At 66.0% G+C, this 56680-nt stretch carries 50 protein-coding genes and 1 pseudogene (1 of these 51 cut by a window edge); 18 read left to right on the forward strand and 33 right to left on the reverse strand.

The features are described from left to right. The 4 genes from IP89_RS01830 to glgA all read right to left on the reverse strand — a co-directional run. On the reverse strand, positions 1-2466 hold a 2466-nt coding region (locus IP89_RS01830), incomplete at its 3' end, for a malto-oligosyltrehalose synthase (protein ID WP_043307233.1). Continuing rightward, positions 2459-4516 (reverse strand): 4-alpha-glucanotransferase, encoded by a 2058-nt coding sequence (gene malQ / locus IP89_RS01835; protein WP_043307234.1) that lies wholly within the window; start codon positions 4514-4516, stop codon positions 2459-2461. The genes malQ and IP89_RS01830, both read right to left, overlap by 8 nt. Next, on the reverse strand, positions 4513-6264 hold the full coding sequence (treZ, locus tag IP89_RS01840) for a malto-oligosyltrehalose trehalohydrolase (RefSeq protein ID WP_043307235.1): 1752 nt from the start codon (positions 6262-6264) through the stop codon (positions 4513-4515). The genes malQ and treZ overlap by 4 nt, the downstream gene beginning before the upstream one ends. Continuing rightward, entirely contained in the window at positions 6264-7763 is a 1500-nt protein-coding gene (glgA, locus tag IP89_RS01845; protein WP_256203093.1) for a glycogen synthase GlgA, read from the reverse strand. Before glgA ends, treZ begins: the two co-directional genes overlap by 1 nt. A gap of 316 nt (positions 7764-8079) precedes the next feature. Here glgA and IP89_RS01850 point away from each other — a divergent pair, with 316 nt between their 5' ends. Further along, the gene (locus tag IP89_RS01850) at positions 8080-8562 is read left to right on the forward strand and encodes a CinA family protein (protein WP_043307237.1); all 483 of its coding nucleotides are present in this window, start codon (positions 8080-8082) and stop codon (positions 8560-8562) included. Here IP89_RS01850 and IP89_RS01855 read toward each other — a convergent pair. Together IP89_RS01855 and IP89_RS01860 are read right to left on the reverse strand one after the other, a co-directional pair. Then, a complete protein-coding gene (locus IP89_RS01855) occupies positions 8559-9683 on the reverse strand; it encodes a mechanosensitive ion channel family protein (RefSeq protein ID WP_052080916.1) in 1125 nt (374 codons plus the stop codon). The two genes, IP89_RS01850 and IP89_RS01855, sit on opposite strands and share 4 nt — an antisense overlap. Then, the gene (locus IP89_RS01860) at positions 9680-10027 is read right to left on the reverse strand and encodes a hypothetical protein (protein WP_043307238.1); all 348 of its coding nucleotides are present in this window, start codon (positions 10025-10027) and stop codon (positions 9680-9682) included. Before IP89_RS01860 ends, IP89_RS01855 begins: the two co-directional genes overlap by 4 nt. Before the next feature lie 234 nt (positions 10028-10261). Here IP89_RS01860 and IP89_RS01865 point away from each other — a divergent pair, with 234 nt between their 5' ends. Next, the gene (locus tag IP89_RS01865) at positions 10262-10732 is read left to right on the forward strand and encodes a hemerythrin domain-containing protein (protein WP_043307239.1); all 471 of its coding nucleotides are present in this window, start codon (positions 10262-10264) and stop codon (positions 10730-10732) included. Here IP89_RS01865 and IP89_RS01870 read toward each other — a convergent pair. After that, the gene (locus IP89_RS01870) at positions 10713-11882 is read right to left on the reverse strand and encodes a carboxylate-amine ligase (RefSeq protein WP_081963137.1); all 1170 of its coding nucleotides are present in this window, start codon (positions 11880-11882) and stop codon (positions 10713-10715) included. The genes IP89_RS01865 and IP89_RS01870 overlap by 20 nt on opposite strands. Positions 11883-11995: 113 nt before the next feature. On the opposite strand from IP89_RS01870, the gene IP89_RS01875 reads away from it, so the two are divergent. The 3 genes from IP89_RS01875 (at position 11996) to galU (ending at position 15273) form a co-directional block, all read left to right on the forward strand. Next, positions 11996-13348 carry an iron-containing redox enzyme family protein gene (locus IP89_RS01875; RefSeq protein ID WP_043307570.1) on the forward strand — a complete coding sequence of 451 codons (1353 nt, stop codon included), beginning with the start codon at positions 11996-11998 and terminating at the stop codon, positions 13346-13348. A 2-nt stretch (positions 13349-13350) separates the two neighbouring features. After that, complete coding sequence (locus tag IP89_RS01880; RefSeq protein ID WP_371261928.1) at positions 13351-14295, forward strand: class I SAM-dependent methyltransferase; 945 nt, start codon at positions 13351-13353, stop codon at positions 14293-14295. A 90-nt stretch (positions 14296-14385) separates the two neighbouring features. Continuing rightward, the gene (gene galU, locus IP89_RS01885) at positions 14386-15273 is read left to right on the forward strand and encodes a UTP--glucose-1-phosphate uridylyltransferase GalU (RefSeq protein WP_052080929.1); all 888 of its coding nucleotides are present in this window, start codon (positions 14386-14388) and stop codon (positions 15271-15273) included. 54 nt (positions 15274-15327) lie between these two features. Here galU and IP89_RS01890 read toward each other — a convergent pair whose 3' ends face one another. After that, positions 15328-15696 carry a Rho termination factor N-terminal domain-containing protein gene (locus tag IP89_RS01890; protein WP_043307240.1) on the reverse strand — a complete coding sequence of 123 codons (369 nt, stop codon included), beginning with the start codon at positions 15694-15696 and terminating at the stop codon, positions 15328-15330. A 135-nt stretch (positions 15697-15831) separates the two neighbouring features. On the opposite strand from IP89_RS01890, the gene IP89_RS23235 reads away from it, so the two are divergent. The 6 genes from IP89_RS23235 to glgB all read left to right on the forward strand — a co-directional run bounded on the left by IP89_RS23235 (position 15832) and on the right by glgB (position 24301). Beyond that, complete coding sequence (locus IP89_RS23235) at positions 15832-16017, forward strand: PSPA7_2676 family Cys-rich small protein (protein WP_156114964.1); 186 nt, start codon at positions 15832-15834, stop codon at positions 16015-16017. Then, on the forward strand, positions 16008-16499 hold the full coding sequence (locus tag IP89_RS01895) for an MgtC/SapB family protein (protein WP_043307241.1): 492 nt from the start codon (positions 16008-16010) through the stop codon (positions 16497-16499). Before IP89_RS23235 ends, IP89_RS01895 begins: the two co-directional genes overlap by 10 nt. A 9-nt stretch (positions 16500-16508) precedes the next feature. Then, the gene (locus tag IP89_RS01900) at positions 16509-16751 is read left to right on the forward strand and encodes a hypothetical protein (protein WP_043307242.1); all 243 of its coding nucleotides are present in this window, start codon (positions 16509-16511) and stop codon (positions 16749-16751) included. A 93-nt stretch (positions 16752-16844) separates the two neighbouring features. Beyond that, a complete protein-coding gene (locus IP89_RS01905) occupies positions 16845-18836 on the forward strand; it encodes an alpha-1,4-glucan--maltose-1-phosphate maltosyltransferase (protein WP_043307243.1) in 1992 nt (663 codons plus the stop codon). Positions 18837-18848: 12 nt separating this feature from the next. After that, positions 18849-22148, forward strand: a complete 3300-nt coding sequence (gene treS, locus IP89_RS01910; protein ID WP_043307244.1) for a maltose alpha-D-glucosyltransferase — start codon at positions 18849-18851, stop codon at positions 22146-22148. Then, a complete protein-coding gene (gene glgB, locus IP89_RS01915; protein WP_043307245.1) occupies positions 22145-24301 on the forward strand; it encodes a 1,4-alpha-glucan branching protein GlgB in 2157 nt (718 codons plus the stop codon). The genes treS and glgB overlap by 4 nt, the downstream gene beginning before the upstream one ends. Positions 24302-24322: 21 nt before the next feature. On the opposite strand, the gene IP89_RS01920 is transcribed toward glgB, so the two are convergent. Further along, entirely contained in the window at positions 24323-24751 is a 429-nt protein-coding gene (locus IP89_RS01920; protein WP_043307247.1) for a hypothetical protein, read from the reverse strand. 143 nt (positions 24752-24894) lie between these two features. Here IP89_RS01920 and IP89_RS01925 point away from each other — a divergent pair, with 143 nt between their 5' ends. Both IP89_RS01925 and IP89_RS01930 read left to right on the forward strand, forming a co-directional pair. After that, on the forward strand, positions 24895-25224 hold the full coding sequence (locus IP89_RS01925) for a DUF2513 domain-containing protein (RefSeq protein ID WP_052080917.1): 330 nt from the start codon (positions 24895-24897) through the stop codon (positions 25222-25224). A gap of 11 nt (positions 25225-25235) precedes the next feature. After that, complete coding sequence (locus tag IP89_RS01930) at positions 25236-27674, forward strand: glycogen/starch/alpha-glucan phosphorylase (protein ID WP_043307248.1); 2439 nt, start codon at positions 25236-25238, stop codon at positions 27672-27674. Positions 27675-27680: 6 nt separating this feature from the next. Here the strand turns inward: IP89_RS01930 and IP89_RS01935 are convergent, their stop codons facing one another. The 10 genes from IP89_RS01935 to IP89_RS01980 form a co-directional block, all read right to left on the reverse strand. Continuing rightward, the gene (locus tag IP89_RS01935) at positions 27681-28790 is read right to left on the reverse strand and encodes a response regulator (protein ID WP_043307249.1); all 1110 of its coding nucleotides are present in this window, start codon (positions 28788-28790) and stop codon (positions 27681-27683) included. Further along, positions 28780-30543, reverse strand: a complete 1764-nt coding sequence (locus tag IP89_RS01940; RefSeq protein WP_043307250.1) for an ATP-binding protein — start codon at positions 30541-30543, stop codon at positions 28780-28782. The genes IP89_RS01935 and IP89_RS01940 overlap by 11 nt, the downstream gene beginning before the upstream one ends. Beyond that, the gene (locus IP89_RS01945; protein ID WP_043307251.1) at positions 30536-31513 is read right to left on the reverse strand and encodes a SpoIIE family protein phosphatase; all 978 of its coding nucleotides are present in this window, start codon (positions 31511-31513) and stop codon (positions 30536-30538) included. The genes IP89_RS01940 and IP89_RS01945 overlap by 8 nt, the downstream gene beginning before the upstream one ends. Further along, positions 31510-31908, reverse strand: coding sequence for an ATP-binding protein (locus tag IP89_RS01950; RefSeq protein ID WP_052080918.1), 399 nt, complete (start codon positions 31906-31908; stop codon positions 31510-31512). Before IP89_RS01950 ends, IP89_RS01945 begins: the two co-directional genes overlap by 4 nt. Next, a complete protein-coding gene (locus tag IP89_RS01955; RefSeq protein WP_043307252.1) occupies positions 31868-32293 on the reverse strand; it encodes an STAS domain-containing protein in 426 nt (141 codons plus the stop codon). The genes IP89_RS01950 and IP89_RS01955 overlap by 41 nt, the downstream gene beginning before the upstream one ends. Positions 32294-32303: 10 nt before the next feature. After that, positions 32304-33149, reverse strand: coding sequence for an STAS domain-containing protein (locus IP89_RS01960; protein WP_043307253.1), 846 nt, complete (start codon positions 33147-33149; stop codon positions 32304-32306). A gap of 202 nt (positions 33150-33351) precedes the next feature. Then, positions 33352-33750: a hypothetical protein gene (locus IP89_RS01965; protein ID WP_043307254.1), complete on the reverse strand. Its 399-nt coding sequence runs from the start codon at positions 33748-33750 to the stop codon at positions 33352-33354. A gap of 69 nt (positions 33751-33819) precedes the next feature. Next, positions 33820-34059 (reverse strand): hypothetical protein, encoded by a 240-nt coding sequence (locus IP89_RS01970; protein ID WP_043307256.1) that lies wholly within the window; start codon positions 34057-34059, stop codon positions 33820-33822. Further along, complete coding sequence (locus IP89_RS01975) at positions 34059-34661, reverse strand: NAD(P)H-binding protein (RefSeq protein ID WP_043307257.1); 603 nt, start codon at positions 34659-34661, stop codon at positions 34059-34061. The genes IP89_RS01970 and IP89_RS01975 overlap by 1 nt, the downstream gene beginning before the upstream one ends. A 3-nt stretch (positions 34662-34664) precedes the next feature. Next, positions 34665-34886, reverse strand: a complete 222-nt coding sequence (locus IP89_RS01980) for a hypothetical protein (RefSeq protein WP_043307258.1) — start codon at positions 34884-34886, stop codon at positions 34665-34667. A 154-nt stretch (positions 34887-35040) separates the two neighbouring features. Between IP89_RS01980 and IP89_RS23805 the strand changes: the two genes are divergently transcribed. Then, positions 35041-35175: a PSPA7_2676 family Cys-rich small protein gene (locus IP89_RS23805; RefSeq protein ID WP_371261929.1), complete on the forward strand. Its 135-nt coding sequence runs from the start codon at positions 35041-35043 to the stop codon at positions 35173-35175. Between the two features lie 25 nt (positions 35176-35200). On the opposite strand, the gene IP89_RS23240 is transcribed toward IP89_RS23805, so the two are convergent. Then, positions 35201-35377: a hypothetical protein gene (locus IP89_RS23240; RefSeq protein WP_156114966.1), complete on the reverse strand. Its 177-nt coding sequence runs from the start codon at positions 35375-35377 to the stop codon at positions 35201-35203. Positions 35378-35903: 526 nt separating this feature from the next. On the opposite strand from IP89_RS23240, the gene IP89_RS01990 reads away from it, so the two are divergent. Further along, positions 35904-38024, forward strand: a complete 2121-nt coding sequence (locus IP89_RS01990) for a response regulator (RefSeq protein ID WP_156114967.1) — start codon at positions 35904-35906, stop codon at positions 38022-38024. 215 nt (positions 38025-38239) lie between these two features. Here IP89_RS01990 and IP89_RS01995 read toward each other — a convergent pair whose 3' ends face one another. Then, complete coding sequence (locus IP89_RS01995) at positions 38240-39187, reverse strand: triacylglycerol lipase (protein ID WP_043307261.1); 948 nt, start codon at positions 39185-39187, stop codon at positions 38240-38242. Between the two features lie 286 nt (positions 39188-39473). On the opposite strand from IP89_RS01995, the gene IP89_RS02000 reads away from it, so the two are divergent. Beyond that, complete coding sequence (locus IP89_RS02000; protein ID WP_043307262.1) at positions 39474-39908, forward strand: YqaA family protein; 435 nt, start codon at positions 39474-39476, stop codon at positions 39906-39908. A 2-nt stretch (positions 39909-39910) separates the two neighbouring features. Here the strand turns inward: IP89_RS02000 and IP89_RS02005 are convergent, their stop codons facing one another. Further along, a complete protein-coding gene (locus IP89_RS02005) occupies positions 39911-40189 on the reverse strand; it encodes a peptidylprolyl isomerase (RefSeq protein ID WP_043307263.1) in 279 nt (92 codons plus the stop codon). 135 nt (positions 40190-40324) lie between these two features. Here IP89_RS02005 and IP89_RS02010 point away from each other — a divergent pair, with 135 nt between their 5' ends. Beyond that, positions 40325-41533 carry a PilT/PilU family type 4a pilus ATPase gene (locus IP89_RS02010; protein ID WP_177326832.1) on the forward strand — a complete coding sequence of 403 codons (1209 nt, stop codon included), beginning with the start codon at positions 40325-40327 and terminating at the stop codon, positions 41531-41533. Between the two features lie 51 nt (positions 41534-41584). On the opposite strand, the gene IP89_RS02015 is transcribed toward IP89_RS02010, so the two are convergent. Next, positions 41585-42481, reverse strand: a complete 897-nt coding sequence (locus IP89_RS02015; protein WP_156114969.1) for an alpha/beta hydrolase — start codon at positions 42479-42481, stop codon at positions 41585-41587. Positions 42482-42956: 475 nt separating this feature from the next. On the opposite strand from IP89_RS02015, the gene IP89_RS22670 reads away from it, so the two are divergent. Next, positions 42957-43715 carry an AraC family transcriptional regulator gene (locus tag IP89_RS22670; RefSeq protein WP_156114970.1) on the forward strand — a complete coding sequence of 253 codons (759 nt, stop codon included), beginning with the start codon at positions 42957-42959 and terminating at the stop codon, positions 43713-43715. Here the strand turns inward: IP89_RS22670 and IP89_RS02025 are convergent. The 10 genes and pseudogenes from IP89_RS02025 to IP89_RS02070 all read right to left on the reverse strand — a co-directional run. Further along, a complete protein-coding gene (locus IP89_RS02025) occupies positions 43688-44410 on the reverse strand; it encodes an ABC transporter substrate-binding protein (protein WP_043307264.1) in 723 nt (240 codons plus the stop codon). The genes IP89_RS22670 and IP89_RS02025 overlap by 28 nt on opposite strands. 93 nt (positions 44411-44503) lie before the next feature. Continuing rightward, complete coding sequence (locus IP89_RS02030) at positions 44504-46459, reverse strand: acetoacetate--CoA ligase (RefSeq protein WP_043307265.1); 1956 nt, start codon at positions 46457-46459, stop codon at positions 44504-44506. 47 nt (positions 46460-46506) lie between these two features. Next, complete coding sequence (locus IP89_RS02035) at positions 46507-47274, reverse strand: 3-hydroxybutyrate dehydrogenase (RefSeq protein WP_043307267.1); 768 nt, start codon at positions 47272-47274, stop codon at positions 46507-46509. Positions 47275-47336: 62 nt separating this feature from the next. Then, entirely contained in the window at positions 47337-48728 is a 1392-nt protein-coding gene (locus tag IP89_RS02040) for a GntP family permease (RefSeq protein WP_043307269.1), read from the reverse strand. Positions 48729-48810: 82 nt separating this feature from the next. After that, a complete protein-coding gene (locus IP89_RS02045; protein ID WP_043307271.1) occupies positions 48811-50067 on the reverse strand; it encodes an OprD family porin in 1257 nt (418 codons plus the stop codon). Positions 50068-50305: 238 nt separating this feature from the next. Further along, a pseudogene (locus IP89_RS02050) lies at positions 50306-51785 on the reverse strand (sigma-54 interaction domain-containing protein). An 82-nt stretch (positions 51786-51867) separates the two neighbouring features. After that, positions 51868-52770, reverse strand: a complete 903-nt coding sequence (locus IP89_RS02055) for a hydroxymethylglutaryl-CoA lyase (RefSeq protein WP_043307274.1) — start codon at positions 52768-52770, stop codon at positions 51868-51870. Between the two features lie 28 nt (positions 52771-52798). Continuing rightward, entirely contained in the window at positions 52799-54748 is a 1950-nt protein-coding gene (locus tag IP89_RS02060; RefSeq protein ID WP_043307275.1) for an acetyl/propionyl/methylcrotonyl-CoA carboxylase subunit alpha, read from the reverse strand. Then, positions 54745-55545, reverse strand: coding sequence for a gamma-carboxygeranoyl-CoA hydratase (locus tag IP89_RS02065; RefSeq protein WP_043307276.1), 801 nt, complete (start codon positions 55543-55545; stop codon positions 54745-54747). The genes IP89_RS02060 and IP89_RS02065 overlap by 4 nt, the downstream gene beginning before the upstream one ends. Positions 55546-55548: 3 nt before the next feature. Then, positions 55549-56680, reverse strand: partial view of a carboxyl transferase domain-containing protein gene (locus IP89_RS02070; protein ID WP_043307277.1) — the 3' portion only. It continues 476 nt past the right edge of the window; only the last 1132 of its 1608 coding nucleotides appear in the window; its start codon lies beyond the right edge, outside the window; the stop codon is at positions 55549-55551.

The following is a 56680-nucleotide window of genomic DNA, read 5'->3' on the forward strand; positions in this document are numbered from 1 at the left end:
ACGGGCGAACAGCTGCGGGCGGCCGTGGCGGATGGCCAGCACGCTGGCCAGCAGCCACTGTTTGATGCGCCCATCGCGCCAGTGGCGCAGCAGCTCGGCGGGCTCTTCCAGGCCGCTGAGCGAGTGCATGCGCGCGGCGAAGTCCGGCGGCCGGCGGTTGTCGGGGTCGACCAGGCTGAAGTCCCAGTACTCGGCGCCCTGATACAGGTCCGGAACACCGGGGGCGGTCAGGCGCAGCAGGCACTGGGCAAGGGCGTTGAGCGCGCCGGCCGGGGCGATGGCGTTGGCTTCCAAGGCCAGCTCCTGGCGCAGCTCGTGCCCTTCGGGAGCGGTCAGCAGGCGTTCGAGGAACTGCGCGCAGGCCGCTTCGTGGGCGTCGTTCGGCGCGCTCCAGCTGCTATTCAGTTTGGCCTCGCGCAGCGCCTTGCGCTGCCACTCGAGCAGGCGTTGCAGGTAGCTCTGCAGGCCGGGGTGGTCGTCCGCTGCCAGCTCCAGCGGCCAGCTGCCGAGCAGGGTCTGGTACAGCACCAGCGCTTCGCCGGCGCTGGGCGCGTCATCGCGGCGCAAGGGCTCTGCCAGTTGCTGCCAGTGGCGCACACGCTCGGTGTACCAGGCGGCGTGTTCGCTGAGCACGGCCAGGCGTGCGCGGCTGTCTTCGCCACGTTTGTGGTCGTGAGTGGCGCTGGCCAGCAGGGCGTCGGGAAACTGCTGCGCGCGCTCCTGGCAGAGCTGGTGGAAGTGTTCGACCGGGCGGCTGAAGTTCTCGGCATCGAAGCCCACGTCGTAGCGCGACAGCAGCAGGCCGCTGCGGTAGAAGGCGGTGTCTTCCACGGCCTTGGCCGCCACCGGCGAGGTCAGTTGCTGAAAACGCGCCAGTACTCGGGCACGCAGTCGTCGTGGGCGCCCCGGTGGCAACTCGTGCAGCGGCTGGCCACCGAGCCAGCGGTCGAGGTGCTCCAGCAGCGGCCAGTCGGCCTCGGCCAGGGTCTGGCGCGCGCCCTCCAGGGCCTGCTCGAAGACCCGCTGGTCCTGCGCGGAGCGGCCGGCGCCACCGACATAGGTGCGATAGACCGGGAAGTGCACGATCAGCTCCAGCAGCGCACGGCGGATCGAGCCCAGGGTCAGATCGCGGGTGGCGATATCGTTGCGCGCCACCTGCAGCAGGCCCTGGGTAACTTCCTCCAGATCGCCGGCCAGCGAGCCGGTCAGCACCAGGCGGCGGGCCTCCAGCACTTCCTCGGCGAAGTCCGCCGGGCGTCCGCTCAGCTGCGCCCACAGCTCGCGCAGCGGCTGCTCGCCACGCGGATCATGCTGCAGCAGCGACAGCTGGTTCATGAAGTCGTAGCCGGTGCTGCCGTCCACGCCCCAGGTGCGCGGCAGCTGCTCGTTGCTACCGAGGATCTTTTCCACGTAGATCGGAAATTGCCCGCCGTTCATGGGTTGCGGACGCTTCTGCAGCAGGTGCTCGACGCGCCGGCGCAGGGCCCGGCAGTAGGCGTGTGGATTGGCCAGGCCGTCGACATGGTCGATGCGCAGGCCGTCGACCAGGCCCTGTTCGATCAGCTGGAAGATCTTGCCGTGGGTCAGCTCGAACACCTCCGGGCGTTCGACGCGCAGACCGCCCAGCTCGTTGATGTCGAAGAAGCGCCGCCAGTTGATGTCGTCGGCCGCGGTGCGCCAGCTGGCGACCCGGTAATGCTGGCGTTCGAGCAGCAGGTGCAGGCGCTGCAGGTCCGCGTCGTCATCGCCGCTGTAGCGCTCCAGCGCGCGGGGAATCGCCGCGCCGCCGACTTCCGGGCGGCCCAGCTCGGCCAGTTCCGCGCACAGCTGCGGGGCCTTGCGCCAGGCCTGGGCATCGCCCTGCAGGGCATCGAAGCGCTTGGCCAGGGCGCTCAGCGTCGGGTCATCGGCGCCGCGCAGGATTTCACCATAACTGGGCGGGGTGATCGGCAGGCGGTGCTCGAAGTGCTGGGCGTAGAAGCTGCCGCGCTCGCGGTCGAAATGCAGGGCGATGTCGCCGTTACTCAATGCCTCGCCGTAGTCGCAGCGCAGGAAGGGCACCAGCAGCTGACCGGTCAGCAGCGGGTCGGGCGAATTCCACTGGATATCGAAGAACTTGGCGAAGGGGCTGTTCTGCCCCCATTCCAGCAGGTCCAGCCACCAGGGATTGGCGTCGCCGCCGACGGCCATGTGGTTGGGCACGATGTCGAGGATCAGGCCCATGTCGCGGCTATGCAGGGCCTCGGCCAGGCGGATCAGCCCCGGTTCGCCACCCAGGTCGGGGTTGATCCGGGTCGGGTCGACCACGTCGTAGCCGTGCATCGAGCCCGGCCGCGCGGTGAGCAGCGGCGAGGCGTAGATATGGCTGATGCCCAGGCGCGAGAAATAGGGCACCAGCGGCACCGCGTCGTGCAGGGTGAAACCCTGGTGAAATTGCAAGCGCAGGGTGGCGCGCAGATCAGCCATTGCCGGTCTCCCGACGCGCCGCATCGAGGCGGCTCAGGCGCTGATGGGTATCCGGCTGCTCCAGCAGTTCACGGGCGGGCAGGGCATAGCGCCGGCGCCAGTTGGGGTGGATGTCGCCGGGGCCAGGCAAGTTGGGCTGCTCGTCCTGGGCGGTGGCATCCTCCAGCGGCAGCAATACCAACGGCGCCGGGGTGCTGGCCAGGTAGTCGATGCAGGCGTTCAGGCGCTCTTGCGGGTTATCGGCGGCGTGCTGCCCGCCGCGTTCGCTCAGGGCCTGCTGCAGGGCTGCGGTTTCGCGCTGGCGCTCGGCGCGGTCGTCGGCCTCGCGCTCCGGCTGGCTATGGCCGGCGCGCAGGCGCCAGTCGATATCGCGCCCGACGAACCAGCCGCCCAGGCTCGGCAGGTCGTGGGTGGTGCTGGTGGCCAGGGCATCGCGTGGCCAGTGCTGCGGCGCGATGAAACGGCCGTCGTGCTGTTCGAACAGCAGCACGCGCATGCCGAGGATGTTGCGCCGCGCCAGCTCTTCGCGCAGGCCGGCGGGCACCGTGCCGAGGTCTTCGCCGATGACCAGCGCGCGGTGGCGATGCGACTCCAGGGCCAGCAGGCGCAGCAGGTCCTGCAGCGGGTAACGCAGGTAGGCGCCGTCCTGCGGCTGCCCGCCCCGTGGAATCACCCACAGGCGCTGCAGGCCCATCACATGGTCGATGCGGATGCCGCCGGCATGCGCCAGGTTGGCCTGCAGCATCTCGATGAAGGCGCGGAAGCCATGGCGGCGCAGGCCCTCGGGGGAGAATGCGGCGACGCCCCAGTTCTGCCCGTTGCGGTTGAGGATGTCCGGCGGCGCGCCCACGGTGACGTCGCTGAGCAACTCGGTCTGGCGCGTCCAGGCCTGGCTGCCGGCCGCGTCGGCGCCCACCGCCAGGTCGGCGATCAGGCCGATGCCCATGCCGGCGCCGCCGGCCACGGTCTGCGCGCTTTCCAGACCGTGGGCGATCAGCCATTGGCCGAAGGCGTGCAGGCCGACTTCGTCGGCATAGTCGACGGCAAAGGAGCGCACCGCCGAACCATGCGGATCGCGCAGCGCCTGGGGCCACTGGCGCCAGTCACCGGATTCGCCACAGCGCAGCATGTGCCCGTGCAGGGCCTCGAAGCGGCAGTGTTGCAGCAGGGCGTCGCCGCCGGCGTCGCAGAAGGCGACGAAGTCACCGAGCAGGGCGCCGTCGAGAATGCGGAAGTCGCGGTAGAGCTGACTGAGCAGGCGGTGCCGCGCTTCGCTCACTGCCGGCCAGTCGATCAGTTCGAGGCGTTCCAGGCGCGTCATTTCATCCTGCAGGCCGCAGCTGGCGATGGCGCGGCTCACCGCCTCGCTCCCCAGCAACTGGGCGGGCGCTGCGTGCAGCACGTTGAAGAACAGCCGGCTGGATGGTGAATAGGGGCTGTAGTGGTCGTGCGCCGCGGCGAACATCGCGTGCACCGGGCTGATCGCCAGTGCATCGGCGCCGAGATTGGCGGCGTGGCGTGCCAGATTCTCCAGGGCGCGGGTGTCGCCCAGGCCGCCGTCGCCATGCCGGCGCAGGCCGTACAGCTGCGCGCTCAGTCCCCAGGCCCGTGGCTTGCCGCACAGTTCCTGCACGCTGCGGCAGGCCGTGGGGGCCACCGCCAGGGTCAGTTGCGCGGCGCCGATCTCCAGCCGGTAGTAGCCAGGGTGTTCGGGCGAGGGCAGGTCGGCCTGGCCGTCGAGGTGGCCGCTGAATACCTGACCGTCCTCGCGCGTCAGGCTGTAGGCGGTATTCGCCCCGTGCCCTGGCAAGCGCAGCTGGCCGCCCAGTTCCATGGTCAGCAGCGTTGGCATCAGGGCGGCGTGCTCGCGCTGCTGCAGGGCTTCCAGGCTGTCGCGGATCTGCTGCTCGCTCTGCGCCGGATGGCCGAGTGACTCCAGCAGACGTCGCTGCGCCTCCGGGCTGACCCGTTGCGCTCGGCCGTTGGCATCCACCCAGTCGATGTCGATGCCCGCGGCGTTGGCCAGTTCGGCCAGCAGAGCATCGCTCATGGCGTCACCTCCAGGGTGACCAGCGCGCTGCGCGCGGGCAGCAGGCCGCGGCGGTATTCCTCGTCATTGATGCGGTAGGCGCACAGCGGCTCGGCGGCCTGGGAGCGGGCGCCGGTCTCTATTGCGCTGTCGCCCAGGTTGAGGTCGATGCGCAGCACCTGGCCATTGCCCAGGCGCCAGCTGGCGATCAGCGCGCCAGGGGCCAGTACCTCCACGCCGATCGAACGAGCGCCGGGTAGCCCTGGAGCCACGTGAATCTGGCGCAGGCGCAGCAGGCGTCGGTGGAAGCTCAGCCATTCGCGCTGGCGGGGCTGGGCCACAGGATCGAGGTCGGGGCGCGAGCGCTCGAAGCTGGCGACGGCGTTGGGGTCGGGAATGCGCTGCAGCTGGGCGGGATCGGCGAAGCGCGAGAACTCGGCGAACTCGCTGCGGCGGCCGTCGCGCACGGCTTCGGCCAACTGATCGTGGTAGTCGGTGAAGAACAGGAAGGGCTGGATCGAGCCCCATTCCTGGCCGATGAACAGCAGCGGCACCATCGGCGCGAGCAGCTGCAGCACGGTGGCCGCCTTGAGCGCGTCCTCATCGGCCATGGCCGCCAGGCGCTCGCCGAAGGCGCGGTTGCCGACCTGGTCATGGTTCTGCAGGAACAGCACGAAGGCGCTCGGCGGCAGGTCACCGCTGGGCTCGCCACGCGGCGTGCCGTGGCGGTTGGCCTGGCCCTGGTAGACGAAGCCCTGGCTCAGGCAGGTGGCGAGCTGGGCGGTTGGGTCGCTGGCGAAATCGGCGTAGTAGCCCTCACGCTCGCCGGTCAGCAGCACGTGCAGGGCGTTGTGGCCGTCGTCGTTCCATTGCGCATCGAAGCCGCGGCGCAGCAACTCGGCGCGGTTGTGCTCGTTCTCCAGCACCAGGTGCACGTGGCGGCCCGGTGCCACGGCACCGCGCACGCGCTCGGCCAACTCGATCAGGAAACCGTCGTCATCGATGGCGTGCACCGCGTCCAGGCGCAGGCCGTCGGCGCGGTAGTCGAGCAGCCACATCAACGCGTTCTCGATGAAGAAGTCGCGCACTTCGCGGCGGCGGAAGTCGATGGCCGCGCCCCAGGGCGTCTGCCGATCTTCGCGGAAGAAGCTGCTGGCGTAATGGCCGAGGTAGTTACCCTCGGGACCGAAGTGGTTGTAGACCACGTCGATGAAAACCATCAGGCCCTGGCCGTGGGCGCTGTCGATCAGGTGTTTGAGGTCCTCGGGGCTGCCGTAGCTGCCGTCCGGGGCGAAGGGCAGTGCGCCGTCGTAGCCCCAGTTGCGCCGGCCGGGAAACTCACCCAGCGGCATCAGCTCGATGGCGGTGACGCCCAGTTGCGTCAGGTGCGGCAGCAGCGTCTCGATGCCCTGGAAGCCGCCGCACAGACCTGCGTGCAGTTCATAGAGCACGGTTTCGTGCCAGGGCCGGCCCTGCCAGCTCGGGTAGCGCCACTCATAGGCCTGGTGCTCGACCACGCGGCTGAAGCCATGTACATCGCCGAACTGACGGCGCGACGCCGGGTCCGGCACGCGCTGCTCGCCATCAATGACGAAGCGGTAGGTGCTATCCGCCGGGCAGGCCAGCTCCAACTCGAACCAGCCATCGGCCTGTGCCTGCAGCGGGTACAGCGAGCCGTCCTGGGCCTCCAGCTGCACCTCGCGGCAGTCGGGTGCCCACAGGCGGAACAGCGTGCGCTCCTGCAGGCGCTGGGCGCCGTGGCGATACATCACAGCGGGTCCGCCGCCATCGCCTGGGTGGCGCCCAGCAGTTGCTGGTAGAGGCGATCGTAGGGCTCCACCGAATCCTGCCAGCACAGCGGCGCCGCCATGGCCCGGCAGCGCATGGCATCGAGCAGTTCGGGGTGGCGATAGACGTTGAGCGCGCGCTGCACGGCCTCCAGATAGCTCTCCTCGGTCGGCTCGCGGAACAGGAAGCCGGTGACGCCATCCTCGATGGTGTCGGCTAGGCCGCCGGTGCGGCGCGCGATGGGTAGCGAACCGAAGCGCTGGGCGTACATCTGGCTGAGGCCGCAGGGTTCGAAGCGCGAGGGCATGAGCAGGAAGTCGCTGGCGGCGAAGATGCGTCGTGCGTCCGTCTCGTTGAAGCCGATATGCACGCCGATGCGCCCCGGATGGTGACGGCCCAGCTCGGCCATGGCGGCTTCCAGTTCCGGCTCGCCGCGCCCGATCACCGCCAGACGGCCACCCTGGGCAACGATTTCCTCGGCAACGCTGCGGGTCAGGTCGATGCCTTTCTGCTGGACCAGGCGCGAAACCACGGCGAACAGCGGGCCGTCGTCGGCATCCAGGCCGAACATGCGCTCGACGTACTCGGCATTGGCGCGCTTGCCCTGCCACTGGCGCATGCCGAAGCCCTGCACCAGATGCGAGTCGCTGCGCGGCTCCCAGCTCTCGTCGATGCCGTTGATGATGCCGCTGAGCTGGCCGGCATCGACCTTGGCGCGCAGCATGCCGTCCAGGCCGCAGCCGAAGTCGGGGGTGGTGATCTCCTCGGCGTAGGTGTGGCTCACCGTGGTCACGTGGTTGGCGTAGACGATGCCGGCCTTGAGGAACGACAGCTTGCCGTAGAACTCCATGCCGTCGCTGCCGCAGGCGTCGGCGGGAATGCCCAGCTCGGCATTGCTGGTGATCTCGCACAGGCCTTGATAGGCCAGGTTGTGGATGGTCAGCACGGTCGGGCTGTTGACCTGGCGCCAGGCCATGTAGGCCGGCGCCAGGGCGGCTGGCCAGTCGTTAGCGTGGACCAGCTCCGGGCACCAGCGGATGCAGGCGGTACCGCTGGCGATCTCGGCGGCGGCCAGGCCCAGGCTGGCGAAACGGATGTGGTTGTCCGGCCAGTCGCGGCCCTGGGTGTCGCCGTAGGGAGTGCCGTCGCGCTCGTACAGCTCGGGATTGATCAGCACGTAGACGATCAGGCCGTCGGCCAGGTCCATGCGCCCGATCTTGCACGGCGGCAGGGCAGCCATGCCGCTCACTTCGCCGACGATGCGAATCTGCTGGCCGCTCTCGAGTACCTGGCGGTAGCCGGGGATCAGCACACGCACGTCGTGGTAGGCCTGCAGGGCCCGGGGCAGTGCCGCGGATACGTCACCCAGGCCGCCGACCTTGATCAGGTCGGCGAACTCGGAGCTGACGAAGAGGATGCGCTTCTTCTGTTCACGCAGGCTCTCGACGTGCAGTTGGGGATGTCGCGGAGCTTGATTCATGGCGTGTGAGTCGATGCGGGCGGTCACTGCAGCGTTTCCCATGGCGTTCTCCCTGTGAGATGAGGCGGCAGTCGCCGCAGCGCATGGGGTTGTGAGCAAGGCAAGCTGGCCACGCCGGCGAGATGGCCGACTGGCGTCGCCTGCTGGTGAACCGACAACCCCATACTCTTTCCCTGAGTGGCGGGCTTGGCCGAAAGTTTCGACTTTTTTTGTGCTGGGAGCCGTCTGGCCCGCGGGGCGGGAAACTTGAACTTTGCGCGCGCGGGAGCCTCCCCCTTAGGGCAAGAACAGAGCCCGTCGCAGAGAGGTCGAGCAGATGCAAAGCGTCGTACAGGTCGTGAGTTTTCTGGAGAAATACCACCTGACCCTGAGCACCGCCGAGTCCTGCACCGGCGGTCTGATGGCTTCGCTGATGGCGGAGATTCCCGGCAGCGGCGGGGTGCTCGACAGCGGTTTCGTGGTCTATTCGCCGGAGGCCAAGCAGATATGCCTGGGCGTCAACCAGATGACCATCGAGCGCTTCGGCCTGACCAGCGAGGAAGTGGCGCGCGAGATGGCCCTCGGCGCCTTGAAGATGGGTCATGCCGATATCGCCCTGGCCAACACCGGACTGGCGGAGGCCGATGGGTCCATGGATGGCGTGCAGTGTTTCGCCTGCGCCATGCGCGTCAACGATCACGAGGGCGTGATCAGCGAGACGTTGAAGTTCGAGGGCGAACGCAACGAGGTGCGTTATGCCGCCGCGCGCTATGCGCTGTTGCAGCTGCCGTATTACTACGAGCGGCTGCGCATTCTCTAGACGGGCGGCTGGCGCTCGGCCTCCACCACATTGCCCTCCGGCTGCTGCTCCACCAGGTCGATGCCCGAGGCGCTGCCCACCGAGGCGCGCAACTGCGGCAGGCAGCCGGGGTACTGGGCGCAGATGAAATTGACCAGGTTCTCGCGCAGGTAGCAGCGCAGGTCCCAGTTGCGCGACGAGTCCAGCGAGCTGACCAGTACGCGCAACTGGATGGCGCGCTCGCCGGCGTCCACCACCTGCAGCACGCTGACCCTTCCATCCCACAGATGCCGGGCCTCGCCGCACAGGCGCTCGAGCTCCTTGCGCAGCGGCTCCAGCGGCGTCGAATAGTCGACCCAGAACACCACCGCGCCGGTCAGCGATGAGGTGCGCCGCGTCCAGTTCTGGAACGGGTGCTCGATGAACCACTGCAAGGGCACCACCAGGCGGCGGTCGTCCCAGACGCGCACCACCACGTAGGTGCCGGTGATCTCTTCGATGCGCCCCCATTCGTTCTCGACTATGACCACGTCGTCCAGGCGGATCGGCTGGGTCAGGGCGATCTGCAAGCCGGCTATCAGGTTGCCCAGCACCGGCTTGGCGGCAAAACCCACCGCCAGTCCGGCCAGGCCGGCGGAGGCGAGCAGGCTGGTGCCGAACTGGCGTGCGGCGGGGAAGGTCATGAGCATGCAGGCGGCGCCGAAGATCACCACGAACACGCTGAGGGTGCGCACCAGCACGCGGGTCTGGGTGTGGATGCGCCGTGCCTGCAGGTTGTCGATCACGTCTACCGGATGGCGCGCGACTATCACCCGCTGGATGGCATCGGCGGCGCGCAGCCCCAGCCAGGTGAAGGCGGCGATCATCGCCAGCGATACCAGGCGCCTGGCACCGTCGATCAGCAGCAGGTCATCCGGCGCGCTGCTCACCACCATCTGCACGCCGAACAGGGGGATCAGCAGGCGCAGCGGGTCACGTGCGCGTTGCAGCATTTCGGCGGCGAACGGCAATGACTGGGCCAGTCGCACCAGCAGGCGTAGCGCCCAGTGCATCACCAGGCTGGCGATGAGCGCGACCAGCAGCGCCACCAGCAGGGTGCGGGCCTCCGGCCAGGGCAGCAGGTCCAGCCAGGCGTCGATCATGGTTTGTCCTCCGCTAGCCGGGCGAGCAGTTGGTTGATCGGCAGCAGGAGCAGCCCGAGGGCGAACCAGAGCACCAGCCCCGGCAACAGCTGCCACCCATTGATGCCCGGCTCGATCAGCGCCCACAGCCCGGCCAGCACGATCAGCAGGGCGTAGAACAGCAGGGCTTCACTGCGGCGCAGCAACAGTGGAACTCCGCCGAGTAGCAGGGCCAGGCCGCAGTAGAGCGGCAGCAGTGCCGGCTGCATCTCGGCATGGCGCAGGGCCGCAGCGATCAGGGCGATACCGCTGAGGGTCAGCAGCAGGCCGAGAGCACGAGCCAGCAGCAGTAGACCACCTGCCACGCCTAGTGCCTCAGGCCGTTGCTGCGCTTGGCTGTTGGGGGTGAGGCGTGGCTGAACATGGGCGGCTCCTTCTGTCCGTGTCCCTCCCATAGAAGGCCGCTGGCGCGGCATAGTTCAGGGAAATGGGTTCAGAAAAATGGCCCGAGCGCATGCGAGGCGAACTCGATCGCGGCCCTTGCAGTCACTGCTTATGTCCGCCTGCGGACCCCATGACCGTATAGCCTGGAGAACACCATGAATGCCGTAGAGCTACTCAAGCAGGATCACCAACTGTTCCGCCAACTGCTGGAAAAACTCACCGCCACCACCGAGCGCGCGGTGAAGACGCGCCGCGACCTGATCGCCCGCCTGCAACTCGAACTGAGCGTGCATACCGACATCGAGGAGACCATCTTCTACCCGGCCATCCAGAAGGCCGGGGGCAAGGAAGAGGCGGTGATGTTCGCCGAGGCCAAGGAAGAGCACCGCACCGTCGATGCGCTGGTATTGCCGGACCTGTTCAAGACCGCGCCGTCGTCGGTGTCCTTCTCCGGCCGCGCCAAGGTGCTCAAGGAACTGCTCGATCACCACCTGGAAGAGGAGGAGAGCGACATGTTCCCCAGGGCCGCCGAACTGCTGGGCAAGCAGAAGCTGGAAGAGCTCGGCGCGCAGATGGAAGAGCGTCGGCGCAGCTTGAAGCAGACCCTCAGCCGCCAAGCGGCGTAGCGGAGGCGAGAACCTCCTGGGGCGAGCGGGGCGCGGCGGTCTGCACACGAGCCGTTTCCTCGAGCAGGCTGTCGACCACTGCCTGCTGAGCCTGCCGCTCGCCCAGCCCGGCTGCCTGCGCCGTTCGTAGCACCTGGCGTTGGCGTTGGGCGCTGCCGCCCTCACGCAGTATTCGTTCAGCCTGGCGGAAGCTTTCGGGCGCTGCTTGCGTGCCGACCAGGCGTTCGAGCTGTGCCAGCCACTCGCTGGCGCTCACCTCGCCGTGGCCTTGCGCATCGAGAAAGCGGGCGCTGCAGCCCAGGCGCCTGGCCCGCCAGTAGTTTTCCTCCAACAGCAAGCGCTGCAGGCCGCCCAGCGCGTCATCCTCGGCATCCAGCGCCCAGGCCACCAGGGCGCGGAACAGGCCAGCGATGCACAGCGCGTCTTCCACCAGCGGGCAGGCGTCGGCGATGCGCAGCTCCAGGGTGGCGAAGCGTGCCGAGGGGCGGATGAACCACCAGATATCACCGCGCCTCTGCAGCGCGCCGGCGGCCAACAGCAGGCCGACGTAGGCATCGAAGGATTGCTGATCGGGCAGCGGTTCAGGCAGGCACATGCGCGGCCACTCGCCGCAGAGGCAGCGACGATAGCTGGCCATAGCGGTGTCGCGGCCACCCCAGAACGGCGACGAGCAACTCAGCGCCAGCAGCAGCGGCAGCCAGCCGAGCAGGCGATTCATCACCCGCAGCCGGTCGTACTCGTTGGGCACCCCGACATGCACATGTAGGCCGGACACCAGGCTGCGTTGGGCGATATCACCATGGTCGGCGAACAGCTTGCGGTAGTGCGGCGAATCACTGGGCAACTGTTCGCGCCAGTCGGCGAAGGGGTGGCTGGCGGCGCCCAGCAGGCCGATGCCGTGGCGGCGGGTCAGCGAGTTCAGGCGTTGCCGCGAGTTCTGCAGCCAGGCCCGCCCTTCATCCAGGCTCTCCAGGATGGGGCTGACCAGCTCGAACTGGCTCTGGAACATTTCCTCGGCCAGGCACAGGCCGAATTCCTCGCGGCAGGCTGGCAGCAGGGCGGCGGGTGGCTGGCGGACGACGTCGCGGCTGGCCAGGTCGACCAGCAGGAACTCTTCCTCGATACCGAAGCTCAGGGCGTGTTGTGGCATGGCGTCCTCCTGTTCAAGGGACGGACGGCGCCAGCCTGGAGTTCATCTCGCAGGCGGAATCTTTGTGCGGCCAGGGCACTCCCAGTGATAACAGCCAGGAAGCCAGGAGCATGATGAGCCCGACCAGCACACTGGCCGCGGTGGCTTGCCGCCCGGTACGCGATACCTATGAGGCGCTGTTGCAGGCGCAGCCCGACACGGCCGCCTTGGCGCGCGCTGCAGACTTTCTCGACACCCAGCTAGCGCTGGCCGAGATGTTGCCCTGCGACCTGCCGGCGGAGCCCTGGCAAATGCTCAGCTGGGTACGCGTGGAGGCGCGGCGCACTACCGAGGCGTACGCGAGTTACCTGGAGGAACGCAAGCAGGGTGCGCCGCGCCGCTACTTCGGCAATCTGTCCCATGCCCTGTATTTTCTGCGCGCCGTGGCGCCGACCAAACTGGTGGACGGCGCCTGGCTGCACGGGCTGTTGCCGCACTGGCAGGAGACGCGCCTGCAGCCGCTGATCCAGACCTATCTGGAGGAGCTGGGTAACGGCGTGCCGGCGCAAAACCATGTGCTGCTGTATCGCCAGCTGCTGGCCGAGAACGGTTGCGAGGAACTCGGCGGGCTGAGCGATGCGCACTATATCCAGGGCGCCCAACAGCTGGCCCTGGGGCAGCTGGCCGAGCGCTACCTGCCCGAGCTGATCGGCTACAACCTGGGCTACGAACAGCTGCCGCTGCACCTGCTGATCTGCACCTACGAGCTGCGCGAGCTGGGCATCGATCCCTATTACTTCCAGTTGCACGTGACCATCGACAATGCCAGCTGCGGCCATGCCCAGCGCGCGGTGCAGGCGCTGCAGGACAACCTGCCGGTGGTGGGGGATCGCCAGGCCTTCCTGCAGCGTGTCAGCCAAGGCTACCGGCTCAATCAGCTGGGCCTGGGCAGCACGCGGGTGATCGCGGATTTCGACCTGCAGCGCGAGCTAGTGGCGATGCTCGAACGCAAACGGCAGATCGCCGGCATGGTGCATTCCGACCATTGCCGGCTCGAAGGCCGCACGATCAACCAGTGGCTGGCTGTGCCGGGGAACATGCCCGGCTTTCTTGCGGCGCTGCAGGCGCGCGGCTGGGTACGCCGCCACCAGGACCCGGGCGACAGCCACTTCTGGCGCCTGGTCGACGGCTCTCGCGCGGCCATGTTCGGCGTGTTCAGCGCCTATGAGCGGCAACTGCTGCACGACTGGATTGCCGGGGATTGGCGGCCCGCCGAAGCGGCGATGTCGTTACGCCGGCAGCGCTCCAGCGAACCGGCCGAAGCGTTGGGCGACCTGGCCAGCGAGGCGCGTGCGCTGCTGGCGCAGCTGGAAGGGCTGGCGCCAGCACAGCGCGCCCAGCAACTGATCCAGCTGATGACCCCGGCGTTGCACCACAGCCCGGCCGGGCTACTGGCCACCCGTCTTTTCTCTGCGAGCTACTGCTGACCATGACCCGCCTCAATCGCCCGTTGCTCCACCTCGGCCAGGCGCTGCACGCCCGGGCCTACCGCTTCACCAGCGTCACGCCACTCACCCAGCAACGCGTCAACGCGCGGCCGCAGAGCGCCTGGGCAACCGATCTGGCTGGGGTATTCGGCTGGAGCCGGCCGTTCCAGCGCGACACGGTGGGCGAGGAGCTGTTCGGCCTGATGGAAGGCGCCGGGGTGCTGCGTGAGCTGGAAGGCGGTTGGCTCAGCACGGTGCGCTGGTCCAGCCTGGATGACGAGCTCTACGTGCACTCGTGCTATCCCACGCTGCAGGCCGATGCGGTGTTCTTCGGTCCCGACAGCTACCGTTTCGCCCAGGCCATCGGGCAGCACCTGCGTCAGCATCAGCCCGAGCGGTTGCATCGGGTGCTGGATATCGGCTGCGGCGCCGGGCCGGGGGCGCTGGTGGTGGCGCGGGCGTGCCCGGCAGCGGAGGTGCTGGCCGTGGATATCAACCCGCTGGCCCTCGAATACACCGAGGTCAACGCGCGGCTGGCCGGCATCGGCAATCTGCGTACCCTGCGCAGTGATCTGCTGGCCTCCATCGGCGGTCAGTTCGACCTGATCCTCAGCAATCCGCCCTACATGCTCGACCCGCAAGGGAGGGTGTACCGCGACGGTGGCGGGGAGCTGGGTACGGGGCTGGCGCTGGCGATCATCGACGAGGCACTGGCGCAGCTGGCCCCCGGCGGCTGCCTACTGCTGTACACCGGCGTGGCGATGGTCGCCGGGCGCGATCCGCTGCTGGAGTACTGCAAGAACACCCTGGCCGAAGGCGACTTCCTGTGGAGCTATCGCGAGATGGACCCGGACGTGTTCGGCGAGCAGTTGCTCGAGCCTGGATACGAGGCGGTGGAGCGCATCGCCGCTGTGGTGCTCACCGTCACTCGTAGCTGGCGCGAGTAGGGCGACGGGGCTTGCGGAAAAATCACTTGAACCGCCGAGCAACGCAGCGAGTCAGCAATGTGTAATTGACTCGACTCGGTGATGACCAAGATGATCAAGAAATGCCTGTTTCCCGCAGCTGGCTACGGTACCCGTTTTCTGCCCGCCACCAAGTCGATGCCCAAGGAGATGCTGCCAGTGGTCGACACGCCACTGATCCAGTATGGGGTGGAGGAGGCGTTCGACGCCGGGCTCGACCAGATCGCCATGGTCACCGGGCGCGGCAAGCGCTCGCTGGAGGACCACTTCGACATCAGCTACGAGCTGGAGCACGAGATCAGCAACACCGACAAGGAGCACGCGCTGCGTGGCATCCGTCGGCTGATCGACAACTGCACCTTCTCCTATACCCGGCAGATCGCCATGAAGGGCCTCGGCCACGCCATCCTCACCGGCCGCCCGTTGATCGGTGACGAGGCCTTCGCCGTGGTGCTGGCCGACGATCTCTGCCTCAATCCGGGCGGTGACGGCGTGCTGATGCAGATGGTCAAGCTGTACAACCAGTTCCGCTGCTCGATTGTCGCCATCGAAGAAGTGCCGGCGGAAGAAACCGGCAAGTACGGCATCATTTCCGGCGAGGCGATCCGCCATGACATCTTCCGTGTCGACAAGATGGTGGAGAAGCCCAAGCCCGAGGACGCGCCGTCCAACCTGGCGATCATCGGCCGCTACATCCTGACCCCGGACATCTTCGACCTGCTGGAGAAAACGCCACCGGGCAAGGGCGGCGAGATCCAGATCACCGATGCGCTGATGAAGCAGGCACAGCAGGGCTGCGTGCTGGCCTACAAGTTCCAGGGGCAGCGCTTCGACTGTGGCTCAGCGGAGGGCTACCTGGCGGCCAGCAATTTCTGCTTCGAGCACTTCTACAAGACCCGCAAGGAGCGCCAGCTAGCTCTGGTGAGCAAGGAGCTGGAGCAGGAAGCTACTCCGGCCTGAGGTCAGCAGCCCCATCGTCTGGTAGTCGATGGGGCATGCCTGCTGGCGAGACCATCAGCGCAGCGCGGCGAGCAGTTCATCCTTGCGCATGCTCGAACGGCCACGAATCTCGCGCTTGCGGGCGAGCTCAAGCAACTCCTGCTTGCTCATTAGTTCCAGGCGGTGACCTGGACGCGGGGTACCCTTGCGCGTGGCCACGGCGCGGCGCGCCGAGGATTTGCGCGCCGCCTGCTTGGCTGGCTCGCTGGTGGTTTGCCCCGAGCCGCCTTTGCGTTCACCGCCGCCCGATTGCTTGTTCACCGTGGCCCAGGCCCGGGCTTCCGCCTCTGCCTCGGGCACGCCCTTGGCTTCGTAGCTCTCTTCGATGTGTTGCGCCTTGCGCTTCTGTTTCTCGGTGTACTTGGCTTTGCTTCCGCGTGGCATGGCTGTTCTCCACTGGCGCCGCGACATGCGGCCTGTTCTGTAGAGAAGCGCCGCCCTGGCGTTAGTTCGAATTTTTCCCAAACCTTAGGCCGAGCGCCGCAGTCACTCTCTAGAGAGTCTAGAGAGTGAGCTGCCATGACCCTGTTATGTCTGATCTCCGGTTGCCAATGGCTGCGGGCCAGCGCCAAGGGCCGGCGTTTGGGTGGGCGCACCTTGCTGCACGAATGCTGCAGCCGCTGCGGCACTCGACGCTTTCGTCACCCAGTCGATGAGTCCGTGCTGTTCAGCCTGCGTCCGCAGCCGGGGCGCCAATGGAGCTGAGTGATTACCTGGCTGCCGCGCTGCGCGAGGAGTTCGCCGATTTCGGCCAGACCCAGCAGATGCTCAGCGCCGCCCTGCGTCTGATGATGGCCGCGTTGCTCGGCGGCCTGCTTGGCTTCGAGCGTGAGGCCAAGGGCAAGGCCGCCGGCCTGCGCACGCACATGCTGGTCACCCTGGGCGCGACGCTGTTCGTCATGCCCCTGCAGCTAGATGGTGCGGAACACGACGCGCTGAGTCGCGTCGTACAAGGTATCGCGGCCGGAATCGGCTTTCTCTGCGCCGGCACCATCCTCAAGGGTGATCGCAGCAGCCAGATCAAGGGCCTCACCACCTCGGCGTCGCTGTGGTTCAGCACCGCAGTCGGCATCACCGTTGGCCTGGGTTACGAGGGCACGGCGCTGCTGGGGGTGCTGTTCGCGCTGATCGTGTTGCACACCCTGCCGCTGATCGAACCCTCCGACAAGAAAACGCCTCCGCACTGAGGACCCCCCATGTTTCGCGAGTTCGAACACTGCACGGCCTGGACCGACTCCATGTACAGCGGCGCCGGTTTCGTCGGCCTGATCGAGTACCAGGCCAAGCGCTATGACGGCCAGGTCATGGTGCTCTGGGTCTTCGATCCCAACTGCGTCTGCGAGCGCGAGGCCGAAAGCGCCGCCGAGCGCATGCTGCAGGCCATTCTCGACATCCACCCGGAGCGCGGCGTGCTCTACGCCGATGGAGTCCCGCTGTAACGCAGCCTGAACTTTTGCCGGCGCGCCGGGCTCGGAAACTCCAGGGCATTCGCCCCAGTCATCTTCCTTCCAGACTCGAGGAGCCTCGTTGCGATGCAATCGATTCGCCACGCAGAAGCCCTTGGCAGTGCCAGCCGCGCCGCCGCCTCCGCGCGTATCGCCATCGAGGCGGTGCAGCCGCAGATAGAGAACGGGCGCTTCGCCGCCAAGTGCCTGGAGCATGCAGCGCAGGCAGTGAAGGCGGTGATCTTCACCGACGGCCATGACCAGCTCGCAGCGTCCCTGCTCTGGCGTGCCCAGGGTGAGCAGCAGTGGCATCGCGAACCGATGCGCGCACTGGGCAACGACCAGTGGCAAGGCTGGCTGGTGCCGCAGCGTTGCGGGCTGATCGAGTTCATCATCGAGTCCTGGCAGGACATCTATGCCAGCTACCAGTACGAGCTGAAGAAGAAGTACGCGGCAGGCGTGTCGGTGGTGCTGGAGCTGCAGGAAGGCGAGCAGCTGGTCCGCAGCATCGGCGCGGAAGCGCCGGCGGTGCTGGCCGAACGCTTCGTCGAATTGCTGGCACGCCTGGCCGACTGCCAGAGCGCTGACCAGCGAGTAGCATTATTGCTCGATCCGACCACCGGCGATCTGCTGCGGCGCGCCGAGCATCGCCCGCATCTGGTGCGCAGCGCGGTCTACCGCCTGGATGTGGACCGCCAGTTGGCCCAGTTCGCCAGTTGGTACGAGCTGTTTCCGCGCTCGGAGAGTGGCGATGAGCAGCGTCACGGCACCTTCCGCGACGTGCAGCGGCGCCTGCCAGACATCGCGGCGATGGGCTTCGACGTGCTGTATTTTCCGCCCATCCATCCCATCGGCCGTACCCATCGCAAGGGGCCGAACAACAGCCTCAAGGCCGCTGAGGGAGATCCCGGCAGCCCCTACGCGATTGGCGCCGAAGACGGCGGGCATGATGCGGTACATCCTGAGCTGGGCAGCATGGAAGATTTCCGCGAGCTGGTTGCCGCCGCCCGGCAACATGGCCTGGAGGTGGCGCTGGACTTCGCCATCCAGTGCTCGCCCGACCATCCCTGGCTGAAGGCGCATCCGGGCTGGTTCAGCTGGCGTCCGGACGGCAGTATCCGCCACGCCGAGAACCCGCCGAAGAAGTACGAGGACATCGTCAACGTCGACTTCTATGCCGAGGCTGCGGTGCCCGACCTGTGGATGGCGCTGCTGGAGGTGGTGCTGGGCTGGGTGGAGCAGGGCGTCACCCTGTTTCGCGTGGACAATCCGCACACCAAGCCGCTGCCGTTCTGGGAGTGGCTGATCGCCGAGACCCGGCACCTGCATCCGCAGGTGATCTTCCTCGCCGAGGCCTTCACCCGCCCGGCGATGATGGCGCGCCTGGGCAAGCTCGGCTTCGCCCAGAGCTACACCTACTTCACCTGGCGCAACAACAAGCAGGAACTGGCCGAGTACTTCACCGAACTCAACCAGTCGCCCTGGCGCGAGTGCTATCGGCCGAACTTCTTCGTCAACACGCCGGACATCAATCCGTATTTCCTGCAGCGCTCCGGGCGCCCCGGTTTCCTCATCCGCGCCGCGCTGGCCACCATGGGTTCGGGACTGTGGGGCATGTACTCCGGCTTCGAGCTGTGCGAGGCGGCGCCGGTGCCGGGCAAGGAGGAATACCTGGACTCGGAGAAGTACCAGCTGCGTGTGCGCGACTACCACGCGCCGGGCAACATCGTCGGCGAGATCAGCCGGCTCAACCAGATCCGCCGCGACAACCCCGCGCTGCACAGCCATCTCGGTTTCCAGGCCTACAGCGCCTGGAACGACAACATCCTGTACTTCGGCAAGCGTACTGCTGAACGCGACAACTTCATCCTGGTCGCCATCAATCTCGACCCGCACAACGCCCACGAGGCCAGCTTCGAACTGCCGCTATGGGAGTTCGGCCTGCCCGATGACGCGGCGCTGGAGGGCGAAGACCTGATGAACGGCCATCGCTGGACCTGGCACGGTAAGGTGCAGTGGATGCGCATAGAACCCTGGCACCTGCCATTCGGCATCTGGCGCGTACGCCCGGTGCGCTGAGAGGAGTTACGCATGGCCCGAGCCAAAGCATTTCTCGACGATCCGCAGTGGTACAAGGATGCGGTGATCTACCAGCTGCACGTGAAGTCGTTCTTCGACGGCAACAACGACGGCATCGGCGACTTCGCCGGGCTGATCGACAAGCTCGACTACATCGCCGAGCTGGGGGTGAACACCCTCTGGCTGCTGCCGTTCTACCCCTCGCCACGGCGCGACGACGGCTACGATATCGCCCTGTACAAGGGCGTGCACCCGGATTACGGCACCCTGGCCGATGCGCGCCGCTTCATCGCCGAGGCGCACAAGCGCGGCCTGCGGGTGATCACCGAACTGGTCATCAACCACACCTCTGACCAGCACCCCTGGTTCCAGCGCGCGCGTCGCGCCAAGAAGGGCTCCAAGGCCCGCGACTGGTACGTCTGGTCGGACAGCGACGACAAGTACCCCGGCACGCGCATCATCTTCCTCGATACCGAGAAGTCCAACTGGACCTGGGACCCGGTCGCCGGCCAGTACTTCTGGCACCGCTTCTATTCGCACCAGCCGGACCTCAACTTCGACAACCCGCGCGTGCTCAGCGCCGTGCTCGGGGTGATGCGCTACTGGCTGGACATGGGCGTGGACGGCCTGCGCCTGGACGCGATTCCCTATCTGATCGAGCGCGACGGCACCAACAACGAGAACCTGGCCGAGACCCACGTGGTGCTCAAGCGCATCCGCGCCGCCCTGGACGAGCGCTACAGCGACCGCATGCTGCTGGCCGAGGCCAACCAGTGGCCGGAGGACACCCGCCCGTACTTCGGCGGCATGGGCGAAGGCGAGGAGGGTGACGAGTGCCACATGGCCTTCCATTTCCCGCTGATGCCGCGCATGTACATGGCCATCGCCCAGGAGGATCGCTTCCCGATCACCGACATCCTGCGGCAGACCCCGGACATCCCGGCAAACTGCCAGTGGGCGGTATTCCTGCGCAACCACGATGAGCTGACCCTGGAAATGGTCACCGACGACGAGCGCGACTACCTGTGGAACTACTATGCCGCCGACCACCGCGCGCGGATCAACCTGGGTATTCGCCGGCGTCTGGCGCCGCTGCTGGAGCGTGACCGCCGTCGGGTCGAGCTGCTCAACAGCCTGCTGCTGTCGATGCCGGGTACGCCGGTGCTGTATTACGGCGACGAGATCGGCATGGGCGACAACATCTACCTCGGCGACCGCGATGGCGTGCGCACGCCGATGCAGTGGTCGATGGACCGCAACGGCGGTTTCTCCCGCGCCGACCCGGCCAGCCTGGTGCTGCCGCCGATCATGGACCCGCTGTACGGCTACCAGACCATCAACGTCGAGGCGCAGGCGCGCGACGCCCACTCGCTGCTCAACTGGATGCGCCGCATGCTCGCCGTGCGCAGCCAGCAGAAGGCCTTCGGCCGCGGCAGCCTGAAGATGCTGGCGCCGAGCAACCGGCGCATCCTCGCCTACCTGCGCGAATTCCGCGGCGCCGATGGCCGCGAGGAGAGCATTCTCTGCGTGGCCAACCTGTCGCGTGCAGCCCAGGCGGTGGAGCTGGAGCTGGCGGCCTACGACGGCCGCGTGCCGGTGGAGATGGTCGGCGGCGCTTCGTTCCCACCGATCGGCGAGATGACCTACCTGCTGACGCTGCCGCCCTATGGCTTCTACTGGTTCTACCTGGCCGATGCCTCGCAGATGCCCAGCTGGCACCAAGCGCCGGTGGAGCGCATGCCGGAGCTGCCGACCCTGGTGATCAAACGCGATCTGCAGGAGCTGGTGCAGGCGCCCGCGCGCAAGGTGCTGGAGCACGACGTGCTGACCGCCTACCTGGGCAAGCGCCGCTGGTTCAGTGCTACAGCCGACAGTGGCGCGGCGCCTAGCCTGGTCTACGCCTTGCCCTTCGGCGACCTGGGCGCGCTGGCCGAGGTGGCGCTGGACGGCGAGCGCTACCAGCTGCCGCTGGCCTATGTCGACGAGCGCCCGAGCGGCAACCCGCTACCGCAGCAGCTGGCCCTGGCGCGCCTGCGCCGCGGGCGCCAGGTCGGCCTGCTGACCGATGCCTTCGCCTTGCCGGAGTTCACCTACGAGGTGCTCGCCCATCTGCACAGCCGCCAGGTGCTGCAGGGCGAGGGGCAGGAGATCCACTTCCTGGCTACGGTCAATTTTGCCGATTACCAGGCAGTGGCCGGCGAAGAGGTGCAGGTGATCTCGTCCGAGCAGTCGAACAGCTCGCTGATCATCGGCGAACGCATGGTGCTCAAGCTGGTGCGTCGGCTGTTCCCGGGCGTGCATCCGGAAGCGGAGATGGGCGGCTTCCTCACCGCGCACGGCTACGCCAACGTTGCGCCTATGCTCGGCGAGGTGCGCCGGGTGGATGCCCAGGGCCAACCGCATACCCTGATGATCCTGCAGGGCTACCTGGGCAACCAGGGTGATGCCTGGAGCTGGACCCTGAACAATCTGGAGCGGGTGCTGCGCGATGAGTTGAGTGGCGGCAGCAGCATGATCGATAGCTCGTACGACGCGCTGACCGAGCTGCGGACCTTCGCCGGCGTACTGGGCCGGCGCCTGGGCGAGATGCACCTGGTGCTGGCCCAGCCCAGCGACGACCCGGACTTCGGCGTGCGCCCGAGCAACGAGCAGGACTGCGCGCTATGGAGTGAGTCCATCGCCACCCAGCTGCAGCAGGCGCTGGATGCCCTGCAGCAGGGCCGCGACAAGCTCGACGACAGCCAGGCGCGCGAACTGGATGGCCTGCTGCAGCAGCGCGAGGAACTGCAGCGCCTGATCCGCGACCTGGCCAGCCTGGCCGCCGGTGGCGTGCGCATCCGTGTGCACGGCGACCTGCATCTGGGCCAGGTGCTGGTGGTGCAGGGCGATGCCTATTTTATCGATTTCGAGGGCGAGCCGAGCCGGCCGCTGGAGCAGCGCCGCCAGCGCCACAGCCCGATGAAGGATGTTGCCGGCATGCTGCGCTCCTTCGATTACGCCGCGGCCGTGGCACTGCGCAATGCGCCGGGCGCCGACTCTTCGGCCGAGGCGCAGCAGCGCCGCCAGGAGCTGGTCGCGCGCTACCGCGGCGAAGCACGCACCGCCTTCTACGACGCCTATCGCCTGGCCGCCGCAGACTTACCACACGAATGGCATGCGCGCGAAGGCGAGGGCGCCGCGCTGGCGCTGTTCAGCCTGGAGAAGGCGGCCTACGAAGTGCTCTACGAGGCCGCCTACCGTCCGGAATGGCTGAGCGTGCCGCTGAGTGGACTATTGGAGTTGCTTCACCAACTGCAGGGACATGGTCGATGAACGATCTGCAACGCTTGCGCCGCGCCGAACACGGCGATCCGTTTGCCTTCCTCGGTCCGCAGCGCGATGAGCGCGGGCCACTGGTGCGGGCCTGGTTACCCGGCGCGCTGGCGGTGGAGCTGCTCGCCAAGGACAGCGGCGAGGTGCTCGGCGCCATGCAGCTGGACGACGCGGCCGGGCTGTTCAGCCTGTCCCTGCCGCAGGCGCAGCCGTACCGCCTGCGCATCCACTGGCCCGATGGCGAGCAGGAGGTCGAGGACCCCTATGCCTTCGGCGCGCTGCTTGGCGAGATCGACCTGTACCTGTTCGCCGAGGGCAATCATCGCCAGCTGGGGCAATGCCTGGGTGGCCAGCCGATGGAGATCGACGGCGTGCCTGGCGTGCGATTCGCCGTGTGGGCGCCGAATGCCCGGCGGGTCTCGGTGGTTGGTGGCTTCAACGGCTGGGATGGCCGGCGCCACCCGATGCGCCTGCGCTACCCGAGCGGTGTTTGGGAGCTGTTCATCCCGCGCCTGGCGGTGGGCGAGGTGTACAAGTACGAGATTCTCGGCAGCGAGGGTGTGTTGCCGCTGAAGGCCGACCCGCTGGCGCTGCAGGGCGAGGCTCCGCCAGCCACCGGCTCGCGCGTCGCGGCGCCGCTGCAGTTCGACTGGCACGACGACGAATGGCTCGCCAAGCGCTGTGAGCACCAGGGCCACGACCGGCCGCTGAGCATCTACGAGCTGCATGCCGGCTCCTGGCAGCATGTCGACGAACGCCCGCCGAGCTGGGCCGAGCTGGCCGAGCGGCTGATTCCCTACGTGCTGGACATGGGCTTCACCCATATCGAGCTATTGCCGGTGATGGAACATCCGTTCGGTGGCTCCTGGGGCTACCAGCCGCTGTCGATGTTCGCGCCGACCGCACGCTACGGCTCGCCGGCCGACTTCGCCGCCTTCGTCGATGCCTGCCATCAGGCCGGCATCGGCGTGCTCCTCGACTGGGTGCCGGCGCATTTCCCCACCGACGAGCACGGCCTGGCGCGCTTCGACGGCACCGCGCTGTACGAGTACGAGCACCCGTTCGAGGGCTTCCACCAGGACTGGGACACCTTCATCTACAACCTCGGCCGCATCGAGGTGCACGGTTTCATGCTGGCTTCGGCGCTGCATTGGCTGCGTACCTTCCACATCGACGGCCTGCGCGTAGACGCGGTGGCCTCGATGCTCTACCGCGACTATTCGCGCAAGGAGGGCGAGTGGATTCCCAACCGCCACGGTGGCCGCGAGAACCTGGAGGCCATCGAGTTCCTCCGTCATCTCAACGAAGTGGTGGCGAGCGAGGCGCCCGGCGCGCTGGTGATCGCCGAGGAGTCCACTGCCTGGCCAGGCGTCAGCCGGCCCAGCGCCGAGGGCGGCCTGGGCTTCGCCTACAAGTGGAACATGGGCTGGATGCACGACAGCCTGGCCTACATCCAGCAGGACCCGGTGCACCGCAGCTTCCATCACCACCAGCTGACCTTCGGCCTGATCTACGCCTTCTCCGAGCAGTTCATCCTGCCCATCTCGCATGACGAGGTGGTGCACGGCAAAGGCTCGCTGCTGGGCAAGATGCCGGGCGACCGCTGGCAGCAGTTCGCCAACCTGCGCCTGTTCCTCAGCTACATGTGGATGCACCCAGGCAAGAAGCTGCTGTTCATGGGCTGCGAGTTCGGCCAGTGGCGCGAGTGGGATCACGACCAGCAACTGGACTGGTACCTGCTGCGCTTCGCCGAGCACGCCGGGGTACAGCGTCTGGTGCGCGAACTCAACCGGCTGTACCGCGAGTATCCCGCGCTGCATCGCCTGGACGGGCGGGCAGAGGGCTTTCGCTGGTTGATCGGCGATGATCAGCGCAACAGCGTGTTCGCCTGGCTGCGTCAGGCCGATGGCGAGACACCGCTGCTGGTGGTGCTCAACTGCACCCCGATGCCGCGCGCCGGTTACCACGTCGGCGTGCCGCGTCGTGGACGCTGGCGGGTGCTACTCAACAGCGACGACGAACACTTCCTCGGCTCCGGCGCCGGCAGCCGTGGCGATCTGGAGTGCTCGGTGGAGTCGGCCCACGGCCAGCCGCAGTCGCTGAATCTCGATCTGCCGCCGCTGGGCGTACTGCTGCTTTCGCCCGTCGAGTAGGGCTTCAGCCGGCCTGGGAGCTTAACGCTGCTCCCAGGTGCCGCCGCCTTTCTCGCAGTCGTTCTTGGCCTGGGTCGGGTCGTCGAGGTCGTAGTAGTAGGTGACCACCTTGGCGTCGTCCGGCACGTTCGGCTCGTTGGCCGGCGGGTTGGAGCTGGAGGACCGGTGGTTGGCCAGGGTCTCCTGGGTGATGGCCGCACGGCAGCTGGCCACGTAGCCGGCGTCGCACTTGGCGACCTTTTCCTGGCGGGTGCCCAGGGTTTCCTGGCTCTCGTTGCTGCACGACCAGTTGATCGTGCCGGCAGGCATGCCCTGGAACTCGTAGCAGCTCTCGGTTTCCACCGCTGCTACGCCTGGGCTGGAGGATTGGGTGAGGATGTGGCAGCCCTCGGCCAGCGCCAGGGGGGCGAGCAGGCAGCCGATCAACAGTGCTGTGGCTTTGGCGATCATCCGAAGCCTCCCTTGTGGTTTGTGGAACCTGAAGTTGTGAGCCATCCGTTGCCGCCGAGTTCAGCCTTTCTGCGGCGAGAAAGGTTGAACTAAGCGCGGCCGCACGGACCCTTAGCTGGTGATGCCTGAGGAGGGAAATCACGATGAAGAGAGACAAGCAACTGATCAGGGCACTGCTGCTGGAGATCGAAGGTCGCGAATACGGCCACTGCTACGAGCCTGCTCCCTTGGCCGGGCACGATCTGGATTCGGTCAAATATCACCTGCACCTGCTGCATCAGGCCGGTCTGGTCGAGTGCGAACTGGAACACTCCTGGGACGGCGAGCCGATGCTTATCGCCCGTAGCCTGACCCTGCCGGGGCATGACCTGCTGGACAGCCTGCGCGCCGCGGAACAGGCCGAAGAGCCGGTGACGCCCTTGCTCGTGCAACTGGCCGAGGCGGCACGGGAATCGCTGCGCCGCATCGCCTGAAGGAGGTTGCCATGGCTGCGGAAAACGAGGTCGCCGAGTTCAAGCAGAGCATCCTCGCCAAGCTCAAGTACGCGGTGGGCAAGGACCCCGGCAACGCCTACGAGCACGACTGGTTCGAGGCCATCGCCCTGGCCGCGCGCGATCATGTGGTCGACCGCTGGGAAGAGGCCTCGGCGCAGCTCGACCGGCGCAACCAGAAGCGCATCTACTACCTGTCGCTGGAGTTTCTGATCGGCCGCCTGCTGGTCGACAACCTGAGCAACCTCGGCCTGCTCGAGGTGGCGCGGCAGGCGCTGGGCGAGCTGGGTGTCGATCTCGAGCGCATTCGCCAGATCGAACCAGACGCGGCGCTCGGCAATGGCGGCCTTGGCCGCCTGGCGGCGTGCTTCATGGAGAGCATGGCCACCCTCGGCCTGGCTGCCCACGGCTACGGCATCCGCTACGAACACGGGCTGTTCCGCCAGGCACTGGCGGATGGCTGGCAACAGGAACAGACCGAGACCTGGCTGGACTTCGGCAACCCCTGGGAATTCGAGCGCCCGGAGGTCGCCTACAGCATCGGCTTCGGTGGCGCGGTACTCAGCCAGACTGAAGGCGGCGAGGTGCCGCGACACAGCTGGCAGCCCCACGAGACCATGCGCGCCATCGCCTACGACACGCCAGTGATCGGCTGGCGTCGTTCGGCAGTCAACACCCTGCGCCTGTGGCGCGCTCGCGCCGAGGAAGACCTGCACCTGGATCGCTTCAACGCCGGCGACCATATCGGCGCGGTGGTCGAGGTGGTGCGCGCCGAAAGCATCTCGCAGGTGCTGTATCCGGCCGACAGCACAGAGGCAGGGCAGGAGCTGCGCCTGCGCCAGGAGTTCTTCTTCGTGTCCGCCTCGCTGCAGGACCTGCTGCAGCGCCACATGCGCGAGCACGGCGACATCCGCCTGCTGCCGGAGCGGGTGGCGATCCAGCTCAACGATACCCACCCGGCCATCGCCGTGGCCGAACTGATGCGCCTGCTGGTGGATGAGCACCTGCTCAGCTGGTACGACGCCTGGCAGCTGACCGTGGCGACCCTGTCCTACACCAACCACACGCTGCTGCCCGAGGCCCTGGAGTCCTGGCCGGTGTCGCTGATGGAGCGCCTGCTGCCGCGGCACATGCAGATCGTCTACCTGATCAACTCCTACCATATCGATGCGCTGCGCGCGCAGGACATCCACGACTTCGACCTGTTGCGCTCGGTGTCGCTGATCGAAGAGGAACATGGCCGCCGCGTACGCATGGGCAACCTGGCGTTCCTCGGCGCGCACAGTGTCAACGGCGTGTCGGCGCTGCACACCGAGCTGATGCGCAAGACGGTGTTTCGCGACCTGCATGGCCTGTACCCAACGCGGATCAACAACAAGACCAATGGCGTGACCTTCCGCCGCTGGCTGTTCCAGATCAACCCGGCGCTCACCGAGCTGCTGGTCGATACCCTCGGCGAGGGCGTGCTGGATTCGCCGGAAACGGTGCTGCGCAGCCTGGAAAACCATGCCGAGAAGAAGGCCATGCACAAGCGCTATGCCGCCCTGCGCCAGCGCAACAAGGCCGCCCTGGCCGCCCTGGTGCAGGAACGCCTGGGCATAGTGCTGGACACCGGTGCGATGTTCGACGTGCAGGTCAAACGCATCCACGAGTACAAGCGCCAGTTGCTCAACCTGCTGCACACCGTGGCGCTGTACCAGGCGATCCGCAACGAGCCGACCACCGACTGGGTACCGCGGGTGAAGATCTTCGCCGGCAAGGCCGCGGCCAGCTATCACCAGGCCAAGCTGATCATCAAGCTGGCCAACGACATCAGCCGCACGGTCAACGACGACCCCACGGTGCGCGGCCTGCTCAAGGTGGTGTTCATCCCCAACTACAACGTCAGCCTGGCCGAGACCATCATCCCGGCGGCGGACCTGTCCGAGCAGATTTCCACCGCGGGCCTGGAAGCCTCCGGCACCAGCAACATGAAGTTCGCCCTCAACGGCGCGCTGACCATCGGCACCCTGGACGGTGCCAACGTGGAGATGTGCGAGCAGGTGGGCAGCGACAACATGTTCATCTTCGGCATGACCGCGCAGCAGGTCGAGGCACGCAAACGCACTGGCGATCTGAACATGAGCTCGGTGATCGCCGGTTCGCAGCGCCTGACCAGCGCCCTGGAGGCGATTCGCTCGGGGGTGTTCTCACCGGATGATCCGGGTCGTTTCACCGGACTGATCGATGCGCTGGTCTACGACGACCGTTTCATGCTCTGCGCCGACTTCGACGACTACTGGGATACCCAGCGCAAGGTCGATGCGCTGTGGCAGGACCCGGCGCGCTGGTGGCGGGCGGCGGTGCTCAACACCGCGCGGATGGGCTGGTTCTCCTCGGATCGCACCATTCGCGAATACGCCGGGGAGATCTGGCGCGCCTTGCCGCGCTGAGGCGCGTCAGCCGGACAGGGCCAGCGGCAGGCGCAGCTCGACGCGCGCCAGCTCGCCCTGGTTGCCGAAGCTGACCTGGCCGCCGAAGCTCTCGGCCAGGGCCTGGACGATCGGCAGGCCAAGCCCCCAGCCCTTGGTGTCGCTGCGGCTGGAGATGAAGTAGGGCGTGGCCAGGTTGGCCAGCACCTCGCCGGGAAAGGTGCCGTGGTTGCTCACCAGCAGGCGGACGCAGTCGCCCTCCAGGCTCTGCTCGATGCGGATCGGCTGCCCCGGCCGGCCGTGCTTGGCGGCGTTGCCGATCAGGTTGTCGAAGATGCGCAGGAACGCCATGCGGTCCCACAGCACCTGCAGGCCGGCTTCTTCCAGCTGCAACTCCAGTGGGTTGTCGACCTGCAGGCGCAGGTTGGCCACCGCGTCGCGCAGCAGCGCGGCCAGGTCGATGCTCTCGCTGAGCAGCTTGATGCCGCCGCCGACGCTGACGTGGGAGATGTCCAGCAGGTTGCCGACCATCTCGTCGATGCGCTTCAGGTTGTCCTGCAGCACGCTGAGCAGCTCCTCGGTGCGGCGCTCCGGGTTGCGTTGCATCAGCCCGGTGGCCATCACGGCGGCGGCCAGCGGCGAGCGTAGATCGTGGCTGAAGGAGCGCATGAAGCGCTCGAGCATGATCTTTTCCTTGCTCAGCTGTTCGTTGCGCGCCTCGGCCCAGTTGCGCTGGCGCTCGACCCGCTCCAGGCGGGTGTTGCTCTTCATCAGGCTGGTGATGGTGGCCAGCACTTCTTCCGGGTTGATCGGGTGCGTCAGGTAGGCGCGGGCGCCGGTGTTGAGGCCGGTGGCCTTGTCCTGGCCGCTGATGAAGGTGGCCGAGATGTTGATGATCGCCGGCAGCCGCGCGGGGCCCAGGCGCTGCTCGGCCTTCTGGATCAGCTCGAAGCCGGTCATGTCCGGCAGGTTGATGTCGAGGATCACCAGGTCCACGCCCTCCAGCATCAGGGCCAGGCCCTCGGCCCCGGTGGCGGCCTCGATTACTTGGAAGTTGGCCTCGCCGGCGAGGATTTTGCGCAATACGTAGCGGTTGGCTTCCATGTCATCGACGATGAGGATTCGTCTAGTGCGCATCGCGTTGCTCCTCCGTCAGGCGGCGTACGTGGTGCAGAACCTGTTCAGCGTAGTCGGGGTGAGATTTGTGCAGGATCGCCCGGCACTGCCGGCCCAGGCGCTCCAGGGCCGCGTCGTCGAGCGGCTTGGCGGTGTTGATCAGCACCCGCGCGTGCATGCTCCAGTCCATGCTCTCGAGCAGGTCCTCGCCGGCGATGTCCGGCAGGTCGAGGTCGAGGAAGATGATGTCCGGGCGCACCGCGTGCAGCTTGTCGATGCTCGACGCCGCGGTGACGGCCTCGGTAATGACCGGGTGATAGGGCTGCAGCAGGCGTGACAGCAGGTAGCGGTCGGCTTCGCTGTCGTCGATCAGCAGCACGTTGATGCCGCTGAGGTCGAGCTCCTGCTGCTCTGCACTGGCGCTGCCGTGGCGGCGATCGACGCGCAGGAGGAAGCGGCTGCCCTTGCCCACGTCGCTGTGCAGGGTGATGTCGCCGTGCAGCAGGCTGGCCAGGCGCTTGGCCAGCGGCAGGCCCAGGCCGGTGCCCTGCACCTGTTGCTGCTCGGGATTGCGCACGCGCAGGAACTCCTCGAACACCTTGTCGTGGTTCTCCGGGGCGATGCCGACACCAGTGTCCTCGACCAGGAACTCGATGCTGTGCTCGTCCGGCAGGTAGGTGCGCACGCAGACCTTGCCACTGGGGGTGTACTTGAAGGCGTTGCCGATCAGGTTGCGCATGATCTGGAACAGGCGGTGGCGGTCGGTTTCCAGCTCCACCTCCTGGTCGGCGCCGACGATCTCCCAGTCCAGCTGCGGGAAGCGCTGGGACAGGGCGCCGACGAACTGGCGCAGCTGCTCGATGAAGTCGGCGAGGGTGAAGCGCACCGCGACGATCTCGACACGCCCGGAATGGGCCTCGGAGATGTCGAGCAGCTCGTTGACCAGCTCCGACAGCTCGGCGGCGGCGTCGCTGATGAACGACACCTGCTTGTGCTGCTCGGGATTGAGCTGGCCGTCGCTGCCCTTGAGTAGCAGCTTGCTGATGTTCTCGACGATATTGATCGGCGTGCGGATCTCGTGGGTCATGTTGGCGAAGAAGCGGCTTTTCGACTCGCTGGCCTGGCGCACTTCCTCGGTAGCCTTCTCCAGCTCGGAGTACAGCGCCACCACGCCCTTGTTGGTGTTCTCCAGCTCCTGGTTGGTGGCCTCCAGCTCGACCTGCTTGTTCTGCAGCTCGGCGGCGGTCAGCAGCAGCTCGGTGCCGCGAACCCGCAGCTCGATGAAGGGGTCGGCCGCGCCTTCGCCCTGCAGCTGGTCGCGGATGGCGTTGATCTGCTTGGGCTGGGGGAACGGGCGGGGCGGGTAGATCACTTTGCGTGCGCGGATGCGCGTGCCCTTGGCCGAGGTACGGATATCGAAGTCGTCCATCAGCTGCTGCGCGCCGAGCAGGCCGACGCCCATGCCAGTCGGCGAGATGTAGCTGCCGTCCATGATCTGGTCGATGGCGGCGATGCCAGGGCCGCTGTCAATGGCCTCGAAGCTCAGGCCACAGAGTTGTCCGGCTGCATTGTGGGCCAGGTCGAAATGGAAGGCGCCTTCGCCGGCGTACTGGTAGACGTTGCGGGCCAGCTCCGAGACGGCGGTGGCGAAGCGAATCTGCTCCAGCTGGGACAGCTCGAGCCAGCCGGCGATGCGCTTGGCGCTCTGCCGGCAGGTGACCACATCGGTTTCTGCATTGATGTGGATGGTGGCTATACGTCGAGCGCTATGCATGTTTCATCACTACCACCGTCGCGTCATCGTTGTGGCGCCTGAAATCGCGGTGAATCACCGCTGCGATCACCGCCGGGTGCCGCACGGCCAGGCCCGGATAGGCAGCCAGGTCGTAACGGGTACTGATGCCGTCTGAGGCCAGGATCATCGTCGTGCTCGGCGTCCACGGATAGCTGAAGCTCTGGATACGGCCGATGCGGTAACCCACCGTGCCGTTGCCGGACACCATGCTGCGGCTGCGGCCGTCGTGCAGCACGCCGGCGACATTGCCCATGCCGCAGAAACGCACTTGCGCCTGCTCCGGCAACACCTCTGCCAGCGCTACGGCGCCACCACGGGTCGACATCAATGCCCGGTGCAGGCGTTCGAGCAGGTTTTCCAGCGGCAGGTTCAGGTCATATTCGAGAAACAGCTCGCGCGCCTTGCTGCTGGCAGCGTGCGCCGCATGGCCATGGCCCAGGCCATCGCAGACCAGCATGCGGTGACCATTGATCGCCCAGGCGTCGCCGGTGAGTTCTTCGCCGGGGTAGGGCGTGCAGATGCCGGCAGCGACCAGCGGCCCGGACTGCGCTGGCTGCAGGCGGAACTGGGCGAACACCACCGTGCCCTGGCCGGCCTGCGAGTAGATGTCGAAATGGTCGGACAGGCGACTGATGGCGCCCAGGCCGGCGCCCATGGTGCCGGAGGTCGAGTAGCTGTCGGCCAGGCAGCGCGCCACATCGCTCATGCCTGGGCCGCGATCCACCGCCAGCAGTTCCAGGCGCTCGCTGTCCTGGTAGTAGAGAAGCTCGCCGCCCTTGGCATGCAGCACCAGGTTGCGCGCCATCTCCTGCACCACCACGGTGATGCGCCCGGTCAGCGACTCGTCCTTGCTCAACTGGCCGAGGTGGCGCATCACCAGACGGCGCACGGCATCGGCGTGTGCTTCGTGGGTGACGCTGTGGGCGAACTGCACGACTTGCCCGATCATTTCCACTTCCACAGCTCCACGGTGGTGCCGGCGCCGACCTGGCTGCGCAGCACGAACTCATCCACCAGCCGGCGCGAGCCGCTGAGACCCAGGCCCAGACCGCTACCCGAGGTATAACCGTCGACCAGCGCGCGCTCGATGTCGGCGATGCCCGGCCCCTGGTCGGAAATGACCAGGCGCAGTGCCGCTCGGCCAGCGCGGGTGGTCGCCTCGATCAGACATTCGCCGCCACCGCCGTAGATCAGTGCATTCCGCGCGATTTCACTGGCTGCCGTGACGATCTTGGTTTGCGAGACCAGGCCCAGACGGGCTTCTTCGGCGGCTTTGCGGACTTTCTGGCGGATGACGACGATGTCAGTTTCCTGTTTCAGCGGGAGCGTCTGTGTCGTCGTCACTCTCTTGCTCCCCGGCGATATCGTCCTCGCTCACGCTGTTTTCCAGCCAGCGCATGCCCTTTTCGATGTTCAGTGCGGTGGCGATGCCATCCAGCGACAGCCCCAGCTCGACCAGGGTGATGGCCACCGCCGGCTGCATGCCGACGACTATCACCTTGGCGTCGAGAATCCGCGAGACATTGGCGATGTGCGACAGCATGCGGCCAATGAAGGAATCGACGATCTCCAGCGAGGAAATGTCGATCAGCACGCCCTTGGCCCTGTGCCGCACGATCTGTTCGGTGAGGTCCTCCTGCAGGTCCATTGCCAGCTGGTCATGCATGTCGACCTGAATGCTCAGCAGCAGGTACTTGCCCATCTTGAGAATTGGAATGCGATCTACCATGGCGATCCCCTCAACGCGCCTTTTCGCTGCGAACCAGACGGATATCCAGCTCCTTGAGGGCCATCTTGAAAGCGTCGGCCAGGGAGGCTTTGGTCACCACGTCGCCCAGTTCCACGCCGAGATGGACGATGGTGGCGGCGATCTGCGGGCGAATGCCGCTGATGATGCACTTGGCACCCATCAGCTTGGCCGCGGTGATGGTCTTGAGCAGATGCTGGGCGACCATGGTGTCCACGGTCGGTACGCCGGTGATGTCGATGATGGCGATATCGGACTCCGTCTCGACGATCTTCTCCAGCAGAGCCTCCATGACGATCTGCGTGCGGTTGCTGTCCAGCGCGCCGATCAGCGGCACGGCCAGCACCTGGTCCCACAACTGCACTACCGGGGTGGAGAGCTCCAGCAGGCTTTCCTGCTGCTCGCGGATGACCATCTCGCGACCGGTTATGTAGTACTCGATGCTGAACAGGCCGAGCTTGTCGATCAGCTTGCTGAGCAGCCACACCAACTCGATGGCGTTGCTGTCCTGCTGCTGGATCAGATCGAACAGCGGCTCCTTGAGCGAGAACACGAAGGTGGCCGTTTCCGAGGGCGAGAAGCCCTGGCGGGCCTGGGTCACCGAGAGCCGTTCGAGCTGTCCCTTGAGCGGCTTCCAGGCGGCGGAATCGATGTCGTCGGAGCCTTGGGCCAGGGCGATGGTCACCGCCTTGAGCAGCTCGCGGGAGTTGTCCTGCACCGTTCGGTCGTCGACCAGGTCCATGCGGATGCCGGCGGCGCGCTGGGCGGCCATCCATTTTTCCAGCAGGGGTTCTTCGTTCTGTTTGAGAAGCTCGGCAAGCTGTGAGACGGCGGACATCGCTGATTTCCTTTCATGCGTAGGGAAGGGGTGACACTAGCTCCTTGGCAGCAGTGTCGAATGACATGACGTATGCAATGGCAGTGCCGCGAGCGCTCAAACATAGCAGCGTAGCGCGGGGGCGCCGCGGACTTTTTGCCCATTCGGCAAAAAACCGCCATGCGGCGGTTCTTTCAGCGGGGCGCTCTGGCGCGGGCACTGCCTAGAAAAAGCCCGGCTGGTGACGCTCGGCGATGTAATCCAGCGGCAGGGCTGCCGCCTTGATGAAGAAAGCTGCCAGCTCGGTTTCCACCAGGGTGTGGTTGATCGAGTCCAGCGGAGCCTGCAGGCGCTGCACATCGCGACCGTAGCTCTTCTCGTGCAGCACCAGGTGGCTGTCGGGCACCGAGGTAATGCGATAGCAGCAGGGCGTGCCATCGCTGGGGCGGCGCAGGGTCAGCTTGAGTTCGGCCTGAGTTTCGTTGCGCAGCTGCATGCTGGCTTGCAGGCCGTTGGCATGGGCGTAGTCGGCGGCTTCCTCGAAATGCTGCGCCACGCAATCCACCAGCGCATGCAGCAGCTCCTCGCGAAATGCCGGCTCTATACGTGGTTGATTGATCATTGCGCTGCTCCTTGGAAGTGGTGGATTTCCGCTTCGACCAGCCATGTGGTGCCGAGTGCCAAAGATTTTTCAGCGATGCGCGAAGTGCTGTGCGGCGCGCCAGGCGGGCGACAATATCGGCCGCTGCGGCTTGGGTCGGCGCGGTTTGCGCCGGGCTGTCACGGGCACTTCGCGGGGCCGGTTCGGCTCCTGGTAGGCATGGGCATCCAGGGCATGTCGACGCACCACGCGCAGCATGCCCCAGAGCATGGCCGCGGCTACCAGGAACCAGGATGAGATGGCGAGGAGGATGACGCTTTCGGCTTCCATCAGCCTTTCCCTCCGTGCAGGTCGATATGAATGAGTTGATGCCGGTGCAACTCCAGGCGCATCTCGTCGAGCAGGGCGGCGGCGAAGCGTTGCAGGGGCAGGGCGGTCGCGTCGGGCTGGCGGAAATCGTCGATCTCCAGCAGGCGTGGCGGCTGAACGGGCGCCTGCACCAGCGTCCAGCACAGCGGGCTGGCCAGCAGACGCGCTTCCAGAGTATGGACCGGGGCATTCGGCATGGGTTCAGCCTCCAGCCAGGCGAAGTCGTCGACGATCAGCAGGCGCTGCACGCCGGCGGTTTCCAGGCCGTCGAGCAGCGCAAGCAGGGCGTTGAAATGCTGGGAGAACTCCTCGGAGTCCTGCGTGCTGTCGAGCAGGGCAATCACCGCGTCCATACCCGCCACGCTCTGGCTTACACCAATCGGGTCGAACAGCTCGCCGCCCTTGGTACGCAGGCCCGGACGGGCGCGGATCGAATTGAGTTCGGTGAGCATTGCCGTGGCCTCGTACTGGCGGTGCAGCGCTTCGGCCAGCAGTGCATTGCCCAGGCTGCTGTGGGCGCCGTACAGGGCCAGCTTGCAGGTCGGCGTTTCCAGATTGTGCATGGTTCAGGGCTGCCGATAGTGGCCAGGCGAGAAGGCCGTTCGCTGTGGGTCGATACGGCTGATCTGCACATCGGTGATTAACCCGGGCAACGCGGTGGTGTGCAGAGACTGCAGGTGAGACAGCGCTTGCTCCGGGGTCAGCGACTCGGCATCGATATCCAGGGTGGTGGACTGCGGCTGGTTATCCAGGATGTAGCTGACCAGAAAGAGGTAATTCTTCGCCATTGCACTGCTCCCGCATGGGCCAATGAGCAATGGACAGCCGCGCAGGCCGGGGTGATCCATGAATTTTTGGCTAAACCTTCGGCAAATCCGCAGGGTCGATTGTTATGACGGACATCCGGCGGCCAATTGCCGCGAGGAGGCTGAAATGACTCTTATGTGCCTGATTCGAGGTTGTATGTGGTCTGCCGGCACGCCGATGGAAGTAGGTGGTGAGGTGCTTGTATGCCAGTGCTGTAGCCGGTGCGGTTGTCATCGCTACGCGCCGGAGCTTACGGGCAGCAAGTCCTGACCGAGCCGCGTCACGCGGCTTCTGCTCAGGCGGTGGTGCGCAGGGTGGCTTTGGCTGTAAGCGGGCTAGCGACGCCGTCCAGGTGCTTGAGCAGAACGCCGTCGTATAGCGGCCCTAGCGGATTCAGGATCAGCGCCTTGCGCCGCAGAACGCTGCGTCGGTCCAGGCCGTAGACGCGGTATAGCTGCGTTGTGAAGTGCATGAGCGCCATTCGGCATGCTCGTTCCGCCTCGCTGGGCGGCATGTCGATCTCTGGCGATGGGTAGTACACGGCCTGGGTCGTCCCGTTGATGACCACATTGACCAGCAGAATCCTGCGCTGGTGAAACAAGCACCTCTAGATAAATAACCTCTTCCTGCGCTGCGAGAGCAACCTCGTAGCGCTCGCGAATGAGCGAATTCATCGATAAGCCTTTCTAAGCGCGAGTGCCCTTGGCCTGGGTTGCTCGGGTGGATTAACCACGTTCCTTAGTCAGGTCTTCAGCGGGAACGGCTCTGTTTGCCGTGCTGAACTATCTAGAGACTGGGCGGGGAGTGTGGGCGTGAATTGCCGATTGCCGGTTTGCCTTTTCAGGTTCTACGCCCCTCAAGCACAACCGTCTATGAATATTTAGGGAACTTTCTTGGTGTAGGCTCGGTATATCCCTGTTGGCTGCGGCTCGCAGTGTCTGGCTACAAGTCCCGATAGGAATGGGCAAATGACGAATTGGCTTTCCAGTAGTGGGGCGATGGCAGAGCGCATCCGCAACTATGACTGGAGTTCTTCCTCGCTGGGGCCGATTGAGACCTGGCCGAGCGTATTGAGAACAGCCGTGGCGCTGTGCCTCGAGTCGCGCTTCCCCCAGGCAGTGATGTGGGGGAGCGATCTGATCACCCTTCACAACGACGCTTTCAGTCTGATTCTGGGCAACAAGCCGCCGGCGCTCGGCAAGCCCTTCAAGGAGGTATGGAGCGAGGTCTGGGAGGATATTCGGCCCATCGCCGAGAATGCCTTGGCCGGCCAGGCGACCTTTATCGAGGACTTCCCGCTGCTCATTGAGCGCGGCAACTCGCCCGAGTGGGCGTACTTCACCTTCTGCTACAGCCCGATTCGCGATGCCGATGGCCAGGTCATCGGCATATTGGACACGGTCGCGGAAACCACCAGCACGGTGCTCACCAACCAGCGCCTCGAATTCCTCGATGAGCTGGCGCGCTCGGTGGTCAACGTCACCAACCCCGATGCGATCATGGCCACCATCACCCGCATGCTGGGTGAGCATATGAAACTCTCCAGCTGCGCCTATGCGGACATGGACCCCGACCAAGACGGCTTCACCATCCGTGGAGACTGGGCGGCGCAGGGCGTGCCTCATCTGCTCGGCCACTATCACCTGGCGGACTTTGGCCAACTGGCCGTGGAGCGGCTGAGTGCGGGGCAGGCGTTCGTCATCGACAACAACCTCAAGCAGCTGCCCGACCACGAGTCCGCGGCTTTTCAGGCGCTCGGCATCACCGCGACGATCTGCATACCGCTGGTGAAGGAGGGCCGCCTGACCGCGCTGATGGCGGTTCACGACAAGGTGCCGCGCGCCTGGTCCGCCTACGAGCAGTCGCTGATTCGCGATGTGAGCCAGCGCTGTTGGGCGCATATCGAGCGCGTGCGTGCCGAGGTGAAGCTGCGTGAGCTGAATGAAAGCCTGGAAGAGCGCGTGGCACTCATGGTCGCGCAGCGCGAGGGCGAAGTGGCCGAACACCACGAGACGCGCAAGATGGAAACCATCGGGCAACTAACCGGCGGGATTGCCCACGACTTCAACAATCTGCTGACGCCCATCATGATCACCCTGGATCTGATCCGGCGGCGCCTGGAAGACGATCGATCCATAGGTCTGGTCGATGCCGCGTTGCAGGCAGCGGACAAGGCCCGTGTGCTGGTCGGCCGCTTGCTGACATTTGCCCGCCGGCAAACCTTGCAGCCCAGCGCCGTGATGCTCGAGGCGCTGGTCGCCGATATGCGCGATCTGATCAGTCGCTCCCTCGGCCCGACGATCGAGGTCGTGGTGAATGTACCAAGCCATCTGCCGGCGGTACTGGTCGACCCGCACCAGCTTGAGCTGGCGGTGCTCAACCTGGCCGTCAATGCCCGAGATGCCATGGCTGACGGCGGCAGGCTGGAGATCAATGCGGTTATGGACAGGGTTGCGGCAGGCGCGGTCAGGGGTATGGCCGCCGGCAACTATGTCTGTCTGAGGGTGCTGGATAACGGCTGCGGCATGAATGCGGAGACGCTTCAGCGTTGCACCGAGCCTTTCTTCTCGACCAAGGGTGTCGGCAAGGGAACCGGGCTTGGCCTGTCGATGGTGCAAGGCTTGGCCGCGCAGTCAGGTGGCGGGCTAGGCATCAGCTCCGCAGAGGGCGAGGGCACCCGGGTGAATATCTGGCTGCCGATTACCGAAGACCCAGCGGCGAACAAAGACGCTGAACTCGACGAAGCGCCATTGGCGCCCAGGGCCGCGCTGGTTCTGCTGGTCGACGACGAGGAGTTGGTCCGCCGCACCACTGCACTGCAGCTGCAGGACCTCGGCTACCAGGTGCAAGAATCGGCCTCCGCAGCAGCTGCGTTGCAGATGATTGAGGCGGGGCTGCGGCCCGATGTGCTGGTCACCGACCACATCATGCCGGACAAGAGCGGCACCCAACTCGCTCGTGAGCTGCGCCAGCGTCTGCCCAACCTGCCGGTCCTGGTTCTCACCGGCTACTCGAATCTATCGCCGGAGCAGATGCACGGATTTGACGTGCTGGCCAAGCCATTCCGGCGGTCCGAAATCGCAGAGCGGCTTTCCAGCTTGGTTTGCAGCCTTGGCTGAGGCTCGCCCACGGCATGTCCCAGGCAGCAGCCTAAAAATCAGGCAATTTAAGCGAGGCGGCGAACGCCGTGGGCCGCAGGCTATTCCCCACAGACTTATCCACAAAATATGTGGAAAATCATGCACTTGAAAAGCCGGCTTGGATTGCGAAGTTGGCGCTTAAGGGCTAGCGAAGAGGATGGCGAACCGGGGCCTTGTGGGCCCCGGTGGCGGGCTCAGAGGCCGGCCAGTTTCAGGCGGTTGGCCTGCTGGCGGTAGACGGTGACCGGGCTGGTTTCGAACAGATGGCCCATGCCGAGGAACTGATTGATCTCGTCCAGGTGGTTCATCTTGTAGTTGTCGCGGATGACCATGCCCATGTGCGAGCTGCAGCGTTCGACGAAGCCGTCGTTGGCCACGCCCTTGGCGAACGCCTGGGAAGCGATGGTGGTGATCAGGTCCATCGGGTCGAGGACGTTGGTCACCGGCGAGGTGCCGCTCCAGGAGTAGTAGTTGATGCCGTTGACCTTGTAGGCGCCTTCGCCACAGGCGCTGGTGGGGATGCCCTGGGGGAACTTGCTGTTGAATACCGCCGCGCCCTGGCTGTTCAGCGAGACCAGTGCGCCGAGGGAATTCTGCGGGGTCTGGCTGGTGCTGCCGGAAATGAAGTGGATGACGCTGCCGATGGCGTTGACCAGCCCGGCAACGATGGTTTCACCGGCCGAACCCTCGGGGATCTGGCGGATCAGGTCGGCCACTGCCGAGCCCTTGTGCGGGGCGCCGACGCTGGTGACCGAGGCGACCAGATCCGGACGCACCGCCGCCACGTAACGTACGGTCGGGCCGCCATGGCTGTGGCCGATCAGATTGACCTTGGGCTTGCCGGAGATGGCGACGATTTCTTCGACTTCCTTGATCAGGTCCTCGCCACGTGCCTCTGAGGTACCCATCTGCACGACTTCGGTGGTGTAGACGCTGGCGCCATCCGAGCTCAGGGCCGAGGGGATGCCGTACCAGTAGTCGATGCCGAGCATGCTGTCCCAGCCGAGCATGCCGTGGGCCAGCACGATGGGGTATTTGGTCTTGGTATAGCCGGTGGAGCCGAACAGCCCGGCCTGTGCGGTGCCGGACAGCAGCAGGGAACTGCCGATGCAGAAGGCGAGAAGCGTTTTCTTGTTGTTCATTTATGGGATCTCGAAGCGGTGTTGGATCGTCCTTGGCCGCTATCCAGGCGCTCCATCGCCCGAAACTTCAGCGAACGGGTGTTCGCAGAATCCATGCCATCACCGAGTGACCAACTAGTCACTGCTCTAGCTGGCACATCTGTACCAAAAGTACCTGGAGGCCGCGTCTTTCCTGGCTGTTACAGATGACCCCAGCTCTTTTCATGGTGTTACCCAATTGCGAATGTTTCGCTTCTGTGAAGGGTTCGGCTATAAGGCTTGCCGAATCCTTTCATGCGAGGCGCGCTTGCTCGATTTCTCGGTTTACCTCGGCCTGTTCCTGTCCGCCTTCGGCGCCGCCAGCCTGTTGCCTCTGCAATCTGAGGCAGTGCTGGTCGGGCTGTTGCTGAACGGCGGGCAGCCGGCTGCCGCATTGCTAGCCGTGGCCTGCGTCGGCAATGTGCTGGGTTCGGTGCTGAATGCGGCGCTGGGCCGAGGGCTGGAGCGCTACCGTGAGCGCCGCTGGTTTCCGGTGAGCCCAGCGCGGCTGGAACAGGCCAAAGCCAGTTACCGGCGCTATGGCCGCTGGTCGCTGCTGCTGAGCTGGGTGCCGGTGATCGGCGACCCGCTGACCCTGGTGGCGGGGGTGATGCGCGAGCCCTGGTGGAGCTTCCTGCTGCTGGTCAGCCTGGCCAAGACCGCGCGCTATCTGGTGCTGGCCGCGCTCACCCTCGGCTGGTGAGGTCACTCGCGGTAGAACACCTGGATCAGGTGGTAGCCGAACTGGGTCTTCACCGGCCCGTGTACTTCGCGTAGCGCCTTCTTGAAAATCACCTGGTCCACGGCGCGGACCATCTGCCCGGGGCGGACTTCGCCCAGGTCGCCACCCTTCTTGCCGGAGGGGCAGGTGGAGTGTTTCTTGGCCAATACATCGAAGGCTTCGCCAGCGGCGATGCGCTTCTTCAGCGCGGCCGCTTCGGCCTCAGTCTTCACCAGAATGTGTCGGGCCATGGCCTTGGGCATGATGGGTTCCTCATTTTGCGAGGGCGCTATTGTGCCAGCATTCTTTGCGCCATCAGAATGGCGTCATTTTTCAGGCTAATGCTCCTGAAAAAGCTGACCTATTTTGATACTTCCACCCAGATGGACGCGCGCACGATGGACCTCACTCAGATGCTGAAGATCCTGGCCAGCCAGGACGGTTCCGATCTCTACCTGTCCACCGGAGCGCCGCCCTGCGCCAAGTTCAATGGCGTGCTCAAGCCGCTCAGTCAGGAGCCGCTCAAGCCGGGTGACGTGGCGGCCATCGCGGCGAGCGTCATGGATGCCGAGCAGCGCGCCGACTTCGACAAGGAGCTGGAGATGAACCTGGCCATCTCCGTGCCCAACGTCGGCCGCTTCCGTATCAACATCTTCAAGCAGCGCAACGAAGTTTCCATCGTCGCGCGCAACATCAAGATGGAAATCCCCAAGTTCGAGGACCTCAAGCTGCCCGAGGTGCTGCTCAAGACCATCATGGAGAAGCGCGGCCTGGTGCTGTTCGTCGGCGGCACCGGCTCGGGCAAGTCCACTTCGCTGGCGGCGCTGATCGACTACCGCAACCGCAACAGTGGCGGGCACATCATCACCATCGAGGACCCGGTGGAGTACGTGCACCGGCACAAGAAATCGATCATCAACCAGCGTGAGGTCGGCGTGGACACCCGCAGCTTCCACGCTGCGCTGAAGAACACCCTGCGCCAGGCGCCGGACGTGATCCTGATCGGCGAGATCCGCGACCGCGAGACCATGGAGCATGCCCTGGCCTTCGCCGATACCGGCCACCTGGCGATCTCCACCCTGCACGCCAACAACGCCAACCAGGCGCTGGACCGCATCATCAACTTCTTCCCCGAAGAACGCCGCCCGCAGTTGCTCAATGACCTGGGCAATAACCTGCGCGCCTTCGTCTCTCAACGCCTGGTCAAGACCACCGATGGCAAGCGCCGCGCCGCCGTCGAGGTGATGCTGGGTACGCCGACCATCCGCGACCTGATCAAGCGCAACGAGTTCTCCGAGCTCAAGGAGATCATGGAGAAGTCGAGGAACCTCGGCATGCAGACCTTCGACCAGGCGCTGATCGAGCTGGTCCACGAGGGCGCCATCGAGGAAGAGGAGGCACTGAAGAACGCCGACTCGGCCAACAACGTGCGCCTCAAGCTCAAGCTGTACAAGGACAACCCGGCCGCTCCGCAGGCCGCCGCCACGTCTGCTCCGGAGCCGGCAGCTGCACCTGCCGCAGCACCCGCCAACTGGGCGATGGAGCTGACGCTGGAAGATATCGAGGAAGAAGCACCGCCGGAGGACCCGGGCCGGCCGGGCATCTGATCGCGGCAATCAAAAAGGGCAGCCTGGGCTGCCCTTTTTTGTGCGCGTCGATCAGTACGGGCAGTTTTCGCGGTAGTCGGAAATCGCGTAGTCCGACTCATGGTTGGGGCCGCAGAGGAACTGGCTGTAGCGGCTGTCGAAGTCGATGAAGCGCTTCATCCAGGCGATGCCGTACATGCCCAGCATGTCCTGGTTCGGGTAGCCGGAGTTGGCGCAGAAGTGCGAGCCGCCGTAGATCTCCAGGAACGCCTTGGGCGTGGAATTGGGGATCTGGTTGTAGAACGGCGAGGCATGCTGGGCCACCGGTGCCACGGTGTCGGCGCTGCAGGCCAGGATCAGGGTCGGCGTCTTGATGCCACTGAAGGCGCTGGAGCCCAGGTACCACGGTGCCTGCGGGATGATGGCGTTGATCGAGCGCTGGGTCGCCAGCTTGAGCGAGCCGCCGCCGCCCATGGACCAGCCGATGGCGCCCAGGCGGGTGCTGTCGATCTTGTTGTACAGCGGGCTGGACGAGCTTTTGCTCTGCGCGATCAGGTAGTCCAGTGCTTCGCTCAGCTGACTGGCGCGGCTATCGGGCTGGTCGTAGATGGTCTTGGTGTTCATGGTCATCACCACGAAGCCGTGCGAGGCCAGGCGCGGGCCCCACCAGTCGATGCTGCTCTCGTAGGAGAGATAGCCGGGAATGACCGCGATGGCGCCCATCTTGCCGGTGGTGTTGGTCGGGTAATACACGGTGCTGTCGCCGTAGCCCTTGAGGAAGCCGGATACCGAGAACTTGGCAGTGGTGAAGGGGCCGGTCGAGGCCTTCAGCGCAGTGACCGTCGGTGCCGGGCCACGGGTGCAGTTGCTGCAGGGCGCAGACGGGCCGGTGGCGGAAAAGGCATAAGTGCTGGCCAATAGCGTGGCGAACATCAGTATCGCTTTGGCAGTGGTTACTTTGATTCCCATGTCATTACCTCGTTGATTTTGTTGTTACGTCATGACGGTTGGTTTCGGCTTATTTGCAAGCGCGGCTGGAAACTAACAACGAGGAAGTTGCGCAACAACGATCAAGTCGTCTCAGTTCATACAAGCAATGCAGGATTGTGGAGTGACCTTGCAGTGTTCTATCCATTCGCCCATGGCTCGGCTGCTCTGGCTTCGCGGCGTGATGCGGGGTCGAGCGGAGATGTAGCTCTTGGGTATTAGTGCGCGCTGTTTTGTCATTCTTTCGGTTGCATTTATTTCCACCGCAAGTGTTGGTGGCTAATTGCTCTGAAAATTGATTGACACTTATCAGCAATAAAACAAACTTGCCTTGTGATATCTGGTCGCATGTTTCTACTCGTTAAAAGAGCACTCTCGAATGCCTGCCGAGCGAAACTCATCTCCTGCACTTGTATATGTCTCGAGCCGACGGTACCTGTACCTGGGGCGTGGCCAGTTGCCCATCCGCGACCTGCACTCGGCCGCGGCGGCCATGCTCGTTTGCCTGCAGGGCGAGGTGAGGTTCCGCACACCGGGCCATGAACAGTGGCTCAGCAGCGCCAGCGTGCTGATTCCCGCGGGCAGCCGCATTGCCATCGACAACCGCGACGCCGTGCTGGCGGCCTGTTATCTGGATGCGGGCAGGCCCGACTTCGCCGTGCTGCGCCGGCAGATGGCAGCTACCTGCCAGGGCATTCACTACCACCACCGGCAGGAGCATTGCCTGGCGCAGACGCTGACCGGCTTGCGTGACGAGGCGCCGGGGCATGCCGAGGCCCAGCGGCGTGTCGAGACGATGATCTACCGTGGCGCCGGCGATCCGCTGCCGCAGGTCGATCCACGGGTGACGCAGGTGGTCGAGCGTCTGCGCAGCAGCTCAGCACTGAACATCTCGGTCGGTGTGTTGGCCGCCGAGGTCGGGCTCTCCGAATCCGGGCTGATTCGGTTGTTTGCTCTGCAGGTGGGGGTACCGCTGCGCCGGCACCGGCTCTGGTACCGGTTGCTCGATTTTGTCAGGCATACCCTGGCCGGTGTTCCCGGCTCAGTGGCAATCAAGATGGCGGGCTTCAGCGATGCTGCGCATTTGTCCCGCTGTTACAGCGGTTTCTTCGGCGTCAATCACTCCTACGCCTTCTCGGCCAAGACCCATGTGCGCTACATCCTGCCCGCGGGGGAGGCCGAAGGCTTTCAGCGATTGGTGGCTGGCGGCAGGTAGTGGTCGATCACGCGCTGCAGGGTGCCGTCCTGGCGCATCTGTTCCACAGCGAGATGGACCGCCCGAGCCAGAACGGGATCGCATTGCAGCGAGCAGGCGATGTACATATCGGTGTTGGCCATGGGCGGGCTCATGTGCAATGCGGGCCCTGAATCCCACTGGAAGCGGCCTTCGGCCTCGGTGGTGAACCAGGCGTCCACCCGGCCCATGCGCACCATGCGTACCGGTCGCTCGCCGAGGCGCAGCGGATACAGTTGCGCATCGGAGAAACCGGCACCGCGCAGAATCTCCTCCTGCGCCGTACCCAGGCCGACGGCGACCAGGCGATAACGTTGGCGTGCTTCCTCCAGGCTGTTGACCGGTGGCTGCAGGCTGAAGAATGCACGGGGCATCGGCAGTATATTGGCGACCCAGGTGAAGCGCGCCTCTCGCTCCGGGGTACGCGATAACGGGACCAACAGCGCTAGTTGCGATTCCTGCGCCCGCTTCTGTGCGCGCAGCCAGGGCTCGGAGCGCAGGCTGGCGCGATAGCCGGCGCGCTCCAGCGCCATGATGGCGATATCGCCAGTGATGCCATGCTGGCCGTTGCCGAGCGCGGCCAGTGGCGGCGCGTCGGGCATGTACAGATCGATGTCCTTCGGCTCGGCGAGCAGAAGAGCAGGGCAGAGCAGCAGGAGGCTCAGAAAGAGGCGCAAGACGAGGCTTCCAGAGGAGGAGCCGTCAGTATAGGAAAGCCGGCGAGCAGTATCCGTCGCCAGGCCTGAGCCTGGAGCAGATACCGATCCTGGTCAGCTACGCAGCTCTTCGAGGTCGCGGAACAGCTCCAGCGCCTGCGGGTTGGCCAGGGCGTCGGTGTTCTTCACCGGTTTGTCGTGCACCACGTTGCGCACGGCCAGTTCGACGATCTTGCCGCTGATGGTGCGCGGGATATCGGCCACGGCGATGACCTTTGCCGGTACATGGCGCGGCGTGGTGTTGGCGCGGATGACCTGGCAAATGCGCTGCTTGAGCTCGTCGCTCAGCGCTACGCCTTCGCGCAGGCGTACGAACAGCACCACGCGTACGTCGCCGTCCCAGTCCTGGCCGATGGCGATGGATTCCAGCACTTCCTCGACCTTCTCCACCTGGCGGTAGATCTCGGCGGTGCCGATGCGCACGCCGCCGGGGTTGAGCACCGCGTCCGAGCGGCCGTGGATCACCAGCCCGCCGTGTGCAGTTTCCTCGGCGTAGTCGCCGTGGGCCCACACGCCGGGGAAGGTCTCGAAATAGGCGGCGCGGAACTTGGCGCCGTCGGCATCGTTCCAGAAGCCTACTGGCATGGAGGTGAAGTGCTGGGCGCAGACCAGCTCGCCTTTCTCGCCGAGCACTGCCTTGCCTGCGTCGTCCCATACCTGCACGTCCATGCCCAGGCCCTTGCACTGCAGCTCGCCGCGGCGCACCGGCAGCACCGGGTTGCCGAGGGCGAAGCAGGAGACGATGTCGGTGCCGCCGGAGATGGAGGACAGGCAGACGTCGCTTTTGATGTCGCGGTAGACGTACTCGAAGCTCTCGTGGGCCAGCGGCGAGCCGGTCGAGAGGATGGCCTTCAGACGGCTCAGCTTGTGCGTCTCGCGCGGCTTGGCGCCGGCCTTTTCCAGGGCGGCGATGAACTTGGCGCTGGTGCCGAAGATGCTGATGTTCTCGGCGTCGATCAGGTCGATCAGGCGCTTGGCACCCGGGTGGAAGGGCGAGCCGTCGAACAGCACCAGGGTGGCGCCCAGGGCCAGGCCTGAGACCAGCCAGTTCCACATCATCCAGCCGCAGGTGGTGTAGTAGAACAGGGTGTCGTCGGCATGCAGGTCGGTGTGCAGGCCCAGTTCCTTGACGTGCTGCAGCAGGGTGCCGCCGACGCCGTGGACGATGCACTTGGGCACGCCGGTGGTGCCGCTGGAGTAGAGGATGTACAGCGGCTGCTCGAACGGCACTGGGGTGAACTCGGGCTCGCCGCCGGCCTGGTAGAAGTCCGACCATAGCGTAGTTAGAGCAACTGACTTGTAATCAGCAGGTCTAGCCTCGGGGCGCGAGTAGGGCACCACCACGAGTTGCTGCAGGCCGGGCAGGCGCTCGAGGATTTCGTTGAGCTTGCCGCTCAGGTCGAGGTTCTTGCCGGCGTAGCGGTAGCCGGCGGCGGCGATCAGTACCTTGGGTTCGATCTGGCCGAAGCGGTCGATCACGCCCTGGGTGCCGAAATCCGGCGAGCAGCTCGACCAGGTGGCGCCGAGGCTGGCGGTGGCGAGCATGCCGACCAGGGTCTGCCAGGTGTTGGGCATGAAGGCGGCGACGCGATCGCCAATGCCGACGCCGGCGGCCTTGAGGCTGCGCTGCAGGCCGGCGACATGGGCGGCCAGCTCGGCATAGCTAAGCTGCTCACGTGAGCCGTCCTCGCCAATGGCAACCAGCGCCGGGTGGTCATCGCGGCGGCGCAGCAGGTGTTCGGCGAAGTTCAGAGTCGCGCCAGGGAACCAGTGCGCGCTGGGCATGGCCGGGCCTTCACGCAGCACGGCCTCGGGCTGGGCGGCGAAACGCACCTCGAAGAAGTCGACGATGGCCTGCCAGAACGCCTCGCGCTCGCTCACGCTCCAGGCATGCAGGGCCGGGTAGTCGGCTAGTTGCAGGGCGTGGCGGCGGTTGACGAAGAGGCGGAAGGCATCCATGCGGGTAGCGGCGATGCGTTCGGCGGAAGGGGCCCAAAGTGGTTGGTTCATGCGGCAATCCTGAACTTCTTGTTGTGTATCGATTGTAGGGTAATGACTTACTGGGCGAGCCAGCCACCGTCCATGTTCCAGGCGGCGCCACGTACCTGTTCGGCTGCCTCGCTGCAGAGGAACAGAGCTAGAGCGCCGAGTTGTTCGGGGGTGACGAAATCCAGCGACGGCTGTTTCTCGGCCAGCAGGTCGTGACGCGAGCGGGCGACGTCGCCATCCACGGCGCGGGCGTCGATCTGTTTCTGCACCAGCGGGGTCAGCACCCAGCCGGGGCAGATGGCGTTGCAGGTGACGCCCGTGGTGGCGGTCTCCAGCGCCACGCTCTTGGTCAGGCCGACCAGGCCGTGCTTGGCCGCCACGTAGGCGCTCTTGCCGGCCGAGGCCGCCAGGCCATGGGCCGAGGCGATGTTGATGATCCGCCCCCAGTTGCGTGCGCGCATGCCCGGCAGCGCCAGGCGCGTGGTGTGGAAGGCCGAGCTGAGGTTGATGGCGATGATCGAATCCCAGCGCTCCACCGGGAATGCCTCCACTGGCGCCACGTGCTGGATGCCAGCGTTGTTGACCAGGATGTCGACACCGCCGAACTGTTCCTCGGCGAAGCGCACTAGGGCTTCGATCTCCGCGGGCTTGCTCATGTCCGCCGGGTGGTGGCGTACCTGGCCGCCGTGGGCGGCGACGGCCGTAACGGCTGCTTCCACGTCACCGAAGCCGTTGAGCACCAGGTTGGCGCCGGCTTCGGCCAGCTTGAGGGCTATCCCTAAGCCGATGCCGCTGGTGGAACCGGTGACCAGGGCGGTCTTGCCTTGCAGATTCATGTGCTTCTCCTGTTGCACGGGCCGCCTCGGCGGCCCGGTCGCGGGCTACACCCGCCCTACGGTTAGACGATGCCGGTGGCGTAGAACACGCCGATCACGACGAACACGGCCAGGGTCTTGATCAGGGTAATACCGAAGATGTCCTTGTACGCCTCGCGGTGGGTCAGGCCGGTGACTGCCAGCAGGGTGATCACCGCGCCGTTGTGCGGCAGGGTGTCCATGCCGCCGGAGGCCATCGAGGCGACCCGGTGCAGCACTTCCAGCGGAATATTGGCGGCGTTGGCAGCCTGGATGAAAGTGTCGGACATGGCCGCCAGGGCGATGCTCATGCCGCCCGAGGCCGAACCGGTGATGCCGGCCAGCAGGGTGACGGTGACCGCTTCGTTGACCAGCGGGTTGGGGATGCTTTTCAGTGCATCGGCCAGTACCAGGAAGCCGGGCAGCGAGGCGATCACCGCGCCGAAGCCGTATTCCGAGGCGGTGTTCATCGATGCCAGCAGCGCGCCGCCGACCGCGGTCTTGGTGCCTTCGGCCAGTTTGGCCTTGATTGCGCGGAAGCCGCAGATCAGCACCAGCAAGATGCCCAGCAGCAGCGCGGCCTGCACGGCCCAGATGCCGGTCAGCTTGGCCACTTCGCTGGTCACCGGCTGCGCCATGCCGGCCAGTTGCAGGCTGTGGGTCTTGCCGTAGATTTCCGGAATCCAGCGGGTGAACAGCAGGTTGGACAGACCCACCAGCACCAGCGGCGACAGCGCCAGCCAGGGGTTGGGCAGGGCAAGGTCGTCTGCCGTTTCCGGCTCGTTGCGCAGCTCGGTGCCATAGCCCTCGCCGCTGCGCTTGGCCTTGTTCAGCTGGCGGCGCAGATAGAGCATGCCGACGCTGAACACGAACAGGGTGCCGATCACGCCCAGCCACGGCGCCGCCCAGGAGGTGGTGCCGAAGAAGGTGGTGGGGATGATGTTCTGGATCTGCGGGGTGCCGGGCAGGGCGTCCATGGTGAAGCTGAACGCGCCGAGGGCGATGGTGGCCGGGATCAGGCGCTTGGGGATGTTGCTCTGGCGGAACATCTCGGCGGCGAACGGGTACACGGCGAACACCACCACGAACAGCGACACGCCGCCGTAGGTGAGCAGGGCGCAGACCAGCACGATCACCAGCATGGCCTGGTTGGTGCCGAGCAGGCGGATGGCCGCGGCGACGATGGAGCGCGAGAAGCCGGACAGCTCGATCAGCTTGCCGAACACGGCGCCAAGCAGGAACACCGGGAAGTACAGTTTGATAAAGCCGACCATCTTCTCCATGAACACCCCGGTGAAGGCAGGCGCCACGGCGGACGGGTCGGTGAACAGCACGGCGCCGAGGGCGGCGATGGGGGCGAAGAGGATGACGCTGTAGCCGCGGTACGCGGCCAGCATCAGCAGGGCTAGGGCCGCGAGGGCGATGATCACGCTCATTGAGCTGTCTCCTGTGCTGCGGCGCGGCGGACGCGCGCAGCGATATTGTTGTTGTGAGCCAGGTTGCCGGTGGTTGGTTCGCTTACCAGAGCGGCAGCACGTAGCTGAGGATCAGACGGTTCTCGTCCAGGTCATTGCCGAAGTTGCTCGAACGCAGCGTGGCGTTACGCCATTTGATGCCGAAGTTCTTCAGCGGGCCGTCTTGGAACACGTAGGCGATGTCGGTGTTGCGCTCCCACTCCTTGCCTTCCGACTTGCCGGCGCCCAGCTCGATGTTGTCGCCGGACAGGTAGCGGGTCATGAAGGTCAAACCGGGGATGCCGACGGCGGCGAAGTTGTAGTCGTAGCGCGCCTGCCAGGAACGTTCCTCGGCGTTGGCGAAGTCGCCGATCTGCACGAAGTTGACCAGGAAGGCGTCGGTGCCGCCGATGTAGGCGAAGCCGGTGTCGCCGCTCATGCGCTGGTAGCCGAGACCGAAGGCATGGCCGCCGAGGCCGTAGGTGAACATGGCGCCGAGCGCACGGTTGTCGACGTTGCTGTGGCCGTCGTCGTCGGAGCGGGCGAAGCGCAGGTCGCTCTTCAGCGACTGACCTTCACCGAGCGGCAGCAGGTGGGTCAGGTTGACGATGTGCTGGTCGTAGAGCTTGTCGAGCTTGGCGTAGCTGTAGCCGGTGGTGAGCTGGTCATTCCACTTGTAGCTGGCGCCGGCGAAGTCGAAGCGGTCGCTGTCGCCGCTGGCGACGATGCCACGGGCGCTGCCACTGGTGACGGTCATGTCCTCGCTGTCGGAGGAGTCGCGCTGGCTGACCTGGCGCAGCTGGCCGGCATCGAGGGTCAGGCCGGCGATGTCGGTGGAGTTCAGGTGCGCGCCGCGGAAGGTCTGCGGCTGCAGGCGCGAGTCGTTGGCCAGCACGGTGGGCAGCTTGGGCAGCAGGGTACCGACCTTGAGCACGCTGGCGCCGGCCTTGAACTTGGCGGTCAGGCCCAGCTCGCCGTATTCGTCCTGGGCGCCGTCGACCTTCTCCTTGTCGCGTGGCAGCAGGCCGGAGCCGGTGCGGTCGGGGCTGGAGTCGAGCTTGACGCCAAGCATGCCGAGGGCGTCCACGCCGACACCGATGGTGCCTTCGGTGAAGCCGGATTCGTAGCGCAGGAGGAAGCCCTGGGCCCATTCGTCCTGCTTGGACTGGGCGGCGCCGTCCTGGCGGAAATCGCGGTTGAAGTAAAAGTTGCGCAATTCCAGGCTGGCTTTGCCATCTTCGAGAAAGGCGGCCTGGCTGGGCAGGCAGGTACCGCCGAGGGCGGCGAGGGCAACGGCATGGCTGAGCGAGAGTTTGCTCACGGAGTATCTCCTGGCGCGGCGCCGTGGCGAACGAGGACGGTGCAGGATCGTCCCTGGAGCGAAGTTCGCACTACGTGCAGCGGTATTGTTGTTATTGGGGCTGCGGACTGGCCGCGCAGGGCTTATAGCCAGTTCTGTGCCAATAACGTAGGAGATTGATTTATAAGGATTTATTGTGTTTTTGGGATGAGACTTGAGCGACGTTTGTCTCTTATTGGAGACGACCTCTGCCGGGTTTCTAGCCAGGCCCCAGTGAATCCCAGCTGCAGCGCAAAATCTCTGATTGGAGACTTGTCTCCAAATCAAGACGAAAGCCCCAGGGCGACCATCTTCTTGTACAGGGTCGAACGGCCCAGCCCCAGGCGTTTGGCGGCTTCCGGCACGCTGCCGGCGTGCTCGGCCAGGGCCTGCTGGATCAGCTGGCGTTCGTAGGCTTCGCGGGCGGCGTAGAAGCCGCCTGCGGTCGAAACGCTGCTGAGCGGCGCAGTCGCCTGCGTGGCAGGCAGCGGCACGAAGCGGCCGATGGCGGTGCGCAGCGCTGCCGCGCCCAGGCGCGCCTCGTCGCCGAGCAGGGCCGCACGCTCCAGCACATTGCGCAGCTCACGGATGTTGCCTGGCCAGGCATGACTAGCGAGCAGGGCTTGGGCCTCGTTATCCAGCTCATGGTGGCCGGGTAGTTCATCGAGGATCGCCTCGCACAGCGCTGGCAGGTCGTCCAGGCGCTCGCGCAGCGGCGGCAGCTGGATCGGCAGGACGTTGAGGCGGTAGTACAGGTCGGCGCGGAAGCGGCCTTCCTGCACCGCAGCTTCCAGATCCAGCGAGGTGGCGGCGATCAGGCGCACGTCGCTGCGGCGCACCTCGTTGGAGCCGACCGGCTCGAATTCCTTCTCCTGCAGCACGCGCAGCAGCTTGCTCTGCAGGGCCAGTGGCATGTCGCCGATCTCGTCGAGGAACAGGGTGCCGCCCTGGGCGATCTGCAGCTTGCCGGGGCGGCCCTTGCGGTCGGCGCCGGTGAAGGCGCCAGGCGCGGTACCGAAGAACTCGGCCTCCAGCAGGGCTTCCGGAATCGCCGCGCAGTTGACGCTGACGAAGGGCTTGTGCGCCCGTGGCGAGGAACTGTGGATGGCGTGGGCCAGCAGCTCCTTGCCGGTGCCGGTTTCGCCGAGCAACAGCACCGGTGACTCGCTGGCCGCACCGCGGCGGGCGCGGCGCTTGACCTCCAGGCTGGCGGCGCTGGTGCCGATGAAGTGGGCGAAGCTGTACTTGGCCTGGCGTGCCTGCAGCAGCGAGCGGGTCGAGGCCAATTCTTCCTGGATCTGCATGAAGCGGGTCACCAGCGGCGCCAGGCTGCGCAGCTGGTCGAACAGGGCGAAGCCGATGGCGCCGATCACCGCGCCGGCATCGTCGTGCACCGGCAGGCGCATCACCACCAGCGGGCCGCCGGGGGTGTCGAGCATGTCCAGCAGGATCGGCTCGCCGGTCTCCACCACCTGGCGCAGCAGGCTGGACGGGATGACCTTTTCCACCTCTTGGCCGATGGCCTGGCTGGCGTCGTCCAGACCATAGCGACGGGCGTAGCGCTCGTTCATCCAGACGATGCGCGCGTCCTTGTCGACGATCACCGTGCCCTCGCTGGACTGCTCGACGATCTCGAACAGCGAGCGGATCGCCAGCAGGCGCACGTGCTGGTAGTCGCGCAGGGTGGAGGCGTCTTTCATCGGCAGTCTCGCTCAGGGGAAGAGGCCGAGCTTAGCGGGGCTCGGCCGTCGGGCAATCTGACCTTGGTCGCAGCGCCGGCGTTCAGCGCGACGCCAGGCGGGCGCGGGCGACGCGCGAGCCGTTGTCCTTGCCGAGCACCTGGCAGATGCGTGCACCGGCGTCGATCAGCTTGTCCAGGTCGATGCCGGTGTGGATGCCCAGGCCCAGCAGCAGGTAGAGCACGTCCTCGGTGGCGACGTTGCCGGTGGCGCCCTTGGCGTAGGGGCAGCCGCCGAGGCCAGCGACCGAGCTGTCGAACACGGCGATGCCTTCCAGGAGGCTGGCGTAGATATTGGCCAGGGCCTGGCCGTAGGTGTCGTGGAAGTGCCCGGCCAGCTTGTCGCGCGGGATATCGCGGCCGACTACCTCGAACATGGTGCGGGTCTTGCCAGCGGTGCCGGTGCCGATGGTGTCGCCCAGCGAAACCTCATAGCAGCCCATGGCGAACAGCTCACGCGCCACGGCGGCGACCTGCTCGGGCGCCACTTCGCCCTCGTAGGGGCAGCCGAGCACGCAGGAGACGTAGCCGCGCACCGTGATGCCGTGGGCCTTGGCCGCTTCCATCACCGGCACGAAGCGCTCCAGACTCTCGGCGATGGAGCAGTTGATGTTCTTCTGCGAGAAGGCCTCGCTGGCGGCGGCGAACACCGCGACTTCCTTCACGCCGGCCTCGACTGCGGCTTCGAAGCCCTTGAGGTTGGGGGTGAGGGCGCCGTAGACCACACCGGGGTTGTACTGGATGCCGGCAAACACCTCGGCGCTGCCGGCCATCTGTGGCACCCACTTGGGCGAGACGAAGCTGCCCACCTCGATATAGCTCAGGCCGGCGGCGCTCAGGTCATCGGTCAGGCGCACCTTGTCGGCCACGCTGATCGGCTGTTTCTCGTTCTGCAGGCCGTCGCGCGGGCCGACTTCGACCAGGCGGACGTGTTGCGGCAGGTTCATCTGTTCTCTCTCGCTTCGTGGGTGGCCCTCAGGCCTCTTCCAGCTCAACTAGTGCGGCGCCTTCGCCGACCATATCGCCCTCGGCGCAGTACAGCGCCTTGACCGTGCCGGCGTGAGGCGCGCGGATGCTGTGCTCCATCTTCATGGCTTCCAGCACCACCAGGGCGGTGCCGGCTTCTACGGCCTGGCCGGGTGCGACCAGCACGCGCACGATACTGCCGTTCATGGGCGCCGTCAGCCCGCCTTGGTGGGCGTGGCTGGCCTCGACCTCGGCGATCGGGTCGGCCTTGCGCACCTCGTGCAGGCGCCCCTGCCACTCCAGATACAGCGCATCGCCCTGGCGGATGGCACGGTGGGCGCGGCGCAGGCCGTCCTGTTCGAGCCACAGTTGCTCGCCCAGCAGCTGCGACTGCAGCGCGCCGCGCAGGTGCACGGTCTGGCGTTGTTCGCCACAGCTCAGTTGCAGGTCGGTCTCGCTGGCCAGGCCGGCGCGCCAGCCGAGGTTGCCGCTCCACGGCGAGTGATAGTCCTCATGACTGCGACGCGGTGCCTCGCTCTGCAGCCAGGCCTCGCCGGCCAGTTGCCAGAACTCGCTCGGCAGCTCGGCCACGTCCGGCAGTAGCTGCGCCTGGTGGCGGGGGATAAAGCCGGTATCCAGCTCGGCAGCGGCGAAGGCCGGATGGGCCAGCACGCGACGCAGGAAGGGCAGGTTGCTGGCGAAGCCGCCAACGGCGGTTTCCTCCAGCATGGCCAGCAGACGCTGACGGGCCTGCTCGCGGTCCTCGCCCCAGGCGATTAGCTTACCGAGCATGGGGTCGTAGAACGGCGAGACGGTATCGCCTTCGGCTACGCCGCTGTCGACCCGGCGGCCTTCACCGGAGGCCGGCTCGCGATACAGCTTGAGGTCGCCGGAGGCGGGCAGGAAGTCGTTGTCGGTGTCCTCGGCGTACAGGCGCACTTCGATGGCGTGGCCATTGAGCGGCACCTGCTCCTGGCTGATCGGCAGCGCCTCGCCACGGGCGACGCGAATCTGCCAGGCCACCAGGTCGAGGCCGGTAATGGCTTCGGTAACCGGGTGTTCCACCTGCAGGCGGGTGTTCATCTCCATGAAGAAGAACTGGCCGCGGGCATCGAGCAGGAATTCCACGGTGCCGGCGCCGACATAGCCGATGGCCTGGGCAGCCTTGACCGCCGCCTCGCCCATGGCGCGGCGCAGTTCGGGCGACAGACCCGGGGCTGGGGCTTCCTCGACCACCTTCTGGTGGCGACGCTGGATTGAGCAGTCGCGCTCGTTGAGGTACAGGCAGTTGCCGTGGCTGTCGGCGAACACCTGGATCTCCACGTGGCGCGGCTGCAGCACGTATTTCTCCACCAGCATGCGCGAGTCGCCGAAGGCGGACTGGGCTTCACGCTGGGCGGATTCCAGGGTCTCGGCCAGTTCGGCTTCGCGCTCGACCACCTTCATGCCCTTGCCGCCGCCACCGGCGGCGGCCTTGAGCAGTACCGGGTAGCCGATGCGCTCGGCGGCGACGCGGAAGGTTTCCACGTCCTGGGCTTCGCCGTGGTAGCCGGGCACCAGCGGCACGCCGGCGTCTTCCATCAGCGCCTTGGCCGCCGACTTGCTGCCCATGGCGTCGATGGCCGTGGCGGGCGGGCCGAGGAAGACCAGGCCGGCGGCCTCGATGGCGCGGGCGAAGCCGGCGTTCTCGGAGAGGAAGCCGTAGCCCGGGTGGATGGCCTGGGCGCCGCTGGCCTTGGCCGCGGCGATGATCTTGTCGACCAACAGGTAGCTCTCGGCCGGCTTGGCGCCGCCGAGGTTCACCGCCAGATCGGCTTCGCGCACATGGCGCGCATGGACGTCGATGGCGCTGTGCACGGCCACGGTTTTCAGGCCCTGGGCCTTGGCGGTGCGCATCACCCGGCAGGCGATTTCGCCGCGGTTGGCCACCAGCAGGGTGTCGATGTGCTTGCGGCTCATGCTTGCGGCTCCTGCCAGGCGGGCGTGCGTTTTTCCAGGAAGGCGTTGAGCCCCTCCTGGCCTTCGGGGCTGACGCGGATACGGGCGATGGCGTTCTCGGTGTAGCGGCGCAGCGGCGGGTGGAGCACGCCGCTGGCCACTTCGCGCAGCAGGTCCTTGCTCACCTGCATGGCCTGCGGGCTGTTGAGTAGCAGGTTGCTGACCCAGCTCTCGACCTGGGCCTCCAGCTCGCCGGCCGGGTAGGCCTCGGCCAGCAGGCCCAGCTCACGGGCGCGATTACCGGAGAAGCGCTCTGCGGTCAGCGCGTAGCGGCGCGCGGCGCGTTCGCCCAGGGCCTGTACAACGAAGGGGCTGATCACTGCCGGGGCCAAACCGATGCGCACTTCGGACAGGCTGAACAGCGCGTCGTCCGCGCCGATGGCCATATCGCAGCAGCTCACCAGGCCCACCGCACCGCCGAAGGCCGCGCCCTGGACCACGGCCAGGGTGGGGATCTTCAGAGCGTTGAGGTTGTACATCAGCTCGGCCAGCTCGCGGGCGTCGTTGAGGTTGGCGTTGTAGTCGAGCTTGGCCGAGGCCTGCATCCAGGCCAGGTCAGCGCCGGCGGAGAAGTGCTTGCCGCGGCCGCGCAGGAGCAGGAAACGAAGGCTCTTGTCGGCAGCGATGGCGTCGATGGCGAGGATCAGCTCGCGAATCATCTCGGCGTTGAAGGCGTTGTTCTTGTCCGGGCGGTTCAGCCACAGGGTGGCTAAACCGCGCGGGTCTTTTTCCAGCTGTACGGTAGTGAAGTCGGTCATGGCTTACATCCGGAACACGCCGAACTGAGTCGGCTCGATGGGCGCATTGAGGCTGGCGGACAGTGCCAGACCGAGTACGTCGCGGGTCTGCGCCGGGTCGATCACACCGTCGTCCCACAGACGGGCGCTGGAGTAGTAGGCGTGGGCCTGCTGTTCGTACTGGGCGACGATGGGCTGCTTGATGCGCGTCTCTTCCTCGTCGCTGAACGGCTGGCCGGCGCGGGCGGCCTGCTCGCGCTTGACCTGTACCAGCACGCCGGCAGCCTGCTCGGCGCCCATCACGCCGATCCGCGCGTTGGGCCACATCCACAGGAAATGGGGGTCGTAGGCGCGGCCGCACATGCCATAGTTACCGGCGCCGAAGCTGCCGCCGATGATCACGGTGAACTTCGGCACCCGGGCGCAGGCCACGGCGGTGACCAGCTTGGCGCCGTGCTTGGCGATGCCACCTTCCTCGTACTTCTTGCCAACCATGAAGCCGGTGATGTTCTGCAGGAACAGCAGCGGGATGCCGCGCTGGCAGGCCAGCTCGATGAAGTGCGCGCCTTTCTGCGCGGCTTCCGCAAACAGAATGCCGTTGTTCGCCAGGATGGCCACCGGGTAGCCGTGGATATGGGCGAAACCGCAGACCAGGGTGGTGCCGAACAGCGCCTTGAACTCATCCAGCTCGCTGCCGTCGACGATGCGCGCGATCACTTCGCGCACGTCGAAGGGCTGCTTGGCGTCGGCCGGGATCACGCCGTACAGCTCCTCGCTGCCATGCTGCGGGGCGATAGGTGTGCGCGCCTGCAGCTGGCCGAGCTTGCGCCAGTTGAGGTTGGCGATGCAGCGCCGGGCCAGGGCCAGGGCGTGCTCGTCGTTCTCGGCGTAATGGTCGGCTACGCCGGAGGTCTTGCAGTGCACATCGGCGCCGCCGAGTTCCTCGGCGGTCACCACCTCGCCGGTGGCGGCTTTTACCAGGGGCGGGCCGGCCAGGAAGATGGTGGCTTGGTTGCGCACCATGATGGTTTCGTCGCTCATCGCCGGCACATAGGCGCCGCCTGCGGTGCAGGAACCCATGACCACGGCGATCTGCGGAATGCCCTGGGCGCTCATGTTGGCCTGGTTGAAGAAGATCCGGCCGAAGTGTTCGCGA

The sequence above is a fragment of the Pseudomonas sp. ML96 genome (assembly GCF_000761545.1).
GTDB lineage: Bacteria > Pseudomonadota > Gammaproteobacteria > Pseudomonadales > Pseudomonadaceae > Aquipseudomonas.

Excerpts from the sequence above, each read along its gene's own strand:
- galU (WP_052080929.1), top strand. The coding sequence starts at position 14,386 with ATGATCAAGAAATGCCTGTTTCCCGCAGCTGGCTACGGTACCCGTTTT.
- IP89_RS01865 (WP_043307239.1), top strand. The coding sequence starts at position 10,262 with ATGAATGCCGTAGAGCTACTCAAGCAGGATCACCAACTGTTCCGCCAA.
- IP89_RS01960 (WP_043307253.1), bottom strand. The coding sequence starts at position 33,149 with ATGTCCGCCGTCTCACAGCTTGCCGAGCTTCTCAAACAGAACGAAGAA.
- IP89_RS01870 (WP_081963137.1), bottom strand. The coding sequence starts at position 11,882 with ATGCCACAACACGCCCTGAGCTTCGGTATCGAGGAAGAGTTCCTGCTG.
- IP89_RS01880 (WP_371261928.1), top strand. The coding sequence starts at position 13,351 with ATGACCCGCCTCAATCGCCCGTTGCTCCACCTCGGCCAGGCGCTGCAC.
- IP89_RS01955 (WP_043307252.1), bottom strand. The coding sequence starts at position 32,293 with ATGGTAGATCGCATTCCAATTCTCAAGATGGGCAAGTACCTGCTGCTG.
- IP89_RS01900 (WP_043307242.1), top strand. The coding sequence starts at position 16,509 with ATGTTTCGCGAGTTCGAACACTGCACGGCCTGGACCGACTCCATGTAC.
- IP89_RS01890 (WP_043307240.1), bottom strand. The coding sequence starts at position 15,696 with ATGCCACGCGGAAGCAAAGCCAAGTACACCGAGAAACAGAAGCGCAAG.
- IP89_RS01855 (WP_052080916.1), bottom strand. The coding sequence starts at position 9,683 with ATGATCGACGCCTGGCTGGACCTGCTGCCCTGGCCGGAGGCCCGCACC.
- IP89_RS02005 (WP_043307263.1), bottom strand. The coding sequence starts at position 40,189 with ATGCCCAAGGCCATGGCCCGACACATTCTGGTGAAGACTGAGGCCGAA.
- IP89_RS02010 (WP_177326832.1), top strand. The coding sequence starts at position 40,325 with ATGGACCTCACTCAGATGCTGAAGATCCTGGCCAGCCAGGACGGTTCC.
- IP89_RS23235 (WP_156114964.1), top strand. The coding sequence starts at position 15,832 with ATGACCCTGTTATGTCTGATCTCCGGTTGCCAATGGCTGCGGGCCAGC.
- IP89_RS01970 (WP_043307256.1), bottom strand. The coding sequence starts at position 34,059 with ATGGAAGCCGAAAGCGTCATCCTCCTCGCCATCTCATCCTGGTTCCTG.
- IP89_RS01990 (WP_156114967.1), top strand. The coding sequence starts at position 35,904 with ATGGCAGAGCGCATCCGCAACTATGACTGGAGTTCTTCCTCGCTGGGG.
- IP89_RS01930 (WP_043307248.1), top strand. The coding sequence starts at position 25,236 with ATGGCTGCGGAAAACGAGGTCGCCGAGTTCAAGCAGAGCATCCTCGCC.
- IP89_RS02015 (WP_156114969.1), bottom strand. The coding sequence starts at position 42,481 with ATGGGAATCAAAGTAACCACTGCCAAAGCGATACTGATGTTCGCCACG.
- IP89_RS02030 (WP_043307265.1), bottom strand. The coding sequence starts at position 46,459 with ATGAACCAACCACTTTGGGCCCCTTCCGCCGAACGCATCGCCGCTACC.
- IP89_RS01925 (WP_052080917.1), top strand. The coding sequence starts at position 24,895 with ATGAAGAGAGACAAGCAACTGATCAGGGCACTGCTGCTGGAGATCGAA.
- IP89_RS01945 (WP_043307251.1), bottom strand. The coding sequence starts at position 31,513 with ATGATCGGGCAAGTCGTGCAGTTCGCCCACAGCGTCACCCACGAAGCA.
- IP89_RS01905 (WP_043307243.1), top strand. The coding sequence starts at position 16,845 with ATGCAATCGATTCGCCACGCAGAAGCCCTTGGCAGTGCCAGCCGCGCC.
- glgA (WP_256203093.1), bottom strand. The coding sequence starts at position 7,763 with ATGAATCAAGCTCCGCGACATCCCCAACTGCACGTCGAGAGCCTGCGT.
- malQ (WP_043307234.1), bottom strand. The coding sequence starts at position 4,516 with ATGAGCGATGCTCTGCTGGCCGAACTGGCCAACGCCGCGGGCATCGAC.
- treZ (WP_043307235.1), bottom strand. The coding sequence starts at position 6,264 with ATGTATCGCCACGGCGCCCAGCGCCTGCAGGAGCGCACGCTGTTCCGC.
- IP89_RS23805 (WP_371261929.1), top strand. The coding sequence starts at position 35,041 with ATGTGCCTGATTCGAGGTTGTATGTGGTCTGCCGGCACGCCGATGGAA.
- IP89_RS01940 (WP_043307250.1), bottom strand. The coding sequence starts at position 30,543 with ATGCATAGCGCTCGACGTATAGCCACCATCCACATCAATGCAGAAACC.
- IP89_RS02060 (WP_043307275.1), bottom strand. The coding sequence starts at position 54,748 with ATGAGCCGCAAGCACATCGACACCCTGCTGGTGGCCAACCGCGGCGAA.
- IP89_RS23240 (WP_156114966.1), bottom strand. The coding sequence starts at position 35,377 with ATGCACTTCACAACGCAGCTATACCGCGTCTACGGCCTGGACCGACGC.
- IP89_RS02055 (WP_043307274.1), bottom strand. The coding sequence starts at position 52,770 with ATGAACCTGCCGCAACACGTCCGCCTGGTCGAAGTCGGCCCGCGCGAC.
- IP89_RS01975 (WP_043307257.1), bottom strand. The coding sequence starts at position 34,661 with ATGCACAATCTGGAAACGCCGACCTGCAAGCTGGCCCTGTACGGCGCC.
- treS (WP_043307244.1), top strand. The coding sequence starts at position 18,849 with ATGGCCCGAGCCAAAGCATTTCTCGACGATCCGCAGTGGTACAAGGAT.
- IP89_RS01850 (WP_043307237.1), top strand. The coding sequence starts at position 8,080 with ATGCAAAGCGTCGTACAGGTCGTGAGTTTTCTGGAGAAATACCACCTG.
- IP89_RS01920 (WP_043307247.1), bottom strand. The coding sequence starts at position 24,751 with ATGATCGCCAAAGCCACAGCACTGTTGATCGGCTGCCTGCTCGCCCCC.
- IP89_RS02040 (WP_043307269.1), bottom strand. The coding sequence starts at position 48,728 with ATGAGCGTGATCATCGCCCTCGCGGCCCTAGCCCTGCTGATGCTGGCC.
- IP89_RS01935 (WP_043307249.1), bottom strand. The coding sequence starts at position 28,790 with ATGCGCACTAGACGAATCCTCATCGTCGATGACATGGAAGCCAACCGC.
- IP89_RS01875 (WP_043307570.1), top strand. The coding sequence starts at position 11,996 with ATGAGCCCGACCAGCACACTGGCCGCGGTGGCTTGCCGCCCGGTACGC.
- IP89_RS02065 (WP_043307276.1), bottom strand. The coding sequence starts at position 55,545 with ATGACCGACTTCACTACCGTACAGCTGGAAAAAGACCCGCGCGGTTTA.
- IP89_RS01995 (WP_043307261.1), bottom strand. The coding sequence starts at position 39,187 with ATGAACAACAAGAAAACGCTTCTCGCCTTCTGCATCGGCAGTTCCCTG.
- IP89_RS01965 (WP_043307254.1), bottom strand. The coding sequence starts at position 33,750 with ATGATCAATCAACCACGTATAGAGCCGGCATTTCGCGAGGAGCTGCTG.
- IP89_RS01980 (WP_043307258.1), bottom strand. The coding sequence starts at position 34,886 with ATGGCGAAGAATTACCTCTTTCTGGTCAGCTACATCCTGGATAACCAG.
- IP89_RS01895 (WP_043307241.1), top strand. The coding sequence starts at position 16,008 with ATGGAGCTGAGTGATTACCTGGCTGCCGCGCTGCGCGAGGAGTTCGCC.
- glgB (WP_043307245.1), top strand. The coding sequence starts at position 22,145 with ATGAACGATCTGCAACGCTTGCGCCGCGCCGAACACGGCGATCCGTTT.
- IP89_RS02035 (WP_043307267.1), bottom strand. The coding sequence starts at position 47,274 with ATGAATCTGCAAGGCAAGACCGCCCTGGTCACCGGTTCCACCAGCGGC.